The sequence below is a fragment of the Stenotrophomonas sp. Steno-Z2 genome (genome assembly GCF_056393235.1).
On record NZ_JBWJOY010000006.1, the window covers coordinates 114,650 to 170,529 of the forward strand.

The window sequence follows — 55,880 nt, forward strand, 5'->3', positions numbered from 1 at the left end:
TGATCGCCGTGCCGGTCAGTTTCGGCATCGCCTTCTTCCTCACCGAAGTCGCGCCGCGCTGGCTGCGCGGCCCGGTCGGCACCGCCATCGAGCTGCTGGCCGGCATCCCCTCGATCATCTACGGCATGTGGGGCCTGTTCGTGCTGGTGCCGGTGATGACCGAGTACGTCACGCCCTTCCTCAACGACCACCTGGGCGGGCTGCCGCTGATCGGCCCGCTGTTCCAGGGCCCGCCGCTGGGCATCGGCATGCTCACCGCCGGCTTCGTGCTGGCGATCATGGTGATCCCCTTCATCTCTTCGGTGATGCGCGAGGTGTTCCTCACCGTGCCGACCCGCCTGAAGGAATCGGCCTACGCGCTGGGCTCGACCAGGTGGGAAGTGAGCTGGGACATCGTGCTGCCCTACACCCGCTCGGCGGTGATCGGCGGCATCTTCCTCGGCCTGGGCCGCGCGCTCGGCGAGACCATGGCGGTAGCCTTCGTGATCGGCAACAGCGTGCGCCTGACGCCGTCGCTGCTGGAGCCGGGCACGACGATCGCCGCGCTGATCGCCAACGACTTCGGCGAAGCCACCGAAACCTACCGCTCGGCGCTGCTGCTGCTGGGCTTCGTGCTGTTCATCGTCACCTTCGTGGTGCTCGCCATCGCCCGCCTGATGCTGCTGCGCCTGTCCCGCAAGGAGGGCAACTGATGTCCGCCGCTGATTCGTTGTACCTGCGCCGCCGCATCACCAACGGCGCGGCGCTGCTGATGGCCTGCGCCACCGCCGCGTTCGGCCTGCTGTTCCTGGGCTGGATCCTGTGGACCCTGCTGTCCAAGGGCCTGCCCGGCATCAACCTGGACCTGTTCACCCAAATGACGCCGCCGCCGATGCAGCAAGGCGGCCTGCTCAACGCCTTCTTCGGCAGCGCGGTGATGTGCGCGCTGGCCATCGCCATCGGCACCCCGCTGGGGGTGGCCGCCGGCACCTGGCTGGCCGAGTACGGCAATGCGCGCAAGGCCGGCACGGTGGTGCGCTTCGTCAACGACATCCTGCTGTCGGCGCCGTCGATCGTGCTCGGCCTGTTCGTCTACACCCTGTACGTGATGCAGACCGGCGGCAACTTCTCCGCGTTCGCCGGCGCCCTGTCGCTGGCCTTCATCGTGCTGCCGGTGGTGATCCGCACCACCGACGAGATGCTGCGGCTGGTGCCGGTGCAGATGCGCGAAGCGGCGCTGGCGCTGGGCGTGCCGCAGTGGAAGGTGATCGTGCAGGTGCTGTACCGCAGCGCCATGGCCGGCATCGTCACCGGCATCCTGCTGGCGCTGGCCCGCATTTCCGGCGAGACCGCGCCACTGCTGTTCACCGCCTTCGGCAACCAGTACTGGAACAGCAACGTGTTCCAGCCGATGGCCTCGGTGCCGGTGGTGATGAACCAGTTCGCCGGCAGCCCCTACGAATCGTGGCAGGTGCTGGCCTGGGCCGGCGCCCTGGTGCTGACCGTGTTCGTGCTGCTGGTCAGCCTCTCCGCACGCGGCCTGCTGCTGCGCAACCGCATCTCCAACGACTGACCGAACGACCGACTTCCTTCCATGGACCTGCCCATGAACGACCTCACCAACGCCGTGCCGATGCAGCGCATCGCCGTGCCCACCGCGCACCAGGACCTGCAGACGCCGGCTCCGGTCAAGCTCGCCGCGCGCGGCCTGGACTTCTACTACGGCCAGTTCCACGCGCTGAAGAACATCAACCTGGAAATCCCGGAAAAGCGCGTCACCGCGCTGATCGGCCCGTCCGGCTGCGGCAAGTCCACCCTGCTGCGCATCTTCAACCGCATCTACGCGCTGTACCCCAAGCTGGAGGCCCGCGGCGAAGTGCTGCTGGACGGCGAGAACATCCTCTCGCCGAAGTACCCGATGAACCGCCTGCGCTCCAAGGTCGGCATGGTGTTCCAGAAGCCGGTGCCGTTCCCGATGACCATCTTCGAGAACGTGGCCTACGGCATCCGCCACCACGAAAGGCTGTCCAAGGCCGACATGGCCGACCGCGTCGAACAGGCGCTGCGCCAGGGCGCGCTGTGGGACGAGGTGAAGGACAAGCTGAACCAGAGCGCGCTGGGCCTGTCCGGCGGCCAGCAGCAGCGCCTGTGCATCGCCCGCGCGGTAGCGCTCAAGCCCGACGTGCTGCTGCTGGACGAACCGACCTCGGCGCTGGACCCGATCTCCACCAGCCGCATCGAGCAGCTGGTCGAGGAACTGAAGAACGATTACACCATCGCCATCGTCACCCACAACATGCAGCAGGCCGCGCGCGTGTCCGACTACACCGCCTTCATGTACCTGGGCGACCTGATCGAACACGACCGCACCGACGTGATCTTCTCCAACCCGTCCAGGCAGCAGACCGAGGACTACATCACCGGCCGGTTCGGCTGAAAGCGCGAAGGCGGGGAAACAGGGAAGCGGGAATGGAAGCAGCCCTTCGCCTGCCACACGCCCGACCTCGCCGCCCCACCCCAGCCATTCCCTCTTCCCCCTTCCCTGTTCCCGGCTCCCAAAATGAACACCCATCCCAACGACCACATCGTGAAAAGCTACGACGAAGAACAGCACCGCCTGGTGGCCGAGATCGTGCGCATGGGCGAGATGTCCGTCGCCCAGCTCGAGGCCGCGCTGGACGTGATCGAGCGCCGCGACGAGAACGCCGCGCGCCGCATCATCGCCAACGACGAGGCCATCGACGCGCTGGAACAGCAGATCAGCCATGACGTCATGCGCCTGGCCCTGCGCGGCCCGATGGCGCGCGACCTGCGCGAGATCCTCGCCGGCCTGCGCATCCCGGCCGACATCGAGCGCATCGGCGACTACGCCGCCAACGTCGCCAAGCGTTCCATCGCCCTGGCCACGGTGCCGCCGATGCCGCAGATCCAGGGCCTGCGCGCCCTCGGCCGGCTCGCCGCGCAGCAGGTGCGGCGCGCCCTTGACGCCTATCGCGGCAACGACGCCGATGCCGCGCTGGCGCTGCGCCAGGACGACGCCCGGCTGGACGCGCAGTACACCGCGCTGTTCCGCGAGCTGCTCACCTACATGATGGAAGACCCGCGCAACATCACCCCGTGCACGCACCTGCTGTTCATGGCCAAGAACCTGGAGCGCATCGGCGACCACGCCACCAACATCGCCGAGAACGTCTGGTTCCTGGTGCACGGCGACGCGCCGCTGCCGCCGCGCGAGAAGCGCGACGAGACCAGCACGGTCGACCACACCTGAAAACGAGAACGCCGGGCACAGCCCGGCGTTCTCCAGATGGCGGTTGCGCCCGGCCTTACCCCAGCCGCTGCCGCACCGCCTCGAACAGCGCCACGCCGGTGGCCACCGACACGTTGAGGCTTTCCACATCGCCCGGCATCGGGATGCGCACCAGCCCATCGCAGGTCTCGCGGGTCAGGCGGCGCAGGCCGTCGGACTCGCCGCCCATCACCAGCGCGACATTGCCGCGCAGGTCCAGCTGGTGGATGGTCTGCTCCGCCTCGCCGGCCAGCCCGTACAGCCACACGCCCTGCTTCTGCAGGTCCTTCAGGCAGCGCACCAGGTTGGTCACCGCCACCACCGGGATGCGGTCGGCCGCGCCGGCGCTGGTCTTGCGCACGGTGGCGTTGACCGGCGCGCTCTTGTCCTTGGGGATCACCACCGCGGTGACGCCGGCGGCGGCGGCGCTGCGCAGGCAGGCGCCGAGGTTGTGCGGGTCCTGCACCTCGTCCAGCACCAGCAGCAGCGCCTTGCCTTCGGCGGCCTCCACCAGCCCTTCCAGCTCGTTCTCGCCCCACAGCTTCGCCGCGGCGTAGCGCGCGACCACGCCCTGGTGGCGCACCTGCCCGGCCACGCCGCCCAGCGCCTGCGCGCCCACGCGGCGCACGTCGATGCCCTTGCGCCGCGCGTTCTCCTCGATCTCGACCAGCCGCGCGTTCTTGCTGCCGGCCTCGATCAGCACCTCGCGGACGTTGTCCGGGTCCTTCTCGATCGACGAAGCCACGGCGTTGACGCCGACGATCCACTGGTTCTGCTTGCTCATTGCGACCGCGCGAGGGGAGTTGGGCGCGTAATGGTAGTGCATCGGCCCGGCCGGCACCGGCGCCGGCTGGATGCAGGCCGGGCGGCGGCCCCTTCCCGGGTCCGGCCAGGGCGGTCCCAGGGGCTGCCAGGGATCGGGCCCAGGCTGCCGGGCGTGCCCGCCGCAGAAGCCTTCCTGCGGTCGTTGGACAGGGCCGGGCGCGGGGCCGGAACGGGAAACGGCCGGTGCGCGCACCGGCCGTCCCTGCCTCAGTACTTCTGTTTGGTACGCTTGGCCGGCTTGCCGCGCGGCGGCAGCGGCGCCAGTCCCTCGTCCATCGCGCCGCCTTCGCCGTCGAGCCGCTCGACCAGGCGGAAATCGATCTTGCGCTCCTCCATGCTGGCCTTGAGCACCAGGATGCGCACCCGGTCGCCGAGCCGGAACTGGGTGCCGCGGCGGTCGCCGGTCAGCGTCTTGCGCAGCGGGTCGAACTGGTAATAGTCGTGCGGCAGCTGGGTGACGTGCACCAGTCCGTTGACCTTGGATTCGTCCAGCTCGACGAACAGGCCGAAGCTGGTCACGCCGCTGATCACGCCGTCGAACTGGCCGCCGACGTGCTTCTCCATCCACGCCGCGCGGAAGCGCTCGTCCACCTCGCGCTCGGCCTCGTCGGCGCGGCGCTCGCGCTCGGAGCACTGCAGCGCCAGCGCCGCCATCTCGCGCGGCGTGTAGGTGTACTTGTCGCGCGGGCCGCCGGTGAGCGCGTACTTGATGGCACGGTGCACCAGCAGGTCCGGGTAGCGGCGGATCGGCGAGGTGAAGTGCGCATAGGCCTCCAGCGCCAGGCCGAAGTGGCCATTGTTGTCCGGCGAATACACCGCCAGCGACTGGCTGCGCAGCAGCACCGATTCCAGCAGCGCCGCATCCGGGCGCTCGCGCACCTTCTTCAGCAGCCGAGTGTAGTCGCCCGGCTGCACCTTGCTCCATGCCGGCAGGCTGAGCTTGAATTCCTTGAGGAACTCCAGCAGGTCGGCGAACTTGGATTCCGGCGGCCGCTCGTGCACGCGGAACGGCGCCGGGATGTGCGTGGACAGCAGGTAGCGCGCCGCCTCGACGTTGGCCGCGATCATGCATTCCTCGATCAGCTTGTGCGCGTCGTTGCGCACCAGCATGCCGGCCTGGGTGACCTCGCCGCGGTTGTCCAGCACGAAGCGCACTTCCGAGGATTCGAACTCGATGGCGCCGCGGCGTTCGCGCGCCTTGGCCAGGATGCGGTACAGCTGGTGCAGGCTCTGGATCTGCGGCAGCAGCGGGCCGATGAAGGCCTTGGCGTCGGCATCGTCCTCGCCCACCGCGTTCCACACCTGGGTATAGGTCAGGCGCGCGTGCGAGTTCATCACCGCCTCGTAGAAGCGCGACTGCGTCACCTCGCCCTTGCGGTCCACCTGCATGTCGCAGACGAAGCACATGCGGTCTTCCTTCGGCCGCAGCGAGCAGATGCCGTTGGACAGCGTCTCCGGCAGCATCGGCACCACGTAGCCGGGGAAATACACCGAGGTGGCGCGCTTCTGCGCCTCCTCGTCCAGCGGCGTGCCGGGGCGCACGTAGTGCGAGACGTCGGCGATGGCCACCACCAGGCGGAAGCCGTCGCGGTTCGGTTCGCAGAACACCGCGTCGTCGAAGTCCTTGGCGTCCTCGCCGTCGATGGTCACCAGCGGCAGCGCGCGCAGGTCCACGCGCGCGCCGATCATCGACGGCTCCACCGTCATCGGGATCGCCGTCGCCTCGTCCAGCACCTCCGGCGGGAACTCGTGCGGCAGGTCGTGGCCGTGGATGGCGGTTTCCACCACCAGCGACGGGGTCAGCTTGTCGCCGAGCACGGCGATCACCCTGCCGATCGGCGGGCGCCGCGAATCCGGCGCCTGGGTCAGCTCGCACACCACCAGCTGGCCGTCCTTCGCCCCGCCGGTGGCGTCGGCCGGGATCTGGATGCTGCGCTGGATGCGCTTGTCGTCGGGCACCACGTAGTTGATGCCCATCTCCACGCTGAAGTTGCCGATCAGGCGGTTGACACCGCGCTCCAGCACGCGCGCGATGCTGCCTTCGCGGCGGCCGCGGCGGTCGATGCCGGTGACGTTGGCCAGCGCGCGGTCGCCGTGCATGACCTTGCGCATTTCATAGGGCGGCAGGAACAGGTCGTCGCCGCCCTCGTCCGGGCGCAGGAAGCCGAAGCCTTCCGGGTTGGCGATGACCACGCCGGGGATCAGGTTGGTGACCAGCACCGGGGCGAAGCCGCCGCGGCGGTTCTGCACCAGCTGCCCGTCGCGCACCATCGCGCCCAGGCGCTTGGCCAGCGCATCGGCGCGCTCCGGCTCGGTCAGGCCCAGCCGGGCGCCGATCTCCTCGGCGTTCTGCGGCCCGTCGCAGCGGTCGAGCAGCTGCAGGATCGCCTCGCGGCTGGCGATGGGTTGGGCGTAGCGCTCGGCCTCGCGCGCGGCGTAGGGGTCGTCGAAGGCGGCGGCCGGTGCCGGCCGCGAGCGGCCGCGCACGAAGCTCTTCGGCGCGGCGCTGTCCTTCGGCTTGCCGCGCCCTCCCCTGGCCGGGGCGGCCAGGCTGTCCGGCATCCACGGCGGCAGCTTGGCGGACTTGCGTGCATTGCCCGGCTTGTCGCCAGGAACGGACTTGCGGGCCTTGCCGGCCCCAGGGGTCTTTTTGTTTTTCATCGCAGGCCATGGTACCCCGCTGCGGTGTGCATGCAGCGCGTAGGCGCGCGCCAGCCGCGATCGCGGCAAACCGTTGACAAAGCCCGCAGCCGCCACCAGAATTGCCGGCCCGAATCGCCCAGGTGGCGGAATTGGTAGACGCACTAGTTTCAGGTACTAGCGGGTAAAACCGTGGAGGTTCGAGTCCTCTCCTGGGCACCATGATTCGGAACGAAAAAACCCGCGCAAGCGGGTTTTTTGTTGCGCCATTGCCGGCCACACCCTTCGGGCCGTCGACAGGCGATGCCGGCAACCACTGCCGGCGGTTTCGTATTGCCTGCGATCGGGCCGGGCATCGCTCTGCGTCCCGCCACCGGAATCAGGATGAACACCCACGGCCACGGCGTCCGGCGCGCGCCGACGGCTTGGCTGCCGCATGGCCGCCGCGGTCGGCGATGCGATGCGCACGACGACGCATTTTCCTGTTGACGCTTGCGCGGACGCCCTGCATAATTCCGCTCCTGAGTCGCCCAGGTGGCGGAATTGGTAGACGCACTAGTTTCAGGTACTAGCGGGTAAAACCGTGGAGGTTCGAGTCCTCTCCTGGGCACCATGACTCAACAGATCAAACCCGCGAAAGCGGGTTTTTTTGTTGCCGCCCTCCCTCGCGGCAACCCGTCGGGCCATCGACAGGCGATGCCGGAACCGCTCGCCGTTTTCCGCGCCTGTCGTCCGGCTCCCGCCGCCTGCACATCGCAGTGCGATGGCCCGGGATCGCCACCGGCGGCTTCCCTGCTCCCCTCTCCGATGGCCGATCCCCTTCCGCACGCAGCAGACCCGCGGGGTGCTCCCATCGCCTGCACGAAACGTTGACATGCCGCTTCGTCACCGGCACAATTCTCCGCCTGAGTCGCCCAGGTGGCGGAATTGGTAGACGCACTAGTTTCAGGTACTAGCGGGTAAAACCGTGGAGGTTCGAGTCCTCTCCTGGGCACCACGACTCAAACAGATCAAACCCGCGAAAGCGGGTTTTTTTGTTGCCGCCTTCCATGGCGGCAACCCGTCGGGCCATCGACGGGCGATGTCAAAACCGCTCCCGGCGGTTTCTTGTGCCTGCCATCCATGCCGCCCGGATTCCGGTGTCTTGCACCCGAGTTCATGAGGGTCGCGCCCGTCCATCGCGATGGCGGCGGCAGGCAGCGCGTCGCGCAGCCGCTCCGCTGCGGCAATCCGCGCTCCGGGCCTTGGCCGGCCCGCCCGCGCAATGCCCCCTGCATACAAAAATCCCCGCCTTGCGGCGGGGATCGTCGTGCCTCAATGGCCGCCAGCGCTGGCCGCGCCGGCACCGGCGCCGAACGGCGGCCTGGCCAGCCACAGGAAGGCGATGATCGCCAGGAAGGTCCAGCCCAGCAGGTAGAAGATGTCGTTGAAGCCCATCTGCGAAGCCTGGTGGTCGATCATGGTGTTCAACAGCGCGGCGCCATGCTGCAGGTCGCCGTGCCCCATCGCCAGCACCTGCTCCTGCATGCCCGGCGTATAGGCCGAGATGTGCTCGGTCAGCTGCGCGTGATGCTGCTGGGTGCGGTGCGCCCACAGCCAGGTGGTCAGCGACGCGGCGAAGCTGCCGCCCAGCGTGCGCAGGAAGGTGGCCAGGCCGGAGCCGGCGGCGATCTCGCGCCCGTCCAGGTCCGACAGCAGGATCTGCAGCACCGGCATGAAGAACAGCGCCACGCCCACGCCCATGAGCAGCTGCACGCCGGCCACGTGCTGGAAGTCCACCTGCAGGTTGAAGCCCGAGCGCAGGAAGCTGGTCAGGGACAGGAACACGAAGGCGATGGAGGCCAGCATGCGCATGTCGTAGCGCGCCGCGTACTTGCCGACGAACGGCGTCAGGATCACCGGCAGCACGCCGATGGGCGCCGTCGCCAGGCCCGCCCAGATCGCGGTATAGCCCATGTCGCGCTGCAGCCACAGCGGCATCATCAGCGCCACGCTGAAGAACGCCGCGTAGGCCACCACCATCGCCAGCGTGCCGGCGCGGAAGTTGCGGTGGCGGAACAGGCGCAGGTCGACGATGGGGTCCTTGTCGGTCAGCTCCCAGATCAGGAACACCGCCAGCGTCACCACCGCCACGCACGACAGCACCACGATCTTGGTCGAGGCGAACCAGTCCTCGTCGTTGCCCAGGTCGAGCACCAGCTGCAGCGCGCCGACGCCGATGACCAGGGTGATCAGGCCGACGTAATCCATCTTCGGCCGCTCGATGTGCTCGGGCCGGCCCTTGAGCTGGCTGCCGACCACCGACGCGGCGAAGATGCCCAGCGGCACGTTGATCAGGAAGATCCATTCCCAGCTGTAGTTGTCGGTGATCCAGCCACCGAGGATCGGCCCCGCGATCGGCGCGACCACGGTGATCATCGCCAACAGCGCCAGCGCATGCCCGCGTTTCTCGCGCGGGTAGATCGATACCAGCAGCGACTGGGTGATCGGGTACATCGGACCGGCCACGAAGCCCTGCAGCGCGCGCGACAGCACCAGCATGCCCATGCTCTGCGCCAGCCCGCACAGCAGCGAGGTGACGACGAAGGCCAGCGTCGCCCACACGAACAGCCTGCGCTCGCCGAAGCGGCGGCTGAGCCAGCCGGTCAGCGGCAGCGCGATGGCCGTGCTGACCGCGAACGAAGTGATCACCCAGGTCGCCTGCTGAGAACTGGCGCCGAGGTTGCCGGCGATGGTCGGCAGCGAGACGTTGGCGATGGTGGTGTCGAGCACCTGCATGAACGAGGCCATCGCCAGGCCGACGGTGCACAGCGCCACGCTGGGCGGCGCGAAACCGGCGGCCGGCTGCGGCGCGGCCGGAGCTTGAGCGGACATGCGCGCGTACCTCAGCCGGCCTTGGTCTGGCGCGGCAGGTTGTCGTGGATGATCCGCGCGATCGCCTCGTCGGCGTCATGCAGCTGCCTGGCGTAGACGTCGGTGTCGAACACGTTGCCCTCGGCCGGCCTGGCCGGCAGCACCTCGCCCTTCTGGTCGCGCAGGCTCACCTCGGCCTTCATCGACAGGCCGATGCGCAGCGGATGCTCGGCCAGCTGTTTGGCGTCGATGGCGATGCGCACCGGCACGCGCTGCACGATCTTGATCCAGTTGCCGCTGGCGTTCTGCGCCGGCAGCAGCGAGAACGCCGAACCGGTGCCCAGGCCGAGGCTGGTGATGCGGCCCTTGTACTTGACGTCGCCGCCGTACAGGTCCGAACGCAGCTCCACTTCCTGGCCCAGGCGCATGTGGCGCAGCTGGGTTTCCTTGAAGTTGGCATCCACCCACATCTGCTCGGCGGGCACCACGGCCATCAGGGCGGTGCCCGGCTGCACGCGCTGGCCGACCTGCACCGAGCGGCGCGCGACGTAGCCGGCGACCGGCGCGACGATGCCGGCGCGGGCGTTGTTGAGCCACGCCTGGCGCAGCTGCGCGGCGGCGGCCTTCACGTCCGGCTGGGTGGCGACCACGGTGTCGTCGACCAGCGCGCGGCTGCGCTCCACCGTCTCGCGCGAACCGGCCACCGCGGCCTCGGCCGCGGCCAGCTCGTCGCGGGCGTGGGCCAGTTCCTCGTTGGAAATGGCGCCGGTGGTGGCCAGGTCCTTGCGCCGCGCGTAGTCCTCGCGCACGCGCTTGAGGGTGACCTGGCGGGCGTTCAGGTCGGCCTGCGCGCCTTCCACGGTGCGGTACAGGCCGCGGACCTGGCGCACGGTGCGGGCCAGGTTGGCTTCGGCCTGCTGCAGCGCCACTTCGGTGTCGGCCGGGTCCAGCTGCACCAACAGTTGGCCGCGCTCCACGCGCATGCCGTCGTCGGCGGCGATGGCGACCACGGTGCCGGCCACCTGCGGGGTGATCTGCACCTGGTTGCCCTGCACATAGGCGTCGTCGGTTTCCTCGAACCAGCGGCCGAAGGCGAAATACCACAGCGCGAACGCCGCCAGCAGCAGGACGACGATGGCAAGCAGCCCGCGCAGCAGCCGGCCACGGCGGCTGCGCGCGACGGGGGCTTCAGGAGTGTTGGTCTGGCTCATGGGGGTGTTTCTCAGGAATGCGGGGACACGGAGGAAGAGGAAGCAGCCGGCGCGGCGATGCCATCGGCGGACGGCGCGTAGCCGCCGCCCAGGGCCTGCGCCAGCCGCGCCGAAGCCAGCAGCCGCTGCGCATGCAGCGCGGTCAGCGCCTGCTGCGCGGACAGCAGCTGCGACTGCGCGGACAGCACGTCCAGGTAATTGCCGACGCCGGCGCGGTAGCGCTGGCCGGCCAGGTCGAAGGCCGAACTGGCGGTGGCGACCGCCTGCTGCTGCGACTGCGCCTGCTGTTCGAGCGAGCGCACCGCGTTGACCTGGTCGGCCACCTCGCGCAGCGCATCGACCACGGTCTGGTTGTAGCCGGCCACGGCCAGATCGTATTGGGCGTCGGCGTTGGCGAGGTTGGCGCGCAGGCGTCCGCCATCGAAGATCGGCAGGCTCAGCGCCGGACCCAGGTAGGCGAAGGTCGAGCTGCTCCTGAGCAGGTCGCCGACGTTCGGCGCGACCACGCCGGCCAGCGCGGTCAGGTTGAAGCTGGGGTAGAAACTGGCCTTGGCCACCTTGATCTGCTTGCCGGCCGCTTCCACGCGCCAGCGCGCGGCGACGATGTCCGGGCGCCGGCCGAGCAGTTCGCTGGGCAGCACGCCCGGCAGCTGCAGCGCGGTGGCGTTCAGCGCCTGCGGGCGTTCGATGCCCAGGCCGCGGTCCGGCCCCTGCCCGACCAGCGCCGCCAGCGCGGTGCGGGCGGCGTCGATCTGCTGCTGCGCGGCCTGCAGCTGCTGCTGCGCGGCGGGAATGCGGGCCTCGGCCTGGCGGACCTGCAGGTCGCTGTCGATGCCGGCGGCGCGGCGCTGGCGCACCAGCTGCAGCGTTTTCTGCGCGCGCTCCAGCTCCTGCTCGGCGATGTCGTTGGCGCGCCAGGCGCGGTCCAGCTCGACATAGGCCTGGACGATGCCGGCGGACAGCTTCAGGCGCGCGGCCTGGGCATCGACGGTGGCGGCATGCACCGCGTCCACCGCCGCTTCCCAGCTGGCGCGCTTGCCGCCCCACAGGTCGAAGCCGTAGCTGAAATCGAAGGCGACCTGACCGCTGCCCATGTAGTGGCCGCCCATGTCCTCGCCCACCATCGATTCGGGCAGGCGCACGCCGGTATAGCCACCGGAGACGGACAGGCTGGGCAGGCGCTCGGCACGGGCGACGCCGGCCTGGGCCTGGGCCTGGCGCAGGCGCGCGTCGGCCGCGTCCAGGCTCGGGTGGCCGGCCAGCCCTTCGGCGACCAGCGCGTCCAGCTGCGGATCGCCGAAGGCGCGCCACCAGTCGCTGGCGGGGAAACCGGCCACGGACAGGTCGCTGGTGGCCAGAGTGCGTTCGCTGTGCAGGCTGTCGGCTTCGAGCAGCCGGCCCTGCGGCTGCAGGCCGCCGCTGCTGGCGCAGGCGGCCAGCGCCAGCACCAGCGTCGCCGGCAGCAGCGGCCGCGCGTGGCGGCGCAGGGAGTGGGAGACGGAGGAGGAGATCATGGGGGCGTCAGGGAATCGCGGATCCGGGTAAGAAGGGACAACAGCAGCGCGCGCTCGTCGGGGCTCAGGTCACGCATGGCGTAATCCATGACCGCGTCGCCGCGCTTCTTCAGCCGCGCGCACAGCTCGCGGCCCTGCTCGGTCAGCACGATCTGCAGTGCCCGGCGGTCCTGCGCGTGCGCTTCGCGGCGCACGCAGCCCAGCGATTCGAGCTTGTCGAGCAGGCGGGTCACCGCGCTGGGCACCTGGTCCAGCGCCTGCGCCAGTTCATTGGCGGTGCACGGGGCCATGTGCGCCAGCGTCTTCAGCCCCACGAAATGGGTGAAGCCGATGCCGAGGTTCTCCTCGGCCATCGAGGCGTCGAGCTGGCGGGCAAGGCCGTCGCGCGTCTGGCGCAGCAGCAGGCCGAAGCTGGGGGGGTTGGGAGCGCAGATCATGGGCGAGCACTTTATTCCAAAAGAAATATTTCTCAATGGAAATATTCGATCTGGCATCAAATGCTGTGTTGCAGCAGTGGGCTGATCGGCGAGCGCACACGTTAATGGCACAGGGAACTGGCCGGGTAATACAATCCAGCCAATGAATTTCACTATCCGGCCATCGACCCAGGGCGCGCCATGACGTCGTACCCCGCGCCGCCCGGGTTCGATCTGCAGCTGCCCGCATCGCTGCGGCAGGGCCACGCGCTGGACTGGTTCGAACGCGACGACGGCCCGCCGGTGTTCGGCTTCCGCTTCGACAGCCCACAGGGCCTGGCCCACGAGGTGGACTGGCACCAGCACGCCCGCGCCCAGTTGATCTGCGTCGAACACGGCCTGCTGACCACCCGCACCCGCCACGGCACCTGGTCCCTGCCCGCCGGCTCGGGGGGCTGGATGCCCGCCACCGAACCGCATACCGTCGCCATCGACGGGCCGCTGCGCGGCTGGGGCATGGCGCTGGCCGCGCCGGTCTGCGTCGATCTGCCCGGCGACCCCTGCGTGATCGCCATCTCACGCCTGCTGCAGGCCCTGGCCGAACGCCTGTGCACCGGCGACGCGGCGACCTCCACCCGCCAGCACCACCTGGTCCAGGTAGTGCTGGACGAAATCCGGCATGCCCCGCGCCGTCGCATGCATCTTCCCCTGCCCCGCGACCGCCGCCTGCTGCGCATCGCATCGCAACTGCTGGCCGAACCGGCCGACGACCGCAGCCTGGAGCAGTGGGCGCGCTGGGCCGGGCTGTCGCCACGCAGCCTGACCCGGCATTTCCGCGAGGAAACCACGCTCAGCTTCGCCCAGTGGCGGCAGCAGGCGCGGCTGGCCGCGGCCCTGCGCCAGCTCAGCGACGGCCGCAGCGTGGCCGACATCGCCCATGCGCTGGGATTCAGCAGCCCCAGCGCCTTCGTCACCGTGTTCCGCCGCCATTTCGGGCTGCCGCCGGGCCGCTACCTCGCGCGTGCCGGACAGGCCGACGGCCTGGACCCGGCGCGTGGCTTGGCATCCCCCACCGCATCCGGATAATCACCCGCTCGCGGGGGCGACGGCCGTCGCCGCCCCCCAGTCACAGGTAACAGCCCCGCATGACCGATCTCGTACGCCCCGCCTTCCACGGTTTCGAGCAGCAGCCGCTGCGCGAATACGCCGAGCGCGCCTATCTCGACTATTCCATGTACGTGGTGCTGGACCGCGCCCTGCCCTTCATCGGCGACGGCCTGAAGCCGGTGCAGCGCCGCATCATCTATTCGATGAGCGAGCTGGGCCTGAACGCCGCGGCCAAGCCGAAGAAGTCCGCGCGCACCGTGGGCGACGTGATCGGCAAATACCACCCGCACGGCGACAGCGCCTGCTACGAGGCGCTGGTGCTGATGGCCCAGCCGTTCTCCTACCGCTACCCGCTGATCGACGGCCAGGGCAACTTCGGCTCCAGCGACGACCCCAAGTCGTTCGCGGCCATGCGCTACACCGAATCCAAGCTGACCCCGATCGCCGAGGTGCTGCTGGGCGAACTGGGCCAGGGCACCACCGACTGGTCGCCCAACTTCGACGGCACGCTGGAGGAGCCGAGCTGGCTGCCGGCGCGGCTGCCGCACCTGCTGCTCAACGGCACCACCGGCATCGCCGTGGGCATGGCCACCGACGTGCCGCCGCACAACCTCAACGAGATCGTCAGCGCGCTGGTGCGGCTGATCGACGACCCGGAGGCGACCGTCGCCGACCTGTGCGAGCACGTGAAGGGCCCGGATTACCCGACCACCGCCGAGATCATCACCCCGGCCAGCGACCTGCGGCAGCTCTACGAGACCGGCAACGGCAGCGTGCGCGCCCGCGCCACCTTCCTCAAGGAAGGCAGCAACATCGTCATCACCGCGCTGCCGCACCAGGTCTCGCCGTCCAAGGTGATCGAGCAGATCGCCCAGCAGATGCGCGCCAAGAAGCTGCCGTGGCTGGAGGACATCCGCGACGAGTCCGACCATGCCAACCCGGTGCGCGTGGTGCTGATCCCGCGCTCCAGCCGCGTCGACGCCGAACAGCTGATGGGCCACCTGTTCGCCACCACCGACCTGGAGAAGAGCTACCGGGTCAACCTCAACGTCATCGGCCTGGACGGCCGCCCGCAGGTCAAGAACCTGCGGCAGCTGCTGGGCGAGTGGCTGCGCTTCCGCCAGGACACGGTCACCCGCCGCCTCAACCACCGCCTGCAGAAGGTCGAGCGCCGCCTGCACCTGCTGGAAGGCCTGCTGGTGGCCTTCCTCAACCTGGACGAGGTGATCCGCATCATCCGTACCGAGGACGAACCCAAGGCTGCGCTGATCGCGCGCTTCGGGCTGTCCGAGGACCAGGCCGAATACATCCTGGAGACCAAGCTCAAGCAGCTGGCCCGCCTGGAGGAAATGAAGATCCGCGGCGAGCAGGACGAGCTGGCCGCCGAACGCGAGAAGATCCTGTCCATCCTCGGCAGCGCGGCGAAGCTGAAGAAGCTGGTCAAGGACGAACTGCTGGCCGACGCCAGGAAGTTCGGCGACGAACGCCGTTCGCCGCTGGTGCAGCGCGGCGCCGCCCAGGCCATCGACGAGACCGAGCTTGTCGCCAGCGAACCGGTCACCGTGGTGCTGTCGGAGAAGGGCTGGGTGCGCGCGGCCAAGGGCCACGACGTCGACGCCGCCGGCCTGTCCTACCGCGAGGGCGACGGCCTGCTGGCGGCGGTGCGCGGCCGCAGCACGCAGCAGGTGGCCTTCCTCGACACCGAGGGCCGCGCCTACTCCACGCCGGCGCACACCCTGCCCTCGGCGCGCGGCAATGGCGAGCCGCTGACCGGCCGCTTCTCGCCGGCCGCCGGCAGCAGCTTCGTGACCCTGGCCAGCGGCGACAACGACACCCGCTTCGTGCTCGCCTCCTCGCACGGCTATGGCTTCGTCACCCGCTTCGAGAACCTCACCGGCCGCAACAAGGCCGGCAAGGCCATGCTCAACCTCTCGCCCGGCGCGGCGGTGCTGCAGCCGATGGTGGTGGCCAACCCGCAGAGCGACCGCATCGTCGCGGTCACCAGCGCCGGCAACATGCTCGCCATCCCGGCCAGCGACCTGCCCGAGCTGGACAAGGGCAAGGGCAACAAGATCATCGAGATCCCCAAGGCCAAGCTCGCCACCGAGCGCGTGGTCGCGGTGGTCGCGGTATCGCCCGGCGCCACCCTGCAGGTCCGCAGCGGCCAACGCACCATGAACCTGTCGTTCAAGGAGCTGGATGCGTATGTGGGCGCGCGGGCCAGCCGCGGGCATCTGCTGCCGAGGGGGTGGCAGAAAGTGGAAGGCCTCGATGTCCAGTAACCCGTTTCGCTGGCGCGCGGCGGCGCGGCCGACATCGCCGTTGCCATGCGCATGCGTGGCGCGGCAGAAGGTGGAAGGCCTCGATGTCCAGTAACCCGTTTCACTGGCGCGCGGCGGCGCGGCCGACATCGCCGTTGCCATGCGCATGCATGGCGCGGCGCGCAGTGTGAACGATCCATGCTGTGTTCCGGCCGTGGCGACGGCCGGAAACCCGCCTTACAAGGAAGCAACATGACATCCCAGCAAGACGCTTCACCGCAGAGCATCTGTCCCGAGTGCCGCGGCGACAACCTGTATACCCACGGCGGCATCAGCGCCCGCGGCGGCTACGGCCCGGACCTGCTGCCCGGCGCCAGCGGCGTGTTCGCCAGCGCCAAGATGCGCAGTGTCGTGTGCCGCGATTGCGGCCTGGTCCGCTTCTATGCAGGCAACGACGCGCTGGCGCGGATCGCGCCGGAGAACGGCTGGCGGAAAGTCCGCTGAGGAGAACGCCATGCAACCCGAATTCTGGCTGCAGCGCTGGCAACAGGGACAGATCGGCTTCCACCGCGGCGAGGTGATGCCGCTGCTGGAAAGGCATTGGCCTGCGCTGCAGGTCGCGCCGGGCGGCCGCGTGCTGGTGCCGTTGTGCGGCAAGAGCCTGGACATGCACTGGCTGGCCACGCAGGGCCACCGCGTGCTCGGCGTGGAGATCTCGCCGCTGGCGGTGACGCAGTTCTTCGCCGAGGCCGGGTTGCGGCCCGAACGCCGCAGCAGCCCGCTGGGCGAGCATTACAGCGCCGGGCCGATCGAGATCATCCTGGGCGACGCCTTCACCCTCGACGATGAGACGCTGGCCGGCATCGCCGGGCTCTACGACCGCGCTGCGCTGATCGCGCTGCCGCCGGAACTGCGCCAGCGCTACCGCGACACCGTCTACGCGCGGCTGCCGGCCGGCTGCCAGGCGCTGCTGATCACGCTCGAATACCCGCAGGCGGAAAAGGCCGGGCCGCCGTTCGCGGTGGGCCAGGCGGAAGTGGAATCGTTCGCGCCGGCGTGGCGGGTGGAACTGGCCGAGCGCCGCGACATCCTCGCGCAGGAGCCCGGCTTCCGCGCCGAAGGCGTCAGCGCGCTGTCCACCGCGGTCTACCGCCTGCAGCGCGCCGGCGACTGATACGCGCGCCATGCATCAACGAAAAGGCCGGGAATTCCCGGCCTTCGTCGTTCATGGGTGCGGGTTGGCCACGCTCAATGCGCCGGCGAACCCTTCGCATCCATCTTGCTGGTCTGGTACAGCTCCAGGCCGATGCGCCTGATCAGGCCCAGCTGCTGCTCCAGCCACCAGGCATGGTCTTCCTCGGTATCGCGCAGCTGCGCCAGCAGGATGTCGCGGCTGACGTAGTCGCCCCGCTCCTCGCACAGCTTCATGCCCGCGGCGAGGTTGGCGCGCACCTGGTATTCGGTCTGCAGGTCCTTCTCCAGCATTTCGACCACGGTCCGGCCCGGCGCGAAGGCATGCGGGCGCATGTCCGGGTCGCCGCCCAGGAACAGGATGCGCCGCAGCAGCGCGTCGGCGTGCCCGGTCTCCTCTTCCATCTCATGGCCGATGCGCTCGTACAGCGCGTGCAGGCCCTGGTCCTCGTAACGGCGGGAATGGATGAAGTACTGGTCGCGCGCGGCCAGCTCGCCGCGCAGCAGTTCCTTCAGGCATTCGATGACTTCCGGGTGGCCCTGCATGGGGGTGCTCCTGATGTTCGTGTCGGCACAGGATGCCCGATCCGGCGCAGCGATGATCTAATCGGAATCAGTTTCAGTTGCGCTCCGCGCCCGTCGTCGGCCTCCCCTACAATCGCTCCGGTGTCCTGTACCGGGGAGAGGTGCATGCTGCGCTGGCTGCTGCGTTCGCTGTGGGTACTGCTGGGGTTGTCGATCCTCGTGCCGTGTGGCCTGTGGCTGCTGCTACGCGGCAGCCTGCCGGAGCTGGACGGCGAGCTGGCCCTGCCGGGTCTGGCCGCGCCCGTCCAGGTGCGGCGCGACGGCAACGGCGTGGTGACGGTGGACGCTGCCGACGAGCGCGACATGGCGCGTGCCCTGGGTTATGTGCACGCGCAGGAGCGCTACTTCGAGATGGACCTGATGCGGCGTTCGGCCGCCGGCGAGCTGTCCGAGCTGTTCGGCGCCGGCGCGCTGCCGCTGGACCGGCGCATGCGCGTCCATCGCCTGCGCGCGCGCGTGCACGACAACCTCGACGTCGCCCTGGGCGGGCGGCGCGCGGTGCTCGAGGCCTACCGTGATGGCGTCAATGCCGGGCTGGCGGCGCTGCCGGTGCGGCCCTGGCCCTACCTGCTGCTGCGCCAGCGGCCGCGCCCGTGGAGCGTGGACGACTCGGTGCTGACCGGGCTGGCGATGTATGCCGACCTGCAGGATCCCGGCAACAGCCGCGAGCTGGCATTGGCCCGCATCCGCGAGGTGGTGCCGCCCGCCCTGTACGCTCTGATCGCGCATGACGGCAGCGCGTGGGACGCGCCGCTGTTCGGCGAAGCACGTGGCGACGCGCTCCTGCCCGATGCGGCTACGCTGGATCTGCGAAAGCTGGGAGCAGAGGCGGACAATCTTGCTGACTCGGCAGCCCTCACTCCACCCTCCGCTCCGCGGAGGGTCCCCCTCTCTCCCGCACGGGAGAGAGGCGTCGGCTGGCCGCCGGTGGCGGCCGATTCCTCGCCGGGCAGCAACAACTTCGCCATCGCCGGCGCGCTCACCGGCGATGGCCGCGCGATCCTGGCCGACGACATGCACCTGGCGCTGCGCGCGCCCAACCTCTGGTTCCGCGTGCGCCTGCGCCATGCCGATCCCGCCGCGCCGGGCGGCAAGGTCGACGTGACCGGCTTCAGCCTGCCGGGGTTGCCGGCGGTCATCGTCGGCAGCAATACCCACGTGGCCTGGGGCTTCACCAACAGCTACATCGATACCGCCGATTTCGCGCGCCTGCCCGCCGGCACGCCGCTGCGCGAACACCGCGAAACCATCGCCGTGGCCGGCGCCGCGGCCGAAACCCTGGTCGTGCGCGAAAGCGACTGGGGCCCGGTGCTGCACGACAACGCCGACGGCAGCCTGCTGGCGCTGCGCTGGGCCGCGCAGCTGCCGGGCGCGGTGCGGCTGGACTTCGCCGACATGGCGCACGCCGCCGACCTGGACGCCGCGCTGGCGGTGGCCGACCGCTCCGGCATCCCGGCGCAGAACCTGCTGCTGGCCGACAGCCATGGCCGCATCGCCTGGCGCCTGATCGGCGCGCGCCCGGACCGCAGCGGCGCCTGCATGCCCGGTGGTATCGCCAACGCGCCCGGCACACCGCGGCCCGATGCCCACGCCCTCGATGAACCCTGCTCCCCCTGGCCGCTGCGTACGGACCGGGCGCCGGCCCTGGTCGATCCGCCCGACCACCGCCTGTGGACCGCCAACACCCGCGTGCTCGACGGCGCCGCGCTGGCCGAGGCCGGCGACGGCGGCTACGACCTGGGCGCGCGGGCGCGGCAGATCCGCGACGGCCTGTTCGCCCGCGAACGCTTCGACGAACGCGACCTGCTCGCCATCCAGCTCGACGACCGCGCCCTGCTGATGGAGCGCTGGTGGAAGCTGCTGCGCGCCACCGTCGAACACAGCGACGACCCGGCGCTGCGGCGGCTGGAAGCCGCCAGCCGTCATTGGGACGGCCACGCCGCCGTCGACTCCACCAGCTACCGCATCGCCCGCGGCTTCCGCGGCATCACCCTGGACACGCTGGAAGCCGGCCTGCTCGCGCCGGCGCGGCAACGGCTCGGCGAGGCCTACGTCGCACCGCGCCTGCCGCAGCTGGAAGGCGTGGCCTGGCCGATGCTGGAGCAGCGCCCGCCGAACCTGCTGCCAGCGCCGTTCAGGAGCTGGGACGAACTGCTCGCGCACAGCGCGCGGCAGCTGGAAGCCGACCTTGCCGCGCAGGGCGGCGACCTCGCCGCGCGCACCTGGGGCGAACGCAACACCGCCGCCATCTGCCATCCGGTTTCGCGTGCGCTGCCCGGCCTGTTCAGGCGCTGGCTGTGCATGCCGGCGCAACCGCTGCCCGGCGACGGCAACCTGCCGCGCGTGCAGACGCCCGACTTCGGCGCGTCCGAACGCATGGTGGTTTCGCCGGGCCACGAAGCCGACGGCATCGTGCACATGCCCGGTGGCCAGAGCGGGCATCCGCTGTCGCCGTTCTGGGGCGCCGGCCACGACGACTGGGTGCAGGGCCGGCCGACGCCGTTCCTGCCCGGCGCCAGCGAACACACGCTGGTCCTGCGCCCGCGCTGAAACGGCGGGCGCGGCGTGGATCGATCGACGGCGGCGCTATTTCAAGCGCACCGTCCACTCCACCTCGAGCATGTCCTCGGCATTGAACAGGCGGCTGACCTGCACCCAGCTGGCGGCAGGATACCTGCCGTCGGCGAAGAACGCCTTGCGCGTGGGAATGGCCCTGACCAGCGCCTCCATGTCGGTGGTGTACACGGTTTCCTTCACCACCTGGCTGCTGTCGGCGCCGAAGCGCTGCAGGATCTGCGCCAGCTGGCCGTAGCACGCCTGCACCGCGGCGGGCATGTCCTTGCCGCGGCACGGCACGCCGGAGACATGCAGGGTGTCGCCATCGCGCACCACGCCGGTGTAACCGATGTCGGCCTCCCAGCTGCCCAGCGAATGGCGCTGCAGCGGCGTCTCCGCGGCATGGGCAAACGAACTGCACAACAGACCGGACAGCAGCAACGAACACGCACGCATCGGAAAGCCCCCTTGATCGATTGGAGAGGAGAGCGGCAACGGCGGTCCCGCATGGAGAGCGCCGCCGCCGGCTCGCCGGAGTACAGCGGAAAATGCCTGGCGACAGGCGAAAACCGCGCGGCGCACGCTCCGCCGCGCCGGCCCGTTCAGCCCGCCAGCGCCTGCTCGTGCACGCCGGCCACCGCGCGCCCCGACGGATCGGCCATGGCGGCGAAGCTGGCATCCCAGGCGATCGCCGCCGGCGAGGAACAGGCGATGGACTTGCCGCCCGGCACCGTCTCCGACGCCGCCCGGCTCGGGAAGAACTGCTCGAACAGGTGGCGGTAGTAGTACGCCTCCTTGGTCTGCGGCGGGTTGTACGGAAAGCGCTTGTCGGCTGCGGCCAGCACGCGGTCGCTCACCTGCGACTCGGCGTGCGCCTTCAGCCCGTCGATCCAGCCGTAGCCGACGCCGTCGCTGAACTGTTCCTTCTGCCGCCACAGGATTTCCTTCGGCAGGTAGCCCTCGAAGGCCTCGCGCAGTACCGCCTTCTCGATGCGGCCGCTGGCCTTGTCCACCATCTTGTGGCGGGCGTCCATGCGCATCGCCACGTCGAGGAAGGCGCGGTCCAGGAACGGCACGCGCGGCTCCACGCCCCAGGCCATCATCGACTTGTTGGCGCGCAGGCAGTCGTAGTTGTTGAGCGCATCGAGCTTGCGCACCAGTTCCTCGTGGAACTCGCGCGCGTTCGGCGCCTTGTGGAAGTACAGGTAGCCGCCGAAGATCTCGTCGCTGCCCTCGCCGGACAGCACCATCTTCACGCCCATCGCCTTGATCCGCCGCGCCAGCAGGAACATCGGCGTGGAGGCGCGGATGGTGGTGACGTCGTAGGTCTCGACGTGGCGGATCACTTCCGGCAACGCGTCCAGGCCTTCCTCGAAGGTGTATTCGAAGCCATGGTGCACGGTGCCGAGCATGTCGGCGGCGATCTTCGCCGCGGCCAGGTCGGGCGAACCGGCCAGGCCGATGGCGAAGCTGTGCAGGCGCGGCCACCAGGCTTCGCTCCTGTCGCCGTCCTCGATGCGGTGGCGCGCGTAGCGCGCGGCCACCGCCGCCACCAGCGAGGAATCCAGGCCGCCGGAAAGCAGCACGCCATAAGGCACGTCGGTCATCAGCTGGCGGTGCACGGCGGCCTCGAAGGCCTCGCGCAGTTCCTGCTTCGACACCTCCACGCCCTGCACCGCGTCGTAGTCGCGCCACGGCCGCTCGTAGTACTTCGCCAGTTCGCCGGTGACGCTGTCGTACCAGTGGCCCGGCGGGAACTGCGCCACGTCGGCGCAGGTGTCGGCCAGCGACTTCATTTCCGAGGCCACGCACAGCCGGCCCTGCCCGTCGTGGCCCCAGTACAGCGGCACCACGCCGATCGGGTCGCGGGCGATGATCACGCGCCCGGCGGCCTTGTCCCACAGCGCGAAGGCGAAGATGCCGTTGAGCCGGTTGAGAAAGGACGCCGGCGCGTCCTCGCGGTACAGCGCGTTGATCACCTCGCAGTCCGAGCCGGTCTGGAAGGCGTAGGGCCGGGCGAGTTCCTGCTTCAGTTCGCGGTGGTTGTAGATCTCGCCGTTGACCGCCAGCACCAGCGCGCCGTCCTCGGACAGCAGCGGCTGCGAACCGCCGGCCGGATCGACGATGGCCAGGCGTTCATGCACGAGGATGGCGTGCTCGTCCACATATACGCCGCTCCAGTCGGGGCCGCGATGACGCTGGCGCTGCGATTGTTCCAGCGCCTGGCGGCGCAGCGCCTGCAGGTCGTCGCCGGGTTGCAGGCCGAAGATGCCGAAGATGGAACACATGGGGAAGCTCCTGGATTTCGTGGGATCGAACGTCGGAAGCAGCGACTTCGATGGCCTGGATCGCGGAAGCGGGAATTAAAAAACCCGCATCGGCCGATGCGGGTTTTCTGGTCACTGGGCGTGTATTGCTGGTGGCTCAGTCGCAGACCCGCATCGGCCGCGCGCGATTGTTCGCAACCGCATTATTGCGGTTGTTCGAAACATTCACGTTGGCGCAGGCGTTGCGGTTCATGGGGCCGACGATAGCGTGGCTTGCGGAGGGCACGCAACTGTTTCGTGGGCAACCGTCAGCCCCGCCCTCCTTCGACGCGCCCATTTCCCCATGCACCGGGTTCAGGCCAGCAATCTGGCGATCAGTTGCCGGTACAGCTCGGGCAGGGCGCGCAGGTCGTCCAGCCGCACATGCTCGTCCACCTGGTGGATGCTGGCGTTCACCGGCCCCACCTCGATGCACTGCGCCCCCAGCGGCGCGATGAAGCGCGCATCGGAGGTGCCGCCGCCGGTGCTTTCCTCCGGCGTGGCGCCGGCGAAGCCGGCCAGCACCTCGCGCGCGACGCTGCGCAGGCGGCCTTCCGGCGTGTAGAACGGCTCGCCGCTGCGGTGCCAGTGCAGGTCGTAGTCGAGCCCATGGCGGTCCAGCAGCGCGGCGATCTCCGCCTCCAGGCGATCGGCGTTCCAGTGCGGGTTGTAGCGCAGGTTGAACATCACCCGCAGCTCGCCGGGGATGACGTTGCTGGCGCCGGTGCCGGCCTCGATGTTGGAAATCTGCAGGCTGGTCGGCGGGAAGCTCTCATAGCCGTCGTCCCAGTGCCGCGCGGCCAGTTCGGCCAGCGCCGGCGCGGCCAGGTGGATCGGGTTGCGCGCCTTTTCCGGGTAGGCGACGTGGCCCTGCACGCCCTTGACCCGCAGCTTCGCCGACAGGCTGCCGCGGCGGCCCACGCGCAGCAGGTCGCCCAGCGTCGCGGTGGACGAGGGTTCGCCGGTGATGCACCAGTCGATGCGCTGCCCGCGCTCGCGCAGCAGCCGCGCGACATGGCGCACGCCATCGATGGCATCGCCTTCCTCATCGCTGGTCAGCAGCACCGCCAGCGTGCCGGGGTGGTCGGGGTGCGCGGCGACGAACTGTTCGGCGGCCACCACGAACGCAGCCACGCTGCCCTTCATGTCGGCCGCGCCGCGGCCGTAGAGCACGCCATCGCGCACCTCGGGGCGGAACGGATCGCTGGCCCAGGCCTCGGCCGGACCGCTGGGCACCACGTCGGTGTGGCCGAGCAGCACCAGCACCGGCGCGCCGCTGCCGTGCGTGGCCCACAGGTTGTCGACCTCGCCCAGGCGCAGGTGTTCGCACTGGAAACCCGCCGCCTGCAGGCGGCCGGCGATCAGCTGCTGGCAGCCGGCGTCCTCAGGCGTCACCGACGGCCGGGAGATCAGCTCGCAGGTCAGGCGCAGCACGTCACTCATTTTGTATCTCGCCTCCGTAGGAGCGGCTTCAGCCGCGAAAGGGCTTTCCCATTGAATCCACCATGCACACGCGGGCTTTGCGGGGGGAACTGCGCAAAGCCCCTTCGCGGCTGAAGCCGCTCCTACGGGGCTGTGGTTCAGGCGACGCCGAAGCGCTGCTTGAAGCCGTTGTCGGAAAAGCCCTGCGTCAGCGCGCCATCATCGGTGACCACCAGCGGCCGCCGGATCAGCTGCGGGTATTCGCGCAGCAGCAGCTTCCACTCGGCCTCCGAGCCGGGCGCCTTGCGCGCGTCCGGCAGCTGCCGCCAGGTGGTCGAGGACTTGTTGACCAGCGCGTCGAAACCACCGGCCTTGCCGGCCCACTCCACCAGCGTTTCCGGGCTGGGCTTGTGCTCGCGGTAATCGACGAAGGTGTAGGCGATGCCGAAGCGGTCCAGCCACCTGGTGGCCTTTTTGCAGGTGTCGCAGTTTTTCAGGCCATACAGGGTCGTCATGTCATGGAATCCTTGGAGCGGGAAGCGGGTGCACGGATGCGGGGAACGGGAGAAGGCTGGGAGAAGCGGGAAAACGCGGGCCGTGGCCTCTGCGCGTTCGGCGGTTCTCCCCACTCGTTCCCCGCTTCAATCCGCCAGGCCGCGCAGCAGGTCGTTGACGCTGGTCTTGCTGCGGGTGCGGGCGTCGACCTGCTTGACGATCACCGCGCAGTACAGCGAATGGGTGCCGTCCTTGCTCGGCAGCGAGCCGGACACCACCACGCTGTAGGGCGGGATGTAGCCATAGCTGATTTCGCCGGTGGCGCGGTTGTAGATGCGCGTGCTCTGGCTCAGGAACACGCCCATGCCGATCACGCTGTGGTGGCCGACCACCACGCCCTCCACCACTTCCGAACGCGCGCCGATGAAGCAGTGGTCCTCGATGATGGTTGGGCTGGCCTGCAGCGGCTCCAGCACGCCACCGATGCCGGCGCCGCCGGACAGGTGGCAATGCCTGCCGATCTGCGCGCAGGAGCCGACCGTGGCCCAGGTGTCGACCATGGTGCCCTCGCCCACGTGCGCGCCGATGTTGGTGAAGCTCGGCATCAGCACCACGTCGCGGCCGAAGTGGGAACCGCGGCGGGCGATGGCGCCGGGCACCACGCGCACGCCGGCGGCGCGGAATTCCGCCTCGCCATGGCCGGCGAAGCGCGATTCGACCTTGTCCCAGAACGGCGCCGGGCGGCCGTCCATCACGCTCATGTCGTTGACGCGGAAGTACAGCAGCACCGCCTTCTTCAGCCATTCGTTGACCTTCCAGCCACCGTTGCCGTCCGGCTCGGCCACGCGGAACTCGCCCGACTCCAGGCCATCGATGACGCGGTTGACCAGCGGCCGGGTGTAGCCCTCGATCTCGTCCATGGTCAGCATCGCGCGGCGTTCGAACGCGCTTTCGATGCCGAACTTCATTTCCGCCACGCCCGGCGCCGGCGGCTTGCGCAGGCTGCGCGGGCCGATCGATTCGATGGCCTTCGGTGCGGTCTTCGGCGCGCCCGCCTGCGTCTTCTTCGCCGCGGGCTTCACCGGTTTCTTCGCCGCCGCGGCCTTCTTTACCGCCGCCTTCTTCGCCGGCGCGGCGCTTTTGGCCGCCGTCTTCCTGGTCGCGCTCTTCTTCGCTGCCGCGGGCTTGGCGGCGGTCTTCCTGGTGGCCATCAGTGGGGGTCTCCTGGCGTTCTGTCGGGGTCCAGGCAGGCCAGCAATGCGTCGCGCAGTGCCTGCCGGGAGGCTTCGGTAAGGGGGCGGTCGTGGCGGTCGGTGAGCTGGAACTGGTCCTCGGCGCGCTCGCCGAAAGTGGCGATGCGCGCGTCCTGCACCCGCAGCTGCTGGTCGCGCAGCACGTGCGCGACATCGGCCAGCAGGCCGGGACGGTCGGGCGCGACCAGGTTCAGCACGGTGCGGCCATGTTCGGCGTTCTCGATGAACTCGATGCGCGGCGCGAAGCGGAAGTGCCGCAGCTGGCGCGGGATCACCCGCCTTGCCGGCCGCAGGACCTGGATGTCACCGGCCAGCGCCTGGCGCAGCAGCAGCTCCAGGCGCGCGGTGTCGCCGTCGGCGAAGCTGCCGGCCGGCGTCACCTCGAAGGTATCGAAGATGGTGTCCTCCGGCCCGTCGAGCACGCGCGCGCGGTGGATGCTGTAGCCGGCGCGGTCCAGGGTCATCACGATCGCGGCAAACAGCCCGTCGCGGTCGGGCGAGTGCACGAACACCTCCAGCGCATCGCTCTCCGGCGCGATCCGCCGCGCCTTGACCAGGGTGCCGCCGCGCGCCACTTCCATCAGCGAGGTCGCCTGCCATACCAGCTGCTCGGGGCGGAAGCGCACGAAGCTCTCGTCCGGCATCGCCGCGAACTGGCGTTCGATCACCGCATCGGCATGGCCGAGCACGCGCATCAGCTCGCGCACGCTGGCGCGCGCCTCCTGCACCCGTTCGGCCTCGGGCAGCGGCTGTTCCAGCCCTTCGCGCAGGGCGCGGCGCGCGGCGAAATACAGGTCGGCCAGCAGCCGGTCCTTCCAGGCATTCCACAGCTTGGGGCTGGTGCCGGCGATGTCGGCGCAGGTCAGCAGGTACAGGTAGTCCAGCCGTTCGCGGCTGCCGACCAGGCCGGCGAAGCGGCGGATCACCTCCGGGTCGGTGATGTCCTGCTTCTGCGCGGTGACCGACATGCGCAGGTGCTGCTCCACCAGCCACGCCACCAGGTCGGTGTCGGTGGCGCTCAGGCCGTGCGCGGCGCAGAACGCGCGCGCGTCCACCGCGCCGAGTTCGGAATGGTCGCCGCCGCGGCCCTTGGCGATGTCGTGGAACAGCCCGGCCAGCAACAGCAGCTCCGGCTTGCGCAGCCGCGGCCAGACCTCGTGGGCGATGGAGAAACGCTCGTCGGCGCGGCCGGCGGCGAACACGCCGATGTTCCGCAGCACCATCAGCGTGTGCTGGTCCACGGTATAGACATGGAACAGGTCGAACTGCATGCGCCCGGACACCTGCGCGAAGGCCGGTATCCACTGCCCCAGCACGCCCAGCCGCGCCATGCGCGCCAGCGTGTCCACCGCGCGCGGGCCGCGCAGCAGGGCGATGAACTGCTCGCGCACGGCCTCGCCCACCTCGGTGTAGGCGGGGATTTCATCCAGCATCTCGGCCAGGCCGCGCGCGGTCAGCGAATGCAGGCCGCGCACCTGCGGCGTGCGCGCCCAGCAGGCGAACAGCGCGAAGATGCGCGCGATGTCGCCATGCGGCCACAACGGATCGTCGGCCGACAGGTAGCCGCGGCGCAGCGAGAAGCCGTCGCCGACCGGCTCCGGCGCCGCTTCGCCGTCGAACTGTTCCTCGAAGCGCTGCAGCAGGCGGTCGCTGATCCGCCGCACCACCGCCGCGCTGCGGTAGAAGCCCTGCATCATCTTTTCCACGCCGAGGTTGCCGGCGTCGTCGGCGAAGCCCATGCGCTCGGCCAGCGCCTTCTGGTGGTCGAAGCGCAGCCGCTCCTCGGCGCGCTGCGCGACCAGGTGCAGGCCGAAGCGCAGCCGCGCCAGCACCGCGCGCTCGCGCTTGAGCGCGGCGGCCTCGTCCAGGCCCAGGTGCCCCAGCCCGACCAGCGCGTCGATGTCGCTCACGCCGAACGCGCGCAGCGCCATCCAGCCCAGCGTATTGAGGTCGCGCAGGCCGCCGGGGCCGTCCTTGATGTCCGGCTCCAGGTTGTCGGCGGTATCGCCGAAGCGCTGGTGGCGCAGCAGCAGCTCCTCGCGCTTGGCCAGGAAATAGTCGCGCGCCGGCCAGATCAGCGTCGGCGACACGGCGCGCGCCAGCGCCTGCTGCGCGGCCGGTTCCGCGCACAGCGGCCGCGCCTCGATCAGCGCGGTGAGCACGGTCTGGTCGGCGGCGGCCTGCGCGCATTGCACGGCCGAGCGCACGGCATGGCTGGCCGGCAGCCCGGCGTCCCACAGCAGCGCGAACAGCCGCGCCAGCGCGGCCTCGCTGGCCTGCTGCGCGTCCGGCTCGCCCAGCACCAGCAGGTCGATGTCCGAACGCGGGAACAGTTCGCCGCGCCCGTAACCTCCGACCGCGAACAGCGACAGCCCGCCAGCGGCCGGCAGGCAACGCCGCCAGGCCTGCTCGATCAGGTGGTCGGCGCAGCGCGCGCGCAGCGCCAGCAGCCGTTCGATATTGTCGCCCTGCTCGAAACGCCGGCACAGCCGCGCATCGTCGTGCGCCAGCGACTGCCGCGCCGCGGCGGCCCACTGCGCATCGCCCGCGGGGTCGGCCGGCGCGTCCGGTACGTGCTGGACCCGATCCGCCGGCAGTGGGCTCATGCCGCCCCGGATCGCGCGTGTTCGGCCTCGGCCGGCGACAGCGTCAGCACTTCCACGCCGTCCTCGGTCACCGCCACCATGTGCTCCCACTGCGCCGAGAGCTTGCGGTCCTTGGTGACCACGGTCCAGCCGTCGGGCAGCACCTTGGTATGGCGGGTGCCCTCGTTGATCATCGGCTCGATGGTGAAGGTCATGCCCGGCTTGAGCACCAGCCCCTGGCCGGGGCGGCCGTAGTGCAGCACCTGCGGCTCGTCGTGGTAGACCTTGCCGATGCCGTGGCCGCAGTACTCGCGCACCACGGAAAAACGCTCGGATTCGGCGTATTCCTGGATCGCGTTGCCGATATCGCCCAGCGTGGCGCCCGGCCGGACCGCGCGGATGCCGCGCCACATGGCCTCCTTCGTCGTCTCCACCAGGCGCCGGGCCATCACCGACGGCGTGCCGACGTAGTACATGCGGCTGGTATCGCCATGCCAGCCGTCCTTGATGACGGTCACGTCGATGTTGACGATGTCCCCGTCCTTCAGCACCTTGGCCTCGCTGGGGATGCCGTGGCAGATGACGTTGTTGACCGAGGTGCACAGGGTCTTGGGGAAGCCGCGGTAGCCGACGTTGGCCGGGATCGCGCCCTGCACGTTGACGATGTGGTCGTGGCAGATGCGGTCCAGTTCCTCGGTGGTGACACCGGGCCTGACGTGCGCGCCGATCATGTCCAGCACTTCGGCCGCCAGGCGGCCGGCGATGCGCATCTTGGCGATTTCTTCGGGGGTTTTCAGGTTCACGCTCATGGCCGCCATTATCACCCATCGGCGCCCTGCCTGAACGGCCTTTCCCGCACCCGCGCGGCCCGGCCGGGGCGGCGGTTTGCGCCGCGGCCCGGCGCGCCCTATAATTCCGCGGCTCCGTTGCCGGCCCCGTGCCGCGCGGGCCGCCCACACCGGGCGTCACCGGTGAATCCACACCCTTCGCCCCCATCCGTGCCGGGGTGCCCCGCTCGCCGGGGTTCGGCCACGGAGGCGCAGGGGAAGCCCAACCCCGGAATCATCGCGCGACCCATCATCCAGAGGCCGCGCGGCCCTGTGCGGACTCCAAGACAGCCGCGCACGGCGTGATTCCACCGCCAGGAGTTTGCAATGTCCCAGATCACCATGCGCCAGATGCTGGAAGCCGGCGTCCACTTCGGCCACCAGACCCGCTACTGGAACCCCAAGATGGCGCCGTACATCTTCGGTGCCCGCGGCAAGATCCACATCATCAACCTGGAAAAGACCGTCCCGCTGTTCAACGACGCGATGAACTTCATCTCGTCCGTTGCCCAGAAGCGCGGCACCATCCTGTTCCTGGGCACCAAGCGCAGCGCGCGCGACGCCATCAAGGAAGAAGCCGAGCGTTGCGGCATGCCGTTCATGAACCAGCGTTGGCTGGGCGGCACCCTGACCAACTTCCGCACCGTCAAGCAGTCGGTCGCCCGCCTGAAGGAACTGGAAGCCGGCGAAACCGACGGCACCTTCGACCGCCTGGTCAAGCACGAAGTGCTGGGCCTGCGCCGCGAGCGCGACAAGCTGGAAGCCTCGCTGGGCGGCATCAAGGACATGAACCGCCTGCCGGACGCGATCTTCGTGATCGACATCGGCCATGAAGACATCGCCATCAAGGAAGCCAAGAAGCTCGGCATCCCGGTGATCGCCGTGGTCGACACCAACTACAACCCGGAACTGGTGGACTACGCCATCCCGGGCAACGACGACGCCATCCGCGCCGTGCAGCTGTACGCCCGCGCCGCCGCCGACGCCGTGCTGGAAGGCAAGGCCGCCGCCCCGAACGCCGCTTCGGTGCGCGAGGAAGAGTTCGCCGACGCCGCTGCCGCCGAAGAAGCCAAGCCGGCCCGCCGCGCTCCGGCCAAGAAGGGCGCCAAGAAGGGCGACGAGGCTTCGGCCTGATGCACCCGGCGGGCGCCACGCGCGCCCGCTCCCCCTGCGGCGGCGCCCTGGGCGCCGGCCACTGACAGGGCCACGTAACAACGGCCGGCGATCATCGCCGGCCTGCCCCTTTCTATCGTTGAGGTAATCCCATGGCTGAAATCACCGCCTCCCTGGTCAAGGAACTGCGCGAGCGCACCGGCGCCGGCATGATGGAATGCAAGAAGGCTCTGGCCGAGAACAACGGCGACATCGACGCCGCTGCCGAAGCCCTGCGCAAGTCCGGCGCCGCCAAGGCCGACAAGAAGGCCGACCGCGTCACCGCAGAAGGCCGCATCGGCGTGGCCGTCAACGGCGGCAAGGCCGTGCTGGTCGAAGTGAACTCGGAAACCGACTTCGTCGCCAACGACGCCAACTTCAAGGCCTTCGTCGACGCCGTCGCCGCTGCCGCCCTGGCCTCCGGCGCCGCCGACATCGAAGCCCTGAAGTCGGCCAAGCTGGCGTCCGGCGAGACCGTCGAGGAATCGCGCACCGCCGCCATCCAGAAGCTGGGCGAGAACATCCAGATCCGCCGCCTGGCCAAGGTCGACGGCAACAACACCGTCGGCGCCTACGTGCACAGCAACGGCAAGATCGGCGTGCTGGTCGACCTGGCCGGCGGCAACGCCGAGCTGGCCAACGGCCTGGCCATGCACGTGGCCGCGATGAACCCGCCGCACAACAAGGCCGCCGACGTGCCGGCCGAGTTCGTCGCCAAGGAAAAGGAAATCGAGCTGGCCAAGATGAGCGAGAAGGACAAGGCCAAGCCGGCCGAGATCCTGGAGAAGATCATCAGCGGCAAGATCAACAAGATCATCAGCGAAGTGACCCTGTACGGCCAGAACTACGTGCTGGACAGCGACAAGACCGTCGAGCAGGCCGTGAAGGCCGCCGGTGGCGACGTCGTCGGCTTCCAGCGCCTGGTGGTCGGCGAAGGCATCGAGAAGGTGGTCGAGGACTACGCCGCCGAAGTCGCCAAGGCGATGCAGGTCTGATACGGCCCCGACCAGGAGCCTGAAAGAAGCCGCGGACTCCGCGGCTTCTTTTTTGCCCGGCGTCCGGAACCAGCCCGGCTTTTCCTGTGGACTTCAAGTCCCTTTGCCCGATACTGTGACGCAAACACCCTTGTACCCGTCCCGTCTGTATCCTTGATGGCCTGCTGAACACCTCTCCGACATGTCCCCCGAGCTCACCGCAGCGCTGTCACTCTGCCGCAACCTGCCCTCGCCGCCCGGCATCGCCATCCGCATCATCGAACTGGCGCAGGACCCGGAAACCGACATCGCCACCGCGGCCGACGCCATCGCGATGGACGTGGCACTGAGCGCGCGCATGATGCGCATCGCCAATTCGCCGCTGTACGCCAGCCGCCGCCGGATCGAGAACCTCGGCCAGGCGCTGACCATGCTCGGCCTGAACGCGACCCTGCAGCTGGCGCTGGGTTTCTCGCTGGCGCACGCACTGGACAGGGAAGGCCAGGACCCGCGCCTGCTCGAACGCATCTGGCGCCGCAGCGTGCTCTGCGCCCTGGCCGCGCGCTTCCTCGGCCTGGGCTGCGGCGTGCGCCGGGTCGAGGAGCTGATGCTCGCCGGCCTGCTGCAGGACATCGGCGCGCTGGCGCTGATGCAGGCCAGCCCGGACATCTACCCGGCGCTGTTCGACAGCGCCACCTGCAACGCCGAACTGCTCGCCCACGAGCGCGCCATCCTCGGCTGCAGCCATGCCGATGCCGGCGCCCAGCTGTGCGAGCAATGGCACCTGCCCCGCTACCTGGTGGACGCGATCGCACGCAGCGAGCCGCCGGCCGAACCGGCGGACCTGTTCCAGCGCTGCGTCGCCCTGTCCGGCTGCGTGGCCGAAGTCTGGCTCGCGGCCGATGCCGACGCCGCGCGCAGCCATGCCCTGCAGCGGGCCTACCAGGAACTGGGCATGGACAGCCCGGCCTTCGAGCTGGTGCTGCAGCGGGTCAGCCAGATGCTGCCCGAGCTCTGCGCCCTGCTCGACGTGCCGGTGCCCAGCTCGGCACGCCTGCGCTTCCTGCTCGACCACGCCAACGAACTGAAGGAACTGCGCAACCTGCGCGAACTGCAGGATGCCTCGGCCACCCGCCGTCGTGCCGACGACTTCGAACTGATGGCCCGGCGCCTGGCCGAACAGGCGCACCTGGACGCCCTGACCGGCGTGCTCAACCGCCGGCACCTGGAGACGGTGCTGGAGCAGGAATTCGCCCGCGCCGCGCACATGAACCGGCCGCTGTCCATCGCTTTCATCGACCTGGACGACTTCAAGAAGATCAACGACGCCCACGGCCACCTGGCCGGCGACCAGGTGCTGCAGTCCTTCGCCTCGCACCTGCAGGAACAGCTGCGCAACAGCGATACCGTGGCCCGCTTCGGCGGCGAGGAATTCGTGGTGCTGTTCCCCGACACCGACGAGCGCATCGCGCTGGAAGTGGTGCGGCGCGTGCTGGACACCATCGCGCGGACGCCGATGGCCGAGATCGAGGGCGCGCCGCTGCACGTCACCTTCTCCGCCGGCGTGGCCACGCACGGCCACTACGAGCGCTTCGCCAACGTGCAGGACCTGCTCAAGGCCGCCGACGACGTGCTCTACCGTTCCAAGAGCCTGGGCCGCAACCGGGTGATCGCCCGCGCCCCCGAGCCGCAACCGGCGCCTGGCTGAACCCGGGCGAACGCGGGCGGGAATCCGTCATTGCAGTGCAACAAAGCGCTGCCCGGCCCGCCCTCGATCCGTTAGAATTCCCGCGTTTTCCAGCCACCGAGGTCGCCCATGTCCCAGCTCGCCTACCAACGCATCCTTCTGAAACTTTCCGGGGAGGCGCTGATGGGAGACGAGGACTACGGCATCGACCCCAAGGTCATCAACCGCCTGGCGCGCGAGGTCATCGAGGCGCAGCAGGCCGGCGCCGAGGTGGCGCTGGTGATCGGCGGCGGCAACATCTTCCGCGGCGCCGGCCTGGCCGCCGGCGGCATGGACCGGGTCACCGGCGACCAGATGGGCATGCTGGCCACGGTCATCAACGCCCTGGCCATGCAGGACGCGCTGGAAAAACTCGGTGCCAAGGCGCGCGTGATGAGCGCGATCAAGATCAACGACGTGTGCGAGGACTACATCCGCCGCCGCGCCATCCGCCACCTGGAAAAGGGCCGGCTGGTGATCTTCGCCGCCGGCGTCGGCAGCCCGTTCTTCACCACCGACTCCGGCGCCGCGCTGCGCGCCATCGAGATCGGCGCCGACCTGCTGCTCAAGGCCACCAAGGTCGACGGCGTGTACGACAAGGACCCGAACAAGCACGCCGACGCGGTGCGTTACGACACCCTGAGCTACGACCAGGTCATCAACCAGGGCCTGGAAGTGATGGACACCGCCGCCTTCGCCCTGGCCCGCGACAGCGACCTGCCGCTGCGCGTGTTCGACATGGGCCAGCCCGGCGAGCTGCTGAAGATCCTGCGCGGCGAGAACATCGGCACCCTGGTCCACGGCCGCGACGCCCACTGACGGCGCGCCGCCAGCCAGGCCAGGCCGCCGGCGCACGCCCGGCGCGACGCGACACAGGGGGCGCACGGCAAGCGGCGCGCGCCCCGTTCCACGATTCCCGTCCGGCCGGCAGGGCTGTTCGCCTATAATCGGCCGGTTCCAGAAACATCCAGGATTCCGGCGATGATCAACGACATCAAGCAAGATGCGCAGGCGCGCATGGCCAAGAGCATCGATGCTCTGCGCCACACCCTCACCACCATCCGCACCGGCCGCGCCTCGCCGGCCCTGCTGGACGGCATCAAGGTCAAGGCCTACGGCACCGACACGCCGCTGAACCAGGTGGCCAGCATCAGCGTGTCCGAAGGCCGCTCGCTGGTCATCACCCTGTTCGACAAGAACATGATCAAGGAGGTGGAGAAGTCCATCTACGCCTCCGACCTGGGCCTGACCCCGACCACCGTGGGCACCACCATCCGCCTCAACCTGCCGCCGCTCACCGAGGAGCGCCGCAGGGAACTGGCCAAGACCGTGAGCAAGGAAGGCGAGGACAGCAAGGTCGCCATCCGCAACATCCGCCGCGACGCCAACCAGGAAGTGGCCAGGCTGCTCAAGGACAAGGCCATCACCGAGGACGAGGACCGCCGCGCGCAGGACGAGATCCAGAAGCTGACCGACAAGGCGATCAAGGACGTCGACGAGGTGGTCAAGCTCAAGGAACAGGAACTGATGGCAGTCTGACCGGTGCCGTCCGCCATGCCCAACGGCATGCCAGCACCGGGGCTGCCCGCGCACGTTGCCATCATCATGGATGGCAACGGCCGCTGGGCCCAGCAGCGGCGCCGCCCGCGCATGATCGGCCACCGCGCCGGCGCGCGTGCGGTCAACCGCACCATCGACTTCTGCCTAGAGCGCGGCATCGCCGCGCTCACGCTGTTCGCCTTCTCCAGCGAGAACTGGGGGCGGCCGCAGGAGGAAGTGGACGCACTGATGAAGCTGTTCCTCGGCGCGCTCGACCGCGAGGTGGATGAACTGGACCGCCGTGGCGTGCGCGTGCGCTTCATCGGCGAGCGCTCGCGCTTCTCCGCCGGCATCGCCCAGCGCATGGAGCGGGCCGAGCAGCGCACCGCCGGCAACGGCGCCATGACCCTGAGCATCGCCGCCAGCTACGGCGGCCGCCAGGACATCGCCCACGCCGCGCGCCTGCTCGCCGAGCAGGTGGCCGCCGGCACCCTGCTGCCGGAGCAGATCGACGAGCAGCTGCTCGGCCGGCATGTCGCGCTGGCCGACCTGCCGCCGCCGGACCTGTTCATCCGCACCGGCGGCGACACCCGCATCAGCAACTTCCTGCTGTGGCAGCTGGCGTATACCGAACTGTGGTTCACCGACGTGCTGTGGCCGGATGTCGACGCCGGCACCCTGCAGCAGGCCCTGGACGACTACGCGCGGCGCGAGCGCCGCTATGGACTGACCAGCGCACAGGTCGCCGCGGCGGCCACGGAGAGCGTTTCCCCATGACCAAGACCCGTGTCATCGCCGCGCTGATCATGGCCCCGGTGGCCATCTGCGCGATCCTGCTGCTGCCCACCCAGTGGCTGGCCGCCGCCGCCGCGCTGGTGTTCCTGACCGGCCTGTGGGAATGGTTCCGACTTGCCGGCGTGGACGGCGTGCCGCGCACCGTGCTGCTGGTGCTGAACCTGCTGCTGATGGTGCTGCTGGTGTGGGCCTCGGCCGGCAGCCTGGTGCTGTTCCAGCTGGCCACGCTGGCCGGGGTCGGCTTCTGGCTGCTGGCGCTGCTGTGGCTGCGCTTCTTCGATTTCGGCGCGCACGAGGAAAGCAGCGCACGCATGCTCAAGCTGGCCGCCGGCACCCTGGCCATCGTCCCGGCCTGGGCGGCGCTGGTGCTGATCCACGCCGGGCAGCCGCACGGCAACCGCTGGTTGCTGACCGCGCTGGCCGTGGTCTGGGCCGCCGATTCGGGCGCCTATTTCGCCGGGCGCGCCTTCGGCAGGCACAAGCTGGCCCCGCGCGTGAGCCCCAACAAGACCATCGAAGGCCTGCTGGGCGGGCTGGTGGCGGGCCTGGTGGTCGCCGTCGGTTTCGGCTGGCTGGCGGGCGTGCAGGCCGGCGCCATCGGCTGGCTGCTGCTGGTGGCCACGGTCACGGTGCTGGCCTCGGTGCTCGGCGACCTGTTCGAAAGCCTGCTCAAGCGCCACGCCGGCGCCAAGGACTCGGGCAGCGTGATCCCCGGCCATGGCGGCGTGCTCGACCGCATCGACGGCGTGCTGGCCGCGCTGCCGGTGTTCGCGCTGGGCAAGGAAATCTTCGGTTTCTGACATGTCCGCCTTCCCGCCCCCCCACCAGGACGCCCTGCGCCGGGTCGCGATCCTGGGCGCTACCGGCTCGATCGGCACCTCGGCGCTGGACGTCATCGCCCGCCACCCCCAGCAGCTGTGCGCCAGCGTGCTGGCCGCGGGCCACAACGTCGATGCGCTGATCGCGCTGTGCCGCAGCCACAGGCCCGAGCACGCCGCCATTGCCGACCCGGCGCTGTTCCAGCGCCTGCGCGACGGGCTGCGCGACGCCGGCCTGGCGACGCAGGCCCATGCCGGCCCCGCGGCGATCGACGCGCTGGCCGCCGGCGACGCCTGCGACACCGTGGTGGCGGCCATCGTCGGCGCGGCCGGGCTGTCCTCGACCCTGGCCGCGGCCCGCGCCGGCAAGCGCCTGCTGCTGGCCAACAAGGAATCGCTGGTGCTGGCCGGCGAACTGCTGACCCGCGAAGCGGCCGCCGCCGGCGCGGACATCATCCCGATCGACAGCGAACACAACGCCATCTTCCAGTGCCTGCGCTCGCGCGATGCCAGCGTCGAGGGCGCCGGCGTGCGCCGCATCCTGCTCACCGCCTCCGGCGGCCCGTTCCGCGGCCGCAGTCGCGCCGAGCTGGAAGCGGTGACGCCGGCCCAGGCGGTGGCGCACCCCAGGTGGTCGATGGGACCGAAGATCTCGGTCGATTCGGCCACGCTGATGAACAAGGGCCTGGAGGTCATCGAGGCCCACCACCTGTTCGGCGTGCCGGGTGCGCGCATCGACGTGCTGGTGCACCCGCAGAGCCTGGTGCATTCGCTGGTCGAGTTCATCGACGGCTCCACCCTGGCCCAGCTCGGCCTGCCGGACATGCGCACCACCCTGGCGGTCGGCCTGGGCTGGCCGCGGCGCATCGAATCGGGCGTGGCCGGGCTCGACCTGCTGGCCCAGGGCCGGCTCGATTTCGAGGCCCCGGACCTGGACGCCTTCCCCTGCCTGCGCCTGGCCTGGCAGGCCATGGAGGCCGGCGGCAGCGCCCCGGCGATCCTGAACGCCGCCAACGAAGTCGCCGTTTCAGCCTTTCTTCAGGGCCGCATAGGCTTCCTGTCGATCCCTGCGCTGGTGGAACATGCCCTGTCCGCCCTGCCTCACATGGCTGCCGATACACTGGACGCCCTGCTGGCGGCCGACGCGCAGTCCCGCCAGGTCACCACCACCGCCATCGCCCGCCTGCCCCATGCCTGATCCCGTCTTCCAACCGAGCCGCGCCCATGGCTGACATCCTCGGTTCCGTGTGGTGGATGATCGTCAGCCTCGGCGTGCTGGTGACGTTCCATGAATTCGGCCATTACTGGGTGGCGCGGCGCTGCGGGGTGAAGGTGCTGCGCTTCTCGGTCGGCTTCGGCCGGCCGCTGTGGAGCCGCCGCGGCCGCAACGGCACCGAGTTCGCCATCGCCGCCATCCCGCTGGGCGGCTACGTGAAGATGCTGGACGAGCGCGAGGCCGAGGTGCCGGCCGGCGAACGCGCCGTGGCCTTCAACAACAAGAGCGTGTGGCAGCGCATCGCGATCGTCGCCGCCGGCCCGGCCGCCAACCTGCTGCTGTGCGTGGCCCTGCTGTGGGCGATGTTCGTGATCGGCCGACAGGACTATTCGGCCACCATCGGCCGCAGCAGCGGCATGGCCGCCGCCGCCGGCCTCGACGCCGGCGACCGCATCCTGGACGTGGACGGCCGCGCCGTCGCCACCTGGGCCGAGGCCAGCATGGTCCTCACCACGGCCGCCATGGACCGCCAGGACGCGCGCGTGCGGGTACTCGATGCGCTGGACAACACCCACACCCGCGTGCTGCCGCTGTCCACCCTGCCGGCCGGTTTCGACGAACGCACGGTGCCGGTGCAGGCCGGCCTGGCCTGGCAGTTCTGGCTGCAGCCGGCGCAGGTCGATTCGGTGGCCGCAGGCTCGGCCGCCAGCGGCCAGCTGCAGCGCGGCGACCTGATCCTGGCCATCGACGGGCAGCGCGTGGACAGCGCCGACCAGGTCGCGCCGCTGGTGCAGCAGCTGGGCGAGCGCGGCGGCCCGGGCATGGTCGAGGTCGAGCGCGCCGGCCAGCGCCTGGCCCTGGAACTGCAGCCGCAGAAGGCCGCGGGCGGGACCGGCAAGGACCGCTGGCTGCTCGGCGTGGGCTTCGTCACCGGCCAGGCGCCGGCCTACGACGCCCGCCAGCAGTACGGGCCGCTGGCGGCGTTGCCGGCCGCGCTGCGCGAGACCGGCCGCCTGGCCAGCGACTCCCTCGGCATGATGCGGCGCATGCTCACCGGCCACGCCTCGGTCAAGAACATCTCCGGCCCGATCACCATCGCCCGCGTCGCCAACGCCTCGGCCGAACGCGGGGTGGACTGGTTCCTGTACTTCCTGGCCCTGCTGTCGCTGAGCCTGTGCATCATCAACCTGCTGCCGATCCCGATCTTGGACGGCGGTCACCTGCTGTATTACCTTATCGAGTTGGTCAAGGGCAGCCCGCTGAGCGAGCGCGCCATGGCCGCCGGCCAGTATGTCGGCCTGGCGCTGCTGGCCGGACTGATGGGGCTGGCGTTCTACAACGACATCCTCGGGCTGGTCCCGCGATGAACTTTTTCCCGCTGACGTCGTCATACGCCGGCACCCACGCAACAATGAAATCGACTCCAACCGGACGTGACATGACGCGACTTCCCAATCGCCGCCTGCTTGCCCTCGCCCTCGCCGCCGGTCTGGCCGTGCCCGCGCTCGCGCAGGCAGCCGAGCCCTTCACCGCCAGCGACATCCGCGTGGACGGCCTGCAGCGCATCTCTTCCGGCACCGTCTTCACCTACCTGCCGGTGGAACGCGGCGACCGCGTCGACGACGCCAAGGTCGGCGAGACCATCCGCGCCCTGTACAAGACCGGCTTCTTCGAGGACGTGCAGCTGGACCGCCAGGGCGACATCCTGGTGGTCACGGTCAAGGAACGCCCGGCGATCAACAAGCTGACCGTCACCGGCAACAAGGACATCAAGAGCGAGCAGCTGCTCAAGGGCCTGGCCGACATCGGCCTGAGCGAGGGCGGCACCTTCGACCGCCTGAGCCTGGACCGCGTGACCCAGGAGCTGCGCCGCCAGTACAACGACCGCGGCAAGTACAACGTCGAGATCACCCCGACGGTGAGCCCGCTGGACCGCAACCGCGTCGACGTCGCCATCGCCGTCAAGGAAGGCAAGGCGGCCAAGATCCGCCACGTCAACTTGGTCGGCACCGAGAAGTTCGAGGCCGGGGACATCCTGGATACCTGGGAGTCCAAGGAACACAACTGGGCCTCGTGGTACCGCCGCGACGACCAGTACTCCAAGGAAAAACTGTCCGGCGACCTGGAAAAGCTCAACTCCTGGTACCTGGACCGCGGCTACGTCGATTTCAGCGTCGATTCCACCCAGGTCTCGATCAGCCCCGACAAGCGCGACATGTTCATCACCGCCGGCGTGACCGAGGGCGAGCAGTACAAGATCTCCGAGATCAAGGTCACCGGCGACACCATCCTGCCGCAGGAAGACGTCGAGCGCATGGTGTTCCAGAAGGCCGGCGACACGTTCTCGCGCGGCCTGCTGGAGTTCAGCGCCGACGCCATCACCAACAGCCTGTCCAACGTCGGCTACGCCTTCGCCAAGGTCAACCCGATCCCGACCAGCAACCGCGCCGAGCGCACGGTGGCGGTCAACATGCAGGTGGTGCCCGGCCCGCGCGTGTCGGTGCGCCGCATCGTGTTCAAGGGCAACACCCGCACCGCCGACGAGGTGCTGCGCCGCGAGATGCGCCAGTTCGAGAACGCCTGGTACTCGCAGGCAGCGATCGACCGCTCCAAGATCCGCCTGCAGCGCCTGGGCTATTTCGAATCGGTCGACGTCGAGACCACCCCGGTCACCGGCAGCAACGACCAGGTCGACGTGGTCTACAGCGTCAAGGAAACCACCTCGGGCAGCTTCGTGTTCGGCCTGGGCTATTCGCAGTCCTACGGCATGACCACTTCGGTGCAGTTGTCGCAGAACAACTTCCTGGGCGGCGGCAACCGCGTCTCGGTCGAGGCCTCGCGCAGCAGCTACCTGCAGCGCTACGGCTTCTCGTACATGAACCCCTATTTCACCGACGATGGCGTGTCGCTGGGCTACAACCTGTCCTGGCGCGAGCTGGACTATTCGGACTTCAACACCGCCCAGTACAACAGCACCAACGGCGCCGCGCAGATGGTGTTCGGCGTGCCGATCACCGAGAACGACAGCTTCTCGCTGATGTTCGGCATCGACAGCAACCAGATCACCACCTACCCCAACTACACCCCGCAGTCGATCATCGACTACATCGATGCGATGGGCACGCGCACCTTCCATTCCTGGCGCACCGAGCTGGGCTGGGCGCGCGACACCCGCAACGATTACTTCATGCCCACCCGCGGCACCTACCAGCGCCTGGGCCTGGAAGCCACGCTGCCCGGCTCCACCGCCGAGTACTACAAGCTCAGCTACCAGATCTCCAAGTACTGGCCGGTCATGCCGTCGCTGGTGATCAACACCCGCGTCGAGTTCGGCTACGGCGACTCGTACGGCAAGGACAAGGTGCGCGACATCTGCTGGAACGAGATCCCCGCCGTTCCCGGCACCCCGGCCAATGGCGACACGCCGGCCGTCCCGGGCAAGCCAGCCACCACCGAAGTGGTGGACTGCGCCACCAACCCCACCGCCAAGCACCGCCAGGTGAAGGCGTCGGGCCTGCCGTTCTTCGAGAACTTCTACGCCGGCGGCACCAACTCGGTGCGCGGTTTCCGCGACAACACCCTGGGCCCGCGCTCGGAGATCATCGGCGGTTACTACCGCGGCCAGCCGCTGGGTGGTTCGCTGAAGACGGTTGGCGCAATCGAAGCCTACTTCCCGAAGCTGTTCGACAGCCCGTCGGCGCGCGTGTCGGCCTTCCTCGATTTCGGCAACGTCTACAACGGCACCGACAACTTCGACGCGGGCGAACTGCGCGCCTCGGCCGGTGTCGCGCTGCTGTGGCGCGCGCCGGTCGGCCCGATCTCGATCAGCTACGCCTTCCCGCTCAAGAAAAAGGAAGGCGACGAGATCGAGCGCCTGCAGTTCACCTTCGGCGGGCAGTTCTAAGAACTGCTGCCCGCCGCACCCGGGGCGTTGCCCCGGGTACCCCTCGTTCCGCCATGGCGGAACGAGGGGTGGCGTCCTGGCGTTCCGATTCCCCCCGCCTTCGGCGCGCCCCCTTTACCAAAGGGGGCTTTCCTCCAGAACGGTCCGGCCACTCTCCGCCCTCCGGCGGACCCCTGGCTGCTGCCGCATGACCGCGCCACTTCCAGACGCTAAACTCCCGGCGTGAATACTCCGACCCATACCGCACAGGAACTGGCCGAGCGCTTCGGGCTGCAGGTGCACGGCGATCCGTCCACGGCCATCCATGGCGTGGCCACGCTGGCCCATGCCGGTCCGGGCCAGCTGACCTTCCTGGCCAATCCGCGCTACCGCGCGCAGCTGGCCGACAGCAGGGCGGCCATCGTGGTGCTGCGCGCCGACGACGCCGAGGCCGCGCCCGGCACCGCCCTGGTCGCCAAGGATCCCTACACCACCTTCGCCAAGATCGGCGCGCTGTTCGAGACGGTGCCGCTGCGCGAGGCCGGCATCCATCCCAGCGCGGTGATCGACCCGTCCGCGCAGGTGGCCGCCAGCGCCCACATCGGCCCGTTCGTCAGCATCGGCGCGCGCAGCGTGGTCGGCGAGAACTGCATCGTCGGCACCGGCAGCATCATCGGCGAGGACTGCAGCCTGGACGCCGGCTGCGAGCTGATCGCCCGCGTCACCCTGGTCACCCGGGTGCGGCTGGGCAAGCGCGTGCGCGTCCATCCCGGCGCGGTGCTGGGCGCCGACGGCTTCGGCCTGGCGATGGACGCCGGCCGCTGGATCAAGGTGCCGCAGCTGGGCGGCGTGCGCATCGGCGACGACTGCGAGATCGGCGCCAACACCTGCGTGGACCGCGGCGCGCTGGAAGACACCGTGCTGGAAGAAGACGTGCGCCTGGACAACCTGGTGCAGATCGCCCACAACTGCCACATCGGCGCGCACAGCGCGATCGCCGGCTGCACCGGCATCGCCGGCAGCGCCAGGATCGGCCGCTACTGCCTGCTCGGCGGCGCGGTCGGCGTGGTCGGCCATCTGGAAATCTGCGACCACGTCGTCGTCACCGGCAAGTCGGTCGTGCGCAACTCCATCACCGAACCGGGCGAGTACTCGTCCGGCACCCCATTGACCGACAACCGCACGTGGCGCAAGAACGCCGCGCGCTTCAAGCAGCTGGACAGCCTGGCACGCCGGGTACTGGCTGTGAGCAAGGAGAAGGAATGAACTCACCGCTGCCGTTGCCCATCGACGTCAACACCATCCGCACGCTGATCCCGCACCGCTACCCGTTCCTGCTGGTGGACAAGGTGGTCGCGCTGGATACCGAGGCCAGGACGATCGTCGCGCACAAGAACGTCACCATCAACGAGCCGTTCTTCCAGGGGCATTTCCCGGGCCAGCCGATCATGCCGGGGGTGCTGATCATCGAGGCGCTGGCGCAGGCCGGCGGCGTGCTGACCCAGCTGAGCCTGGGCCGCGACGCGCAGTCCAAGCTGTTCTACCTGGTCAAGGTGGACAACGTACGCTTCATGAAGCAGGTGGTGCCGGGCGACGTGCTGGAACTGCATGTGCAGGTCAAGCGCGTGATCCGCAACATGGCCGTCTACTACGGCGAAGCCAAGGTGGACGGCGAAGTCGTGGCGCATGCCGAGGTGCTGTGCGCCGGCACCCGCGAATGACCCTGACCGGAGCCCGCGCATGAGCGACAGCGCCCCCCTGATCCACCCCACGGCGGTCATCGATCCGTCGGCGAAGCTCGCCGACGACGTGCGCGTCGGCGCGTTCAGCCTGATCGGCGCCGAGGTCGAGATCGGTGCCGGCACCGTGGTCGGGCCCCATTGCAGCATCCACGGCCCGACCCGCATCGGCCGCGACAACCGCTTCATCGGCCACGCCGCCATCGGCGGCGAGCCGCAGGACAAGAAGTACGCCGGCGAGCGCACCGAACTGGTGATCGGCGACCGCAACGTGTTCCGCGAGTTCGTCACCGTCAACCGCGGCACCGGCGGCGGTGGCGGCGTCACCACCCTGGGCAACGACAACTGGCTGCTGGCCTACACCCACGTCGCCCATGACTGCCACGTCGCCGACCACTGCGTGTTCTCCAACAACACCACGCTGGCCGGCCATGTCAGCGTCGGCAACTGGGTGATCATCAGCGGCTTCGCCGGCGCGCACCAGTTCTGCCGCATCGGCGACCACGCATTCCTCGGCATGGGGGCGCTGGTCACCGGCGACATCCCGCCGTTCACCATGGTCGGCATCGACGGCCACGGCCGCCCGCGCGGCATCAACAGCGAAGGCCTCAAGCGCCGCGGCTTCGATGCCGGGCGCATCAGCGCCATCAAGCGCGCCTACCGCACCCTGTACGTGGCCGGCGTGCCGCTGGCCGAGGCCAAGCAGCAGCTGGCCGAGCAGGCGCGCGAGAGCGACGACGTGCGGCAGATGCTGGATTTCATCGAACACGCGGACCGTCCGCTGCAGCGATGAATGCCCGCAGCAACAACGGGAACGGGGAAGCGGGAACGGGGAATGACGGCGGCCAGCCAATCGTCCCTGCCGCTTCCCTTCCCGCTTCCCGGCTCCCGACTTCCCGCTCCCCGCGCATCGCCCTGGTGGCCGGGGAAACCTCCGGCGACCTGCTCGGCGCCGGCCTGATCGCCGAACTGCGCCGGCGTTTTCCCGACGCCGAGTTCGCCGGGATCGGCGGCGATGCCATGCGCGGCGCCGGCTGCCAGACCTGGTTCGACGCCAGCGAGCTGGCGCTGATGGGGCTGGCCGAGATCCTGCGCCACCTGCCGCGCCTGCTGAAGCTGCGCCGCGCCTTCCGCGAGCGCGTGCTCGACTGGCGCCCGGACGTGTTCATCGGCATCGACGCGCCCGACTTCAACCTCGGCGTGGAGCGCTGGCTCAAGCAGCGCGGCATCCGCACCGTGCACTACGTCAGCCCGTCGGTCTGGGCCTGGCGCGAGAAGCGCGCCGAGAAGATCGGCGCCAGCGCCGACCTGGTGCTGTGCCTGTTCCCGATGGAGCCGCCGATCTACGCGCGCCATGGCGTGGACGCGCGCTTCGTCGGCCATCCCATGGCCGATGCGATCCCGCTGCACAGCGACCGCGCCGATGCCCGCGTCCGGCTCGCGCTGCCGGCCACCGCGCCGGTGCTGGCGGTGCTGCCCGGCAGCCGCCTGGGCGAGATCGGCCGGCTCGGCCCGGCCTTTTTCGAGGCCGCCTGGCAGGTGGCCGAGCGCATGCCCGACCTGCACATCGTGGTGCCGGCGGCCAACGCCAGCTGCCGCCAGCTGATCGACCAGCAGATCGCCGCCTCGGCCCTGCCCGCCGCGCGCCTGCACGTGCTCGACGGCCAGGCCCGCGACGCGGTGACCGCCGCCGACGTGGTGCTGCTGGCTTCCGGCACCGCCACCCTGGAGACCATGCTGGTCAAGCGGCCGATGGTGGTCGGCTACCGCGTCGCCGAACTGACCTACCGCATCGCCAGGGCCTTGAAGCTGGTCAAGGTCGACCGCTACGCCCTGCCCAACGTGCTGGCCGGCCGCGACCTGGCGCCGGAACTGATCCAGCACGACTGCACGCCCGACCGTCTGGCCGCGGCGGTGCTGCAATGGTTCGGGCAGCCCGGCTGCGTGGCCGGGCTGCAGGACGACTACCAGCGCCTGCACCTGCAGCTGCGCCAGGACGCGTCCGCCCGCGCCGCCGACGCGGTGGCGGGGCTGCTGGAAAGCAGGGAACAGGGAACAGGGAACAGGGAACGAACGGAAGCCGGTATATGACGTATTCCCGCTCTACCCGGGATGTCGTGGCGGAACAGCCTTCATTGTTCTCCCATTCCCCTTTCCCGGCTCCCCCCTCCCCGCTCTACGCCGGCATCGACGAGGCCGGGCGCGGCCCGCTGGCCGGGCCGGTGGCCGTGGCCGCGGTGGTGTTCGATCCGCAGCGGCCGCGCATCAACGGCCTGGACGACTCCAAGGCGCTCAGCGCCGCGCGCCGCGAGCAGCTGTTCGAGCGCATCGTCGAACGCGCCCTGGCCCACAGCATCGTGCTGGTGGACGTGGCCGAGATCGACGGCATCAACATTTTCCAGGCCACCATGCAGGGCATGCGCCGCGCGCTGGAAGGCGTGGCGCACGTGGCCCGGTTCGCCCGCATCGACGGCAACAAGGTGCCCAAGGGCCTGCCCTGCCCGGCCGAGGCACTGGTCGGCGGCGACGCCATCGACCGCGCCATCATGGCCGCCTCGATCCTGGCCAAGGTCAGCCGCGACCGCTACATGCGGGACCTGCACCAGCGCCACCCCGAGTACGGCTTCGACCAGCACAAGGGCTACGGCACCCCGGCCCACCTGGCCGCGCTGCGCACGCACGGCCCCTGCCCCGAGCATCGGCGCAGCTTCGCGCCGGTCCGCGACTGCCTGTCCCCCACCCCGTAGCAGCGGCTTCAGCCGCGAAGGGGTCTCGCCAGGCCGCCTGTTCCAAGGCCAAGCCTGCCGCGCCACATGCGCGACAGCCCGCCACCCATGCCGTAGGAGCGGCTTCAGCCGCGAAAGAGCCTTGCCTGCTCCGGGACGAGGTCCCTGGGTAGAGCCTCTCGCGGCTGAAGCCGCTCCTACCCGTGCGGGGGCTGCGTGCGGCACCTGTCAAGCTTGTTCGCCGCGCCCCCCGCGGCTACCCTGCCCTGTCATCGCAGTGATCCGGCATGAGCACTCCCCGCTTCGTCCATCTCCACGTCCACACCGAGTTCTCGATGGTGGACTCCACCATCCGCGTCCCGGCCAAGCCGGACCAGGCCGACCCGAAGAAGGCCAAGCAGGCCAATCTCCTCAGCCGCTCGGTGGAGATGCGCGCGCCGGCGCTGGCGGTCACCGACCTGAACAACATGTTCGCGCTGGTGAAGTTCTACAAGGCCGCCGAAGGCGTGGGCATCAAGCCCATCGCCGGCGCCGACGTGCTGATCGCCGAGGATGGCCACGACCCGTGGCGCATGACCCTGCTGTGCCGCGACCGCGAGGGCTACCTGAGCCTGTCGCGCCTGCTCAGCCGCGCCTGGCTGGAGGGCCACCGCCCCGAGGGCGGGGTCGCCGTCCATCCGCAGTGGCTGAAGGACGGCTGCCACAACCTGTTCGCGCTGGCCGGGCGCCAGAGCCTGGCCGGGCGGCTGGCCGGCGAAGGCCGCCATGACCTGGCCGAACAGCAGCTGGCCGACTGGCAGCGCGTGTTCGGCGACGGCCTGCACCTGGAACTGACCCGCACCGGCCGCGACGGCGAGGAAGCCTTCAACCAGTTCGCGCTGATGGCCGCCGGCCAGCGCGGCCTGCCGGTGGTGGCCAGCAACGACGTGCGCTTCCTGTCGCCGCAGGACTTCGACGCGCACGAGGCGCGCGTGTGCATCTCCACCGGGCGCGTGCTCGACGACCCCAAGCGCCCGCGCGAGTACAGCCGCGAGCAGTACCTGAAGTCGCCCGAGCAGATGTGCGAACTGTTCGCCGACATCCCCGACGCGATCGACAACACGCTGGCGCTGGCGCAGCGCTGCAACGTCGAGATGCGGCTGGGCACCTACTTCCTGCCCAACTACCCGGTGCCCGACGACGAGACCCTGGACACCTGGATCCAGAAGCAGTCGCGCGAAGGCCTGGAAGAACGCCTGCAGAAGAATCCGCTGGCGCCGGGCAAGACCCGCGAGGACTATTTCGAGCGGCTCGAGTTCGAACTGGACACCATCATCAAGATGGGCTTCCCCGGCTACTTCCTGATCGTGGCCGACTTCATCCAGTGGGGAAAGAACCAGGGCATCCCGATCGGGCCCGGCCGCGGTTCCGGCGCCGGCTCGCTGGTGGCCTGGGCGCTGAAGATCACCGACCTGGACCCGCTGCCGTACAACCTGCTGTTCGAGCGCTTCCTCAACCCGGAACGCGTGTCGATGCCCGACTTCGACATCGACTTCTGCATGGACCGCCGCGACGAGGTGATCGACTACGTCGCGCGCAAGTACGGCCGCGAGCGCGTCAGCCAGATCATCACCTACGGCACCATGGCGGCCAAGGCGGTGGTGCGCGACTCCGGGCGCGTGCTTGGCTTCCCGTACGGCCTGGTCGACGGCGTCTCCAAGCTGATCCCCAACATCCTGGGCATCGGCCTGAAGGACGCGCTGGGCAAGGGCAAGGAAGGCCCGGATTCGGAAATGGCCTCGGCCGAGCTGATCCAGCGCTACGAGACCGAGGACGACGTCCGCGACCTGATCGACCTGGCGCTGCAGCTGGAAGACCTGACCCGCAACGCCGGCAAGCACGCCGGCGGCGTGGTGATCGGCCCCGAGCCGCTGTCCGAGTTCTGCCCGCTGTACGCCGAACACGACGAAGGCAGCCTGGGCAAGAACCCGGTCACCCAGTTCGACAAGAACGACGTGGAAGAAGTGGGCCTGGTGAAGTTCGACTTCCTCGGCCTGCGCACGCTGACCATCATCGACTGGGCGGTGAAGGCGATCAACCAGCGCCATGCGCGCGCCGGCATCCCGCCGGTGGACATCGCCGCCATCCCGCTCGACGACGCGCCCACCTACAAGGACATCTTCGCCAACGGCAACACCGGCGCGGTGTTCCAGTTCGAATCCTCGGGCATGCGCCGGCTGCTGAAGGACGCGCGCCCGGACCGCTTCGAGGACCTGATCGCGCTGGTGTCGCTGTACCGTCCGGGCCCGATGGACCTGATTCCCTCGTTCAACGCGCGCAAGCACGGGCAGGAGGAAATCATCTACCCCGACCCGCGCACCGAGGCCATCCTCAAGGACACCTACGGCATCATGGTGTACCAGGAGCAGGTCATGCAGATGGCGCAGATCGTCGGCGGCTACTCGCTGGGCGGCGCCGACCTGCTGCGCCGCGCGATGGGCAAGAAGGTGCCGGCGGAGATGGCCAAGCACCGCGAGATCTTCCGCGAGGGCGCGGCCAAGGGCGGCGTCGACGGCCCCAAGGCCGACGAGATCTTCGACCTGATGGAGAAATTCGCCGGCTACGGCTTCAACAAGTCGCACGCCGCCGCCTACGCCCTGGTCAGCTACCAGACCGCGTGGCTCAAGCGCCACTACCCGGCCGAATTCATGGCCGCGACCCTGTCCTCGGACATGGACAACACCGACAAGGTGGTCGGCTTCCTGGCCGAGGTGCGCAACCTCGGGCTGAACGTGGAGCCGCCGCGGGTCAACGCATCGGCCTACATGTTCGAGGCGTCCAGCGCCGACACCATCCGCTACGGCCTGGGCGCGATCAAGGGCGTCGGCCAGGGCGCCTGCGAGGCGGTGGTGGCCGAGCGCCTGCGCGGCGGCGAGTACACCTCGCTGCTGGATTTCTGCGCGCGGGTGGAATCGGCCAAGCTCAACCGCCGCACCCTGGAGGCGATGATCCAGTGCGGCGCGCTCGACGGCCTGGGCCGCAACCGCGCCTCGCTGATGCTGCAGCTGCCCGAGGTGCTCAAGGCCACCGACCAGATGGCGCGCGAGAAGGCCTCGGGGCAGAACTCGCTGTTCGGCGCGCCCGACCCGGTCAACGCCGCCGCGCAGCTGGACCTGCCGGAAAGCCGCGAATGGCCGGTGGCGCAGCTGCTCAATGGCGAACGCGAGACGCTGGGCTTCTACCTCAGCGGCCATCCGTTCGACCCGTACGCCGAGGACGTCAGGGAACTGGTCGGCACCGACCTGGGCGCGCTGGACAAGCTGGTCGCGCCGGCGCCGCCGCCGCGCGACGGCGAGAAGCGCGGCTGGCGCCAGGAGGCGCAGGTGATCCTGGCCGGCATGGTCGTGGGCGTGCGCCGCAAGGGCGACAGCCAGGTGTTCGTGCAGTTGGAAGATGGCAAGGGCCGGGTGGAATGCAGCGCCTTCTCCGACGGCCTGGCCGAGTTCGGCCAGCTGATGACCAAGGACCGCATCCTGGTGGTCAAGGGCGGCCTGCGCGAGGACGAATTCAACGGCGGCTACGCGCTGCGCATCCGCCAGTGCTGGGATTTCGAACAACTGTGCGCCGACCACGCGGTGCGCCTGTCGCTGCGCGTGGACGGCCGCGGCGGCCCGATCTGGCAGCGCATCGAACCGCTGCTGGCCGCGCACCGCCCGGGGCGCACGCCGATCCGCCTGGACCTGCTGCTCCGCGGCAGGGACGGCGGCGTCGCCGGCATGCTCGACCTGGGCGGCAGCGGCGCGGTACGGGTCAGCACCCAGCTGCTCGACGCCCTGCGCGAGGACCCGGCGGTGCGCCGGGTCAAGCTCGCCTACAGCCCGCCCTGGGCCAGCTGAAGGTCCGGACGGCCGCGTACGGGTCCGGCCGGCGCGTTCGGCTACACTTTCCCACTTTCATTCAAGACGGTTTCCGATGAATCCGAATTACCTCGATTTCGAGCAGCCCATCGCCGATCTGGAAGCCAAGATCCAGGACCTGCGCAGCGCCAGCGCGGGCCCGGCGGTCAATGTCGAGGCCGAGGTGCGGGCGCTGGAAGACAAGCTGCGCCTGCGTACCGCGCAGATCTTCCGCAACCTGTCGTCCTGGCAGGTGCTGCAGGTGGCGCGCCACCCGTCGCGCCCCTACACCATGGACTACATCGACATCTTCTGCGACGAGTTCCAGGAACTGGCCGGCGACCGCGCCTTCGCCGACGACAAGGCGATCGTGGGCGGCCTGGCCCGCATCGGCGGCCGCCCGGTGATGCTGATCGGCCACCAGAAGGGCCGCGACACCAAGGAGAAGATCAAGCGCAACTTCGGCATGCCCAAGCCCGAGGGCTACCGCAAGGCGCTGCGCCTGATGAAGATGGCCGAACGCTTCAGGCTGCCGGTGCTGACCCTGATCGACACCGCCGGCGCCTGGCCGGGCATCGACGCCGAGGAACGCGGCCAGTCCGAGGCCATCGCCCGCAACCTGCTGGAAATGGCCGAGCTGAAGGTGCCGGTGATCTGCACCGTGATCGGCGAAGGCGGCTCCGGCGGCGCGCTGGCGCTGGGCGTGGGCGACCGCACGGTGATGCTGGAATACAGCGTCTATTCGACCATCAGCCCGGAAGGCTGCGCCTCGATCCTGTGGAAGGACGCCGGCAAGAACAAGGAAGCGGCCGAGCAGCTGGGCATGACCGCCCCGCGCCTTAAGGGCCTGGGCCTGATCGACAAAGTCGTGCGCGAGCCGATCGGTGGCGCCCACCGCAACCCGAAGCAGATGGGCCGGCGCCTGAAGGCGGTGCTGCTCAACGAACTGGATGCGCTGGAAAAGCTGCCGGTCGACGAACTGCTGGCGCAGCGCTATGCGCGCCTGCGCAGCTACGGCGCCTACGAGGCCGCATAAGCCGGCGCCGGCACGGGGACCCAGGGATTGAGCCCGATCATCCTGCTTTCGCTGGTGCTGCAGGTCGCCTGCTGCGTGCACGTCGTGCGCAACGGGCGGCCGCTGTACTGGATCTTCATCATTTTGATGTTCTCGTACCTGGCGGTGCTGGTTTATTTCATCGCCGAAATCCTGCCGGGATTGCGCAACAGCCCCGGCGCGCGGCGCGGGCTGCGCCGGGTGCGTGACCAGCTCGACCCCTCCCGTGGCAAGCGCCAGGCCGACCAGCGCCTGCGCGTGGCCGACACCGCAGAAAACCGCCGGCAACTGGCGCAGCAGCACCTGGACCACGGCGAGTACGCCGAGGCCGCCACGCTGTTCGAAGGCGCCCTGCGCGGCATCCACCGCGAAGACCCCGACCTGATGCTGGGCCTGGCCAAGGCCCAGTACGGGCTCGGCCAGCCGACGCAGGCCCGGCAGACGCTGGACGCGCTGATCGCCGCCAATCCGTCCTTCCGCTCGCAGGAAGGCCACCTGCTGTATGCCCGCGCGGTGGAGGACAGCGGCGATGTCGATGCCGCCCTGCACGAGTACGAAGCCCTGATCGACGGCTTCGCCGGCGAGGAAGCGCGCCTGCGCTATGCCCTGCTGCTCAGGCGCGCCGGCCGGCCCGACGCGGCGGCCGCACAGCTGCGCACGCTGCTGGACCGCGCCGAACTCTCCCCCGCGTATTACCAGCGCGCGCAGCGCGAATGGACCGACCTGGCCCGCAAGGAACTGCGCCAGCTCAGCGCGTAGCGACGGCCCCGGCCGCAACGCGGGGATGCCTGCCGGTCACGGCAAGGCGCGCTCATCGCAGCGTACGGGCAGCCCGATGTCGTGGGCTCCGGCACGGCAGCGGCTTCGTACCAGAACGGCTCCTGCCGCGGGATGCGGCAGGCCGCCAATGCCGCCCCCCGCCCTGTTGCCGCCGCGCATCAGAACGGTTTGGCCAGCACCAGGTACACGATGGCGATGAACAGCAGCAGCGGCAGTTCGTTGAACCAGCGCAGCGCACGCGACGACGGCAGCGCCCGGCCCTTGTCCACGCCCTTGAGCCAGCGCCCGGTGAAGCTGAAATAGACCAGCAGCAGCACGACCAGCCCCAGCTTGGCGTGCAGCCAGCCGGCGGCGCCGGGCGCGACCATGGTGCGGAAGTCGGGCAGGAAGCGGTAGCCCTGCCACAGCACCAGCCCGAGCACGAAGGCGAAGCCGAACATGGCATGGCCGAAGCGGTACAGGCGCCGCCCCATCAGCTGCAGGCGCTGCTCGACCTGCGCCTGCCCGGCGGCCTCGGCCAGGTTGACCAGGATGCGCGGCAGGTAGAACACCGCCGCCATCCACGCCACCACGAACACGATGTGGAAGGTCTTGACCCATTCGTACATGCGCGGCTCCGCGGCGTTAGGATGAGCGCCATTTTCGCCCATCCACCGCCGACACGCACATGCAGGAAAAGCAATACGACGCCGCCTACTTCCAGCGCTGGTACCGCCGCGGCGACATCGGCGGCCCCGCGCGGCTGGCGCGCAAGGTGCAGCTGGCCGTGGCCACCGCCGAGTACTACCTGGAGCGCCCGGTCCGCAGCGTGCTCGACATCGGCTGCGGCGAAGGCGCCTGGCGCGCGCCGCTGCTGAAGCTGCGGCCGAAGCTGCAGTACATGGGCTTCGATGGCAGCCAATACGCCGTGCGGCGCTATGGCCGCACCCGCAACCTGCACCTGGCGCGCTTCGGCGATTTCCAGTGGCTGCGCCCGTGCGCGCCGGTGGACCTGCTGGTCTGCTCGGACGTCATGCACTACGTGCCCAGCCGCGAACTGCGCCAGGGCCTGGCCGGCCTGGCCGAGCTGTGCGGCGGCGTGGCCTTCCTGGAAACCTTCGCCGCCGAGGACGAATTCCACGGCGACCACGACGGCTTCCAGGCGCGACCGGCGCGCTGGTACCGCCGCCAGCTGGCGGCCGCCGGCTTCCGCGCCGCCGGCTCGCACTGCTGGCTGGGGCCGGCCTGCGCCAGCGAAGTGGCCGCGCTGGAAAGCGGCGGCTGACGCCGACACGCCATCGCTTCGCGCTGTCGCCCCGCGGTCTGCGCTGCAGACCACGGGTCCCGTCTTCCGCCTGCCACACCCCGCGCCTTGCGGCGCGCCCCCTGACTCAGGGGGACACGCCATCGCTTCGCGCTGTCGCCCCGCGGTCTGCGCCGCAGACCGCGGGTCCCGTCTTCCGCCTGCCACACCCCGCGCCTTACGGCGCGCCCCCTGACTCAGGGGGGACACGCCATCGCTTCGCGCTGTCGCCCCACGGTCTGCGCTGCAGACCGCGGGTCCCGTCTTCCGCCTGCCACACCCCGCGCCTTCGGCGCGCCCCCCTGACTCAGGGGGGGCTGTTCTCCAGACACATGTGCTGGTCGATGCCACCCGGAAGTCCATGGAGGCCCCGATCCGTGCAGCGGCCGGATCCCACTGGTGCCACATCCGTCATTCCCCGCTTAACGCCGCACCCGTCTGTTTGCGTTATGCTGCACGGCACCATATGACCATACATATTGCCCGGCATGCTCTATCAACTGCATGAGATGACCCGCAATCTGCTCGCGCCCTGGGTCCACCAGGCGCAGGCCAACGCGGCGTTCTTCAACAATCCGGGGCACTGGTGGTCGTCCATGCCCGGCGCCGACCGGCTGGCGGCGATGAACGAGCTGTTCCACCGCCTGGGCAAGGACTACGAGAAGCCGGAGTGGGACATCCACGAGCTGGAGCTCGACGGCGAGGTCGTTCCCGTCGCCCAGCTCACCGAACTGGAAAAGCCGTTCTGCCGGCTGCTGCGCTTCAAGCGCCACAGCAACGACGGCGCCAGGGTCGAAGCCCTGCTCGCCCAGCCCGCCGTGCTGGTGGTGGCGCCGCTGTCCGGGCACCACGCCACCCTGCTGCGCGACACCGTGCGTACCCTGCTGCGCGACCACCGCGTCTACGTCACCGACTGGGTCGATGCGCGCATGGTGCCGGTGGAACAGGGCGAGTTCGGCCTGGACGACTATGTCGAGTACGTGCAGGAATTCATCCGCCACCTCGGTGCCGCCAACCTGCACGTGGTCAGCGTGTGCCAGCCGACCGTGCCGGTGCTGGGCGCGGTGTCGTTGATGGCCGGTCGCGGCGAAACCACGCCGCGCTCGCTGGTGATGATGGGCGGCCCCATCGACGCGCGCCGCAGCCCCACCGCGGTCAACAACCTGGCCACGCGCAACCCGCTGTCGTGGTTCGAGAACAACGTCATCCACACCGTGCCCGCGCCCTATCCCGGCCAGGGCCGCCGCGTGTACCCGGGCTTCCTGCAGCACGCCGGCTTCGTGGCCATGAACCCCAGCCGCCACCTGATGTCGCACTGGGATTTCTACACCGACCTGGTCAAGGGCGACCTGGACGACGCCAATGCCCACCGCCGCTTCTACGACGAATACAACGCGGTGCTGGACATGCCCGCGCGCTTCTACCTGGACACCATCCGCGTGGTATTCCAGGAATTCCTGCTGCCGCGCGGGCAGTGGCATGTGCGCGGCGAACGCGTGGACCCCTCGGCGATCCGCGATACCGCGCTGCTGAGCATCGAGGGCGAACTGGACGACATCGCCGGCCTCGGCCAGACCGAAGCCGCGCAGGCGCTGTGCACCGGCATCCCGGCCGCGCGCCGCAGCCATTTCATCGTCGAGGGCGCCGGCCATTACGGCATCTTCAGCGGCCGCCGCTGGCGCGAGGTGGTCTACCCGAAGGTGCGCGACTTCTTCAGCGCGCAGTCCGCGCAGCCGGCAGCCGCGAAGAAGGCGAAGAAGCCGGCCAGCAACGTCACCCCGCTGCGCCGCCGCGCGCAGCGTTGAGCACGGCGGTCAGTAGTCGTAACGGACCATGAGGCCCAGCGTGCGCGGCCGCAGCCGGTTGCCGATGCCGGCAACGCTGCGGGCATTGAGCGCGCCGTTGTCGTCGGTCAGGTTCTCGCCGTACAGGTAGCCGGACCAGCCGCTGGGCGATTCCAGGCCGATGCGGGCATCGACCGAGGTGACCGCATCGCCCGGCGTGCCCGAGGTCAGCGCCGTCGCACGCCGTGCATCGTGCACCACTCCAGCGCGGACGATGCCCTTGAGCGTGTCGCCCACCGGCCAGTCGTGGGCCACCGACGCGCTGAAGCTCGTACGCGGCACGTTGTACACCGGCGTGCCCCGGCGCAGCGGCGTTTTCTCCACGTCCTCGGCATAGGTGGCGTCGATCCAGCTGCCGCCCACCTGCAGCATCCACGAGGCGCCGGGCGTATAGATCAGGTTCGCTTCCACGCCCCTGTTCCGGGTGCCCCTGGAGTTGATCAGACCGTTGATGCTGGCCGTGATCGGCACGCGCACCGCCACGTCCTTCCAGTCGCTGTGGAACACCGCGCCTTCCAGCATCAGCCTGCCGCCGGCCAGCAGCGACTTTGCGCCCAGCTCGCAGGTCAGGATGCTGTCCGGGGCGATGGCCGCCGGCAGCCCGATGCCGTTGGCCTCGGCCAGCAGCAGCGTCGCAATCGGCTGCAGCTGGCCGGAGCGGAAGCCGCGGGCGACGCTGGCATAGAGGGTGGTGTCCTCGACGGGCTTGAACGACAGCGCCAGGCGCGGGTTCCAGCTGTCGAACGTCGCATCCAGGGTCGAGGTGCGGTCGGTGGACACCGATTCGGCATCCACGTCGTCCTTGAAATAGCGCAGGCCCGCGGTCAGCGACCATGCCGGGTTGGGCAGCTTCAGGGTCGCTTCGCCGAACAGGGCATCGGCAAGATTGAACTGCTGCAGCCGGCTGGGCGGCACGCCGCCGATGCTGGAGCGGTCATGGCGGTCGGCCTTGCGCAGGTAATAGCCCACGGTCCAGTCCAGGGTGCGCTCGCCGGTGGAGGACCAGCGCAGCTCGTGGGTGCGCACGCCGATCCGGATGGCGCTCAGGTAGGTGGCGGTCGGATTGAGCATGCCGTCGCTGGCGTACGCCAGGTCCGCGACGGCATAGGAGTAGAACAGCTGCGAGCCGTCGAAAGCGTAGCGGGTGGCGAAGCTGGCCACC

45 protein-coding genes and 3 tRNA genes (1 of these 48 cut by a window edge) are annotated in these 55,880 nt (G+C 69.7%); 32 read left to right on the top strand and 16 right to left on the bottom strand.

What is annotated here, in order from left to right; all coding sequences use genetic code 11:
- The 4 genes from pstC to phoU all read left to right on the top strand — a co-directional run.
- A protein-coding gene (pstC, locus tag AC06FP_RS13200) for a phosphate ABC transporter permease subunit PstC (RefSeq protein WP_456116580.1) crosses the window boundary here: on the top strand, nucleotides 1-692 show its 3' portion. Its footprint begins 280 nt before the window's first position; 692 of the gene's 972 nt are visible here — the last part of the coding sequence; its start codon lies beyond the left edge, outside the window; its stop codon occupies nucleotides 690-692.
- Complete coding sequence (gene pstA, locus AC06FP_RS13205; protein ID WP_478075815.1) at nucleotides 692-1,552, top strand: phosphate ABC transporter permease PstA; 861 nt, start codon at nucleotides 692-694, stop codon at nucleotides 1,550-1,552. The genes pstC and pstA overlap by 1 nt, the downstream gene beginning before the upstream one ends.
- Nucleotides 1,553-1,585: 33 nt before the next feature.
- On the top strand, nucleotides 1,586-2,416 hold the full coding sequence (gene pstB, locus AC06FP_RS13210) for a phosphate ABC transporter ATP-binding protein PstB (RefSeq protein WP_456116582.1): 831 nt from the start codon (nucleotides 1,586-1,588) through the stop codon (nucleotides 2,414-2,416).
- A 123-nt stretch (nucleotides 2,417-2,539) separates the two neighbouring features.
- On the top strand, nucleotides 2,540-3,250 hold the full coding sequence (gene phoU / locus AC06FP_RS13215; RefSeq protein WP_456116583.1) for a phosphate signaling complex protein PhoU: 711 nt from the start codon (nucleotides 2,540-2,542) through the stop codon (nucleotides 3,248-3,250).
- Between the two features lie 55 nt (nucleotides 3,251-3,305).
- Here phoU and rlmB read toward each other — a convergent pair whose 3' ends face one another.
- Both rlmB and rnr read right to left on the bottom strand, forming a co-directional pair.
- Nucleotides 3,306-4,052, bottom strand: a complete 747-nt coding sequence (rlmB, locus tag AC06FP_RS13220; RefSeq protein ID WP_456116584.1) for a 23S rRNA (guanosine(2251)-2'-O)-methyltransferase RlmB — start codon at nucleotides 4,050-4,052, stop codon at nucleotides 3,306-3,308.
- Nucleotides 4,053-4,300: 248 nt separating this feature from the next.
- Nucleotides 4,301-6,754, bottom strand: a complete 2,454-nt coding sequence (gene rnr, locus AC06FP_RS13225) for a ribonuclease R (protein WP_478075816.1) — start codon at nucleotides 6,752-6,754, stop codon at nucleotides 4,301-4,303.
- A gap of 116 nt (nucleotides 6,755-6,870) precedes the next feature.
- Between rnr and AC06FP_RS13230 the strand changes: the two genes are divergently transcribed.
- The 3 genes from AC06FP_RS13230 to AC06FP_RS13240 all read left to right on the top strand — a co-directional run bounded on the left by AC06FP_RS13230 (nucleotide 6,871) and on the right by AC06FP_RS13240 (nucleotide 7,730).
- A tRNA-Leu gene (locus AC06FP_RS13230) sits at nucleotides 6,871-6,955 on the top strand.
- Between the two features lie 306 nt (nucleotides 6,956-7,261).
- Nucleotides 7,262-7,346 (top strand) — tRNA-Leu (locus AC06FP_RS13235).
- Between the two features lie 299 nt (nucleotides 7,347-7,645).
- Nucleotides 7,646-7,730 (top strand) — tRNA-Leu (locus AC06FP_RS13240).
- 317 nt (nucleotides 7,731-8,047) lie between these two features.
- Here AC06FP_RS13240 and AC06FP_RS13245 read toward each other — a convergent pair.
- From AC06FP_RS13245 to AC06FP_RS13260, 4 genes are read right to left on the bottom strand one after another with little or no spacing between them, the layout of a single operon-like run.
- On the bottom strand, nucleotides 8,048-9,607 hold the full coding sequence (locus AC06FP_RS13245) for a DHA2 family efflux MFS transporter permease subunit (RefSeq protein WP_478075817.1): 1,560 nt from the start codon (nucleotides 9,605-9,607) through the stop codon (nucleotides 8,048-8,050).
- A gap of 11 nt (nucleotides 9,608-9,618) precedes the next feature.
- On the bottom strand, nucleotides 9,619-10,797 hold the full coding sequence (gene emrA, locus AC06FP_RS13250; protein WP_478075818.1) for a multidrug efflux MFS transporter periplasmic adaptor subunit EmrA: 1,179 nt from the start codon (nucleotides 10,795-10,797) through the stop codon (nucleotides 9,619-9,621).
- An 11-nt stretch (nucleotides 10,798-10,808) separates the two neighbouring features.
- Nucleotides 10,809-12,311 (bottom strand): efflux transporter outer membrane subunit, encoded by a 1,503-nt coding sequence (locus AC06FP_RS13255; protein ID WP_478075819.1) that lies wholly within the window; start codon nucleotides 12,309-12,311, stop codon nucleotides 10,809-10,811.
- On the bottom strand, nucleotides 12,308-12,748 hold the full coding sequence (locus AC06FP_RS13260; protein WP_456116589.1) for a MarR family winged helix-turn-helix transcriptional regulator: 441 nt from the start codon (nucleotides 12,746-12,748) through the stop codon (nucleotides 12,308-12,310). The genes AC06FP_RS13255 and AC06FP_RS13260 overlap by 4 nt, the downstream gene beginning before the upstream one ends.
- A gap of 180 nt (nucleotides 12,749-12,928) precedes the next feature.
- On the opposite strand from AC06FP_RS13260, the gene AC06FP_RS13265 reads away from it, so the two are divergent.
- The 4 genes from AC06FP_RS13265 (at nucleotide 12,929) to AC06FP_RS13280 (ending at nucleotide 17,269) form a co-directional block, all read left to right on the top strand.
- Nucleotides 12,929-13,813 carry a helix-turn-helix domain-containing protein gene (locus AC06FP_RS13265; RefSeq protein WP_433851984.1) on the top strand — a complete coding sequence of 295 codons (885 nt, stop codon included), beginning with the start codon at nucleotides 12,929-12,931 and terminating at the stop codon, nucleotides 13,811-13,813.
- 59 nt (nucleotides 13,814-13,872) lie between these two features.
- Nucleotides 13,873-16,116, top strand: a complete 2,244-nt coding sequence (gene parC / locus AC06FP_RS13270; protein ID WP_478075820.1) for a DNA topoisomerase IV subunit A — start codon at nucleotides 13,873-13,875, stop codon at nucleotides 16,114-16,116.
- Nucleotides 16,117-16,347: 231 nt separating this feature from the next.
- Nucleotides 16,348-16,599 (top strand): hypothetical protein, encoded by a 252-nt coding sequence (locus tag AC06FP_RS13275; protein WP_456116592.1) that lies wholly within the window; start codon nucleotides 16,348-16,350, stop codon nucleotides 16,597-16,599.
- Nucleotides 16,600-16,609: 10 nt separating this feature from the next.
- Nucleotides 16,610-17,269, top strand: a complete 660-nt coding sequence (locus AC06FP_RS13280) for a thiopurine S-methyltransferase (protein ID WP_478075821.1) — start codon at nucleotides 16,610-16,612, stop codon at nucleotides 17,267-17,269.
- Nucleotides 17,270-17,343: 74 nt separating this feature from the next.
- On the opposite strand, the gene AC06FP_RS13285 is transcribed toward AC06FP_RS13280, so the two are convergent.
- Nucleotides 17,344-17,832: a bacterioferritin gene (locus AC06FP_RS13285; RefSeq protein ID WP_456116594.1), complete on the bottom strand. Its 489-nt coding sequence runs from the start codon at nucleotides 17,830-17,832 to the stop codon at nucleotides 17,344-17,346.
- A 144-nt stretch (nucleotides 17,833-17,976) separates the two neighbouring features.
- Between AC06FP_RS13285 and AC06FP_RS13290 the strand changes: the two genes are divergently transcribed.
- Nucleotides 17,977-20,421: a penicillin acylase family protein gene (locus AC06FP_RS13290; RefSeq protein ID WP_478075822.1), complete on the top strand. Its 2,445-nt coding sequence runs from the start codon at nucleotides 17,977-17,979 to the stop codon at nucleotides 20,419-20,421.
- A gap of 36 nt (nucleotides 20,422-20,457) precedes the next feature.
- On the opposite strand, the gene AC06FP_RS13295 is transcribed toward AC06FP_RS13290, so the two are convergent.
- The 7 genes from AC06FP_RS13295 to map form a co-directional block, all read right to left on the bottom strand.
- Nucleotides 20,458-20,883, bottom strand: coding sequence for a RidA family protein (locus AC06FP_RS13295; RefSeq protein ID WP_478075823.1), 426 nt, complete (start codon nucleotides 20,881-20,883; stop codon nucleotides 20,458-20,460).
- A 146-nt stretch (nucleotides 20,884-21,029) separates the two neighbouring features.
- Nucleotides 21,030-22,715, bottom strand: coding sequence for an asparagine synthase B (gene asnB, locus AC06FP_RS13300; RefSeq protein ID WP_478075824.1), 1,686 nt, complete (start codon nucleotides 22,713-22,715; stop codon nucleotides 21,030-21,032).
- Between the two features lie 333 nt (nucleotides 22,716-23,048).
- Nucleotides 23,049-24,176: a succinyl-diaminopimelate desuccinylase gene (gene dapE / locus AC06FP_RS13305; protein WP_478075825.1), complete on the bottom strand. Its 1,128-nt coding sequence runs from the start codon at nucleotides 24,174-24,176 to the stop codon at nucleotides 23,049-23,051.
- A 137-nt stretch (nucleotides 24,177-24,313) separates the two neighbouring features.
- Nucleotides 24,314-24,670, bottom strand: a complete 357-nt coding sequence (locus AC06FP_RS13310; protein ID WP_456116599.1) for an arsenate reductase — start codon at nucleotides 24,668-24,670, stop codon at nucleotides 24,314-24,316.
- A 126-nt stretch (nucleotides 24,671-24,796) separates the two neighbouring features.
- The gene (gene dapD, locus AC06FP_RS13315) at nucleotides 24,797-25,861 is read right to left on the bottom strand and encodes a 2,3,4,5-tetrahydropyridine-2,6-dicarboxylate N-succinyltransferase (RefSeq protein ID WP_478075826.1); all 1,065 of its coding nucleotides are present in this window, start codon (nucleotides 25,859-25,861) and stop codon (nucleotides 24,797-24,799) included.
- Nucleotides 25,861-28,509, bottom strand: coding sequence for a [protein-PII] uridylyltransferase (locus AC06FP_RS13320; protein ID WP_478075827.1), 2,649 nt, complete (start codon nucleotides 28,507-28,509; stop codon nucleotides 25,861-25,863). Before AC06FP_RS13320 ends, dapD begins: the two co-directional genes overlap by 1 nt.
- Nucleotides 28,506-29,297 (bottom strand): type I methionyl aminopeptidase, encoded by a 792-nt coding sequence (gene map / locus AC06FP_RS13325; protein ID WP_456116602.1) that lies wholly within the window; start codon nucleotides 29,295-29,297, stop codon nucleotides 28,506-28,508. Before map ends, AC06FP_RS13320 begins: the two co-directional genes overlap by 4 nt.
- Before the next feature lie 345 nt (nucleotides 29,298-29,642).
- On the opposite strand from map, the gene rpsB reads away from it, so the two are divergent.
- The 18 genes from rpsB (at nucleotide 29,643) to AC06FP_RS13415 (ending at nucleotide 51,571) form a co-directional block, all read left to right on the top strand.
- On the top strand, nucleotides 29,643-30,449 hold the full coding sequence (rpsB, locus tag AC06FP_RS13330) for a 30S ribosomal protein S2 (RefSeq protein WP_456116603.1): 807 nt from the start codon (nucleotides 29,643-29,645) through the stop codon (nucleotides 30,447-30,449).
- Between the two features lie 131 nt (nucleotides 30,450-30,580).
- A complete protein-coding gene (gene tsf, locus AC06FP_RS13335) occupies nucleotides 30,581-31,462 on the top strand; it encodes a translation elongation factor Ts (protein WP_456116604.1) in 882 nt (293 codons plus the stop codon).
- Between the two features lie 181 nt (nucleotides 31,463-31,643).
- Nucleotides 31,644-33,149 carry an HDOD domain-containing protein gene (locus AC06FP_RS13340; protein WP_478075828.1) on the top strand — a complete coding sequence of 502 codons (1,506 nt, stop codon included), beginning with the start codon at nucleotides 31,644-31,646 and terminating at the stop codon, nucleotides 33,147-33,149.
- 108 nt (nucleotides 33,150-33,257) lie between these two features.
- The gene (gene pyrH, locus AC06FP_RS13345; protein WP_456116606.1) at nucleotides 33,258-33,986 is read left to right on the top strand and encodes a UMP kinase; all 729 of its coding nucleotides are present in this window, start codon (nucleotides 33,258-33,260) and stop codon (nucleotides 33,984-33,986) included.
- A gap of 162 nt (nucleotides 33,987-34,148) precedes the next feature.
- Nucleotides 34,149-34,706, top strand: a complete 558-nt coding sequence (gene frr / locus AC06FP_RS13350; protein ID WP_104939197.1) for a ribosome recycling factor — start codon at nucleotides 34,149-34,151, stop codon at nucleotides 34,704-34,706.
- A gap of 27 nt (nucleotides 34,707-34,733) precedes the next feature.
- The gene (gene uppS, locus AC06FP_RS13355) at nucleotides 34,734-35,483 is read left to right on the top strand and encodes a polyprenyl diphosphate synthase (protein WP_456116607.1); all 750 of its coding nucleotides are present in this window, start codon (nucleotides 34,734-34,736) and stop codon (nucleotides 35,481-35,483) included.
- Nucleotides 35,480-36,301, top strand: a complete 822-nt coding sequence (locus AC06FP_RS13360) for a phosphatidate cytidylyltransferase (RefSeq protein ID WP_478075829.1) — start codon at nucleotides 35,480-35,482, stop codon at nucleotides 36,299-36,301. Before uppS ends, AC06FP_RS13360 begins: the two co-directional genes overlap by 4 nt.
- 1 nt (nucleotide 36,302) lies before the next feature.
- On the top strand, nucleotides 36,303-37,517 hold the full coding sequence (locus tag AC06FP_RS13365) for a 1-deoxy-D-xylulose-5-phosphate reductoisomerase (protein ID WP_478075830.1): 1,215 nt from the start codon (nucleotides 36,303-36,305) through the stop codon (nucleotides 37,515-37,517).
- A gap of 26 nt (nucleotides 37,518-37,543) precedes the next feature.
- On the top strand, nucleotides 37,544-38,902 hold the full coding sequence (rseP, locus tag AC06FP_RS13370; RefSeq protein ID WP_478075831.1) for an RIP metalloprotease RseP: 1,359 nt from the start codon (nucleotides 37,544-37,546) through the stop codon (nucleotides 38,900-38,902).
- Nucleotides 38,903-38,973: 71 nt separating this feature from the next.
- Nucleotides 38,974-41,439, top strand: coding sequence for an outer membrane protein assembly factor BamA (gene bamA / locus AC06FP_RS13375; RefSeq protein ID WP_478075832.1), 2,466 nt, complete (start codon nucleotides 38,974-38,976; stop codon nucleotides 41,437-41,439).
- Between the two features lie 222 nt (nucleotides 41,440-41,661).
- Entirely contained in the window at nucleotides 41,662-42,684 is a 1,023-nt protein-coding gene (gene lpxD, locus AC06FP_RS13380) for a UDP-3-O-(3-hydroxymyristoyl)glucosamine N-acyltransferase (RefSeq protein WP_456116612.1), read from the top strand.
- Nucleotides 42,681-43,139 carry a 3-hydroxyacyl-ACP dehydratase FabZ gene (gene fabZ / locus AC06FP_RS13385; protein ID WP_104939203.1) on the top strand — a complete coding sequence of 153 codons (459 nt, stop codon included), beginning with the start codon at nucleotides 42,681-42,683 and terminating at the stop codon, nucleotides 43,137-43,139. Before lpxD ends, fabZ begins: the two co-directional genes overlap by 4 nt.
- Before the next feature lie 19 nt (nucleotides 43,140-43,158).
- The gene (gene lpxA, locus AC06FP_RS13390; protein ID WP_478075833.1) at nucleotides 43,159-43,950 is read left to right on the top strand and encodes an acyl-ACP--UDP-N-acetylglucosamine O-acyltransferase; all 792 of its coding nucleotides are present in this window, start codon (nucleotides 43,159-43,161) and stop codon (nucleotides 43,948-43,950) included.
- 125 nt (nucleotides 43,951-44,075) lie between these two features.
- Complete coding sequence (lpxB, locus tag AC06FP_RS13395) at nucleotides 44,076-45,248, top strand: lipid-A-disaccharide synthase (RefSeq protein ID WP_478075834.1); 1,173 nt, start codon at nucleotides 44,076-44,078, stop codon at nucleotides 45,246-45,248.
- Nucleotides 45,245-45,904, top strand: a complete 660-nt coding sequence (locus tag AC06FP_RS13400) for a ribonuclease HII (protein ID WP_478075835.1) — start codon at nucleotides 45,245-45,247, stop codon at nucleotides 45,902-45,904. The genes lpxB and AC06FP_RS13400 overlap by 4 nt, the downstream gene beginning before the upstream one ends.
- Nucleotides 45,905-46,170: 266 nt before the next feature.
- Nucleotides 46,171-49,758 carry a DNA polymerase III subunit alpha gene (gene dnaE, locus AC06FP_RS13405; protein ID WP_456116615.1) on the top strand — a complete coding sequence of 1,196 codons (3,588 nt, stop codon included), beginning with the start codon at nucleotides 46,171-46,173 and terminating at the stop codon, nucleotides 49,756-49,758.
- 76 nt (nucleotides 49,759-49,834) lie between these two features.
- Nucleotides 49,835-50,794, top strand: coding sequence for an acetyl-CoA carboxylase carboxyltransferase subunit alpha (locus AC06FP_RS13410; RefSeq protein ID WP_456116616.1), 960 nt, complete (start codon nucleotides 49,835-49,837; stop codon nucleotides 50,792-50,794).
- 27 nt (nucleotides 50,795-50,821) lie between these two features.
- The gene (locus AC06FP_RS13415; RefSeq protein ID WP_478075836.1) at nucleotides 50,822-51,571 is read left to right on the top strand and encodes a tetratricopeptide repeat protein; all 750 of its coding nucleotides are present in this window, start codon (nucleotides 50,822-50,824) and stop codon (nucleotides 51,569-51,571) included.
- Nucleotides 51,572-51,750: 179 nt separating this feature from the next.
- On the opposite strand, the gene AC06FP_RS13420 is transcribed toward AC06FP_RS13415, so the two are convergent.
- Nucleotides 51,751-52,200, bottom strand: coding sequence for a CopD family protein (locus AC06FP_RS13420; RefSeq protein WP_456116618.1), 450 nt, complete (start codon nucleotides 52,198-52,200; stop codon nucleotides 51,751-51,753).
- A 59-nt stretch (nucleotides 52,201-52,259) separates the two neighbouring features.
- On the opposite strand from AC06FP_RS13420, the gene AC06FP_RS13425 reads away from it, so the two are divergent.
- A complete protein-coding gene (locus tag AC06FP_RS13425) occupies nucleotides 52,260-52,856 on the top strand; it encodes a class I SAM-dependent DNA methyltransferase (RefSeq protein ID WP_478075837.1) in 597 nt (198 codons plus the stop codon).
- A 506-nt stretch (nucleotides 52,857-53,362) separates the two neighbouring features.
- Nucleotides 53,363-54,679, top strand: a complete 1,317-nt coding sequence (locus AC06FP_RS13430; RefSeq protein WP_456116620.1) for a polyhydroxyalkanoate depolymerase — start codon at nucleotides 53,363-53,365, stop codon at nucleotides 54,677-54,679.
- 9 nt (nucleotides 54,680-54,688) lie between these two features.
- On the opposite strand, the gene AC06FP_RS13435 is transcribed toward AC06FP_RS13430, so the two are convergent.
- On the bottom strand, nucleotides 54,689-55,880 hold a 1,192-nt coding region (locus AC06FP_RS13435), incomplete at its 5' end, for a TonB-dependent receptor (RefSeq protein ID WP_478075838.1).

What these genes read in the sequence shown, in the direction of transcription:
- rseP (WP_478075831.1), top strand. Translation starts at nt 37,544, where the DNA reads ATGGCTGACATCCTCGGTTCCGTGTGGTGGATGATCGTCAGCCTCGGC.
- rlmB (WP_456116584.1), bottom strand. Translation starts at nt 4,052, where the DNA reads ATGAGCAAGCAGAACCAGTGGATCGTCGGCGTCAACGCCGTGGCTTCG.
- pstA (WP_478075815.1), top strand. Translation starts at nt 692, where the DNA reads ATGTCCGCCGCTGATTCGTTGTACCTGCGCCGCCGCATCACCAACGGC.
- AC06FP_RS13255 (WP_478075819.1), bottom strand. Translation starts at nt 12,311, where the DNA reads ATGATCTCCTCCTCCGTCTCCCACTCCCTGCGCCGCCACGCGCGGCCG.
- AC06FP_RS13295 (WP_478075823.1), bottom strand. Translation starts at nt 20,883, where the DNA reads ATGCGTGCGTGTTCGTTGCTGCTGTCCGGTCTGTTGTGCAGTTCGTTT.
- AC06FP_RS13320 (WP_478075827.1), bottom strand. Translation starts at nt 28,509, where the DNA reads ATGAGCCCACTGCCGGCGGATCGGGTCCAGCACGTACCGGACGCGCCG.
- parC (WP_478075820.1), top strand. Translation starts at nt 13,873, where the DNA reads ATGACCGATCTCGTACGCCCCGCCTTCCACGGTTTCGAGCAGCAGCCG.
- AC06FP_RS13365 (WP_478075830.1), top strand. Translation starts at nt 36,303, where the DNA reads ATGTCCGCCTTCCCGCCCCCCCACCAGGACGCCCTGCGCCGGGTCGCG.
- dnaE (WP_456116615.1), top strand. Translation starts at nt 46,171, where the DNA reads ATGAGCACTCCCCGCTTCGTCCATCTCCACGTCCACACCGAGTTCTCG.
- rnr (WP_478075816.1), bottom strand. Translation starts at nt 6,754, where the DNA reads ATGAAAAACAAAAAGACCCCTGGGGCCGGCAAGGCCCGCAAGTCCGTT.
- AC06FP_RS13410 (WP_456116616.1), top strand. Translation starts at nt 49,835, where the DNA reads ATGAATCCGAATTACCTCGATTTCGAGCAGCCCATCGCCGATCTGGAA.
- AC06FP_RS13290 (WP_478075822.1), top strand. Translation starts at nt 17,977, where the DNA reads ATGCTGCGCTGGCTGCTGCGTTCGCTGTGGGTACTGCTGGGGTTGTCG.
- frr (WP_104939197.1), top strand. Translation starts at nt 34,149, where the DNA reads ATGATCAACGACATCAAGCAAGATGCGCAGGCGCGCATGGCCAAGAGC.
- AC06FP_RS13425 (WP_478075837.1), top strand. Translation starts at nt 52,260, where the DNA reads ATGCAGGAAAAGCAATACGACGCCGCCTACTTCCAGCGCTGGTACCGC.
- pyrH (WP_456116606.1), top strand. Translation starts at nt 33,258, where the DNA reads ATGTCCCAGCTCGCCTACCAACGCATCCTTCTGAAACTTTCCGGGGAG.
- tsf (WP_456116604.1), top strand. Translation starts at nt 30,581, where the DNA reads ATGGCTGAAATCACCGCCTCCCTGGTCAAGGAACTGCGCGAGCGCACC.
- AC06FP_RS13310 (WP_456116599.1), bottom strand. Translation starts at nt 24,670, where the DNA reads ATGACGACCCTGTATGGCCTGAAAAACTGCGACACCTGCAAAAAGGCC.
- dapD (WP_478075826.1), bottom strand. Translation starts at nt 25,861, where the DNA reads ATGGCCACCAGGAAGACCGCCGCCAAGCCCGCGGCAGCGAAGAAGAGC.
- uppS (WP_456116607.1), top strand. Translation starts at nt 34,734, where the DNA reads ATGCCAGCACCGGGGCTGCCCGCGCACGTTGCCATCATCATGGATGGC.
- AC06FP_RS13420 (WP_456116618.1), bottom strand. Translation starts at nt 52,200, where the DNA reads ATGTACGAATGGGTCAAGACCTTCCACATCGTGTTCGTGGTGGCGTGG.
- AC06FP_RS13400 (WP_478075835.1), top strand. Translation starts at nt 45,245, where the DNA reads ATGACGTATTCCCGCTCTACCCGGGATGTCGTGGCGGAACAGCCTTCA.
- dapE (WP_478075825.1), bottom strand. Translation starts at nt 24,176, where the DNA reads ATGAGTGACGTGCTGCGCCTGACCTGCGAGCTGATCTCCCGGCCGTCG.
- fabZ (WP_104939203.1), top strand. Translation starts at nt 42,681, where the DNA reads ATGAACTCACCGCTGCCGTTGCCCATCGACGTCAACACCATCCGCACG.
- AC06FP_RS13260 (WP_456116589.1), bottom strand. Translation starts at nt 12,748, where the DNA reads ATGATCTGCGCTCCCAACCCCCCCAGCTTCGGCCTGCTGCTGCGCCAG.
- AC06FP_RS13430 (WP_456116620.1), top strand. Translation starts at nt 53,363, where the DNA reads ATGCTCTATCAACTGCATGAGATGACCCGCAATCTGCTCGCGCCCTGG.
- AC06FP_RS13245 (WP_478075817.1), bottom strand. Translation starts at nt 9,607, where the DNA reads ATGTCCGCTCAAGCTCCGGCCGCGCCGCAGCCGGCCGCCGGTTTCGCG.
- AC06FP_RS13265 (WP_433851984.1), top strand. Translation starts at nt 12,929, where the DNA reads ATGACGTCGTACCCCGCGCCGCCCGGGTTCGATCTGCAGCTGCCCGCA.
- AC06FP_RS13360 (WP_478075829.1), top strand. Translation starts at nt 35,480, where the DNA reads ATGACCAAGACCCGTGTCATCGCCGCGCTGATCATGGCCCCGGTGGCC.
- bamA (WP_478075832.1), top strand. Translation starts at nt 38,974, where the DNA reads ATGACGCGACTTCCCAATCGCCGCCTGCTTGCCCTCGCCCTCGCCGCC.
- rpsB (WP_456116603.1), top strand. Translation starts at nt 29,643, where the DNA reads ATGTCCCAGATCACCATGCGCCAGATGCTGGAAGCCGGCGTCCACTTC.
- map (WP_456116602.1), bottom strand. Translation starts at nt 29,297, where the DNA reads ATGAGCGTGAACCTGAAAACCCCCGAAGAAATCGCCAAGATGCGCATC.
- pstB (WP_456116582.1), top strand. Translation starts at nt 1,586, where the DNA reads ATGAACGACCTCACCAACGCCGTGCCGATGCAGCGCATCGCCGTGCCC.
- phoU (WP_456116583.1), top strand. Translation starts at nt 2,540, where the DNA reads ATGAACACCCATCCCAACGACCACATCGTGAAAAGCTACGACGAAGAA.
- AC06FP_RS13340 (WP_478075828.1), top strand. Translation starts at nt 31,644, where the DNA reads ATGTCCCCCGAGCTCACCGCAGCGCTGTCACTCTGCCGCAACCTGCCC.
- lpxA (WP_478075833.1), top strand. Translation starts at nt 43,159, where the DNA reads ATGAGCGACAGCGCCCCCCTGATCCACCCCACGGCGGTCATCGATCCG.
- asnB (WP_478075824.1), bottom strand. Translation starts at nt 22,715, where the DNA reads ATGTGTTCCATCTTCGGCATCTTCGGCCTGCAACCCGGCGACGACCTG.
- AC06FP_RS13280 (WP_478075821.1), top strand. Translation starts at nt 16,610, where the DNA reads ATGCAACCCGAATTCTGGCTGCAGCGCTGGCAACAGGGACAGATCGGC.
- emrA (WP_478075818.1), bottom strand. Translation starts at nt 10,797, where the DNA reads ATGAGCCAGACCAACACTCCTGAAGCCCCCGTCGCGCGCAGCCGCCGT.
- AC06FP_RS13275 (WP_456116592.1), top strand. Translation starts at nt 16,348, where the DNA reads ATGACATCCCAGCAAGACGCTTCACCGCAGAGCATCTGTCCCGAGTGC.
- AC06FP_RS13285 (WP_456116594.1), bottom strand. Translation starts at nt 17,832, where the DNA reads ATGCAGGGCCACCCGGAAGTCATCGAATGCCTGAAGGAACTGCTGCGC.